Annotated in this window: 50 protein-coding genes and 2 pseudogenes (1 of these 52 cut by a window edge); 25 read left to right on the top strand and 27 right to left on the bottom strand. The window is 66.2% G+C overall.

Annotation, left to right across the window (positions count from 1 at the left end):
• Positions 1-171, bottom strand: the 5' portion of a protein-coding gene (deoC, locus tag ABIC51_RS36790) for a deoxyribose-phosphate aldolase (RefSeq protein WP_124918740.1). 510 nt of this gene lie to the left of the window's left edge; only the first 171 of its 681 coding nucleotides appear in the window; its start codon is at positions 169-171; the stop codon falls past the left edge of the window.
• Between the two features lie 146 nt (positions 172-317).
• On the opposite strand from deoC, the gene deoR reads away from it, so the two are divergent.
• The gene (gene deoR / locus ABIC51_RS36785; RefSeq protein WP_027792395.1) at positions 318-1088 is read left to right on the top strand and encodes a DNA-binding transcriptional repressor DeoR; all 771 of its coding nucleotides are present in this window, start codon (positions 318-320) and stop codon (positions 1086-1088) included.
• A gap of 34 nt (positions 1089-1122) precedes the next feature.
• Here the strand turns inward: deoR and ABIC51_RS36780 are convergent, their stop codons facing one another.
• The 6 genes from ABIC51_RS36780 to ABIC51_RS36755 all read right to left on the bottom strand — a co-directional run bounded on the left by ABIC51_RS36780 (position 1123) and on the right by ABIC51_RS36755 (position 7561).
• Complete coding sequence (locus tag ABIC51_RS36780) at positions 1123-2175, bottom strand: aldose 1-epimerase family protein (protein ID WP_027792396.1); 1053 nt, start codon at positions 2173-2175, stop codon at positions 1123-1125.
• A gap of 2 nt (positions 2176-2177) precedes the next feature.
• Positions 2178-3551 carry an L-fucose:H+ symporter permease gene (gene fucP, locus ABIC51_RS36775; RefSeq protein ID WP_027792397.1) on the bottom strand — a complete coding sequence of 458 codons (1374 nt, stop codon included), beginning with the start codon at positions 3549-3551 and terminating at the stop codon, positions 2178-2180.
• Positions 3552-3592: 41 nt separating this feature from the next.
• Positions 3593-4519: a ribokinase gene (gene rbsK, locus ABIC51_RS36770; RefSeq protein WP_027792398.1), complete on the bottom strand. Its 927-nt coding sequence runs from the start codon at positions 4517-4519 to the stop codon at positions 3593-3595.
• 340 nt (positions 4520-4859) lie between these two features.
• A complete protein-coding gene (locus ABIC51_RS36765; RefSeq protein ID WP_027792399.1) occupies positions 4860-5537 on the bottom strand; it encodes a hypothetical protein in 678 nt (225 codons plus the stop codon).
• Between the two features lie 253 nt (positions 5538-5790).
• Positions 5791-6648, bottom strand: coding sequence for a PhzF family phenazine biosynthesis protein (locus ABIC51_RS36760; protein WP_146254778.1), 858 nt, complete (start codon positions 6646-6648; stop codon positions 5791-5793).
• Between the two features lie 94 nt (positions 6649-6742).
• Positions 6743-7561: a TrmB family transcriptional regulator gene (locus ABIC51_RS36755; RefSeq protein ID WP_027792401.1), complete on the bottom strand. Its 819-nt coding sequence runs from the start codon at positions 7559-7561 to the stop codon at positions 6743-6745.
• A 139-nt stretch (positions 7562-7700) separates the two neighbouring features.
• Between ABIC51_RS36755 and ABIC51_RS36750 the strand changes: the two genes are divergently transcribed.
• The 4 genes from ABIC51_RS36750 to ABIC51_RS36735 all read left to right on the top strand — a co-directional run bounded on the left by ABIC51_RS36750 (position 7701) and on the right by ABIC51_RS36735 (position 11667).
• Entirely contained in the window at positions 7701-8066 is a 366-nt protein-coding gene (locus ABIC51_RS36750; protein ID WP_027792402.1) for a RidA family protein, read from the top strand.
• Positions 8063-9268, top strand: coding sequence for an MFS transporter (locus ABIC51_RS36745; RefSeq protein ID WP_175901623.1), 1206 nt, complete (start codon positions 8063-8065; stop codon positions 9266-9268). The genes ABIC51_RS36750 and ABIC51_RS36745 overlap by 4 nt, the downstream gene beginning before the upstream one ends.
• A gap of 281 nt (positions 9269-9549) precedes the next feature.
• Positions 9550-10239, top strand: coding sequence for an NUDIX hydrolase (locus ABIC51_RS36740; protein WP_146254780.1), 690 nt, complete (start codon positions 9550-9552; stop codon positions 10237-10239).
• Between the two features lie 36 nt (positions 10240-10275).
• Positions 10276-11667: a DHA2 family efflux MFS transporter permease subunit gene (locus ABIC51_RS36735; RefSeq protein ID WP_175901625.1), complete on the top strand. Its 1392-nt coding sequence runs from the start codon at positions 10276-10278 to the stop codon at positions 11665-11667.
• Positions 11668-11713: 46 nt separating this feature from the next.
• Here the strand turns inward: ABIC51_RS36735 and ABIC51_RS36730 are convergent, their stop codons facing one another.
• Complete coding sequence (locus tag ABIC51_RS36730; protein ID WP_175901627.1) at positions 11714-12685, bottom strand: AraC family transcriptional regulator; 972 nt, start codon at positions 12683-12685, stop codon at positions 11714-11716.
• Between the two features lie 94 nt (positions 12686-12779).
• Here ABIC51_RS36730 and ABIC51_RS36725 point away from each other — a divergent pair, with 94 nt between their 5' ends.
• Positions 12780-13610 carry an oxidoreductase gene (locus tag ABIC51_RS36725; RefSeq protein ID WP_059486036.1) on the top strand — a complete coding sequence of 277 codons (831 nt, stop codon included), beginning with the start codon at positions 12780-12782 and terminating at the stop codon, positions 13608-13610.
• Between the two features lie 391 nt (positions 13611-14001).
• On the opposite strand, the gene ABIC51_RS36720 is transcribed toward ABIC51_RS36725, so the two are convergent.
• A complete protein-coding gene (locus ABIC51_RS36720) occupies positions 14002-14685 on the bottom strand; it encodes a glutathione S-transferase (protein WP_027792408.1) in 684 nt (227 codons plus the stop codon).
• A gap of 135 nt (positions 14686-14820) precedes the next feature.
• Here ABIC51_RS36720 and ABIC51_RS36715 point away from each other — a divergent pair, with 135 nt between their 5' ends.
• Positions 14821-15396: a TetR/AcrR family transcriptional regulator gene (locus ABIC51_RS36715; RefSeq protein WP_027792409.1), complete on the top strand. Its 576-nt coding sequence runs from the start codon at positions 14821-14823 to the stop codon at positions 15394-15396.
• Positions 15397-15750: 354 nt separating this feature from the next.
• Here ABIC51_RS36715 and ABIC51_RS36710 read toward each other — a convergent pair whose 3' ends face one another.
• Both ABIC51_RS36710 and ABIC51_RS36705 read right to left on the bottom strand, forming a co-directional pair.
• Positions 15751-16323, bottom strand: a complete 573-nt coding sequence (locus ABIC51_RS36710; protein ID WP_354006957.1) for a cupin domain-containing protein — start codon at positions 16321-16323, stop codon at positions 15751-15753.
• 81 nt (positions 16324-16404) lie between these two features.
• Positions 16405-16815 (bottom strand): hypothetical protein, encoded by a 411-nt coding sequence (locus ABIC51_RS36705; RefSeq protein ID WP_027792411.1) that lies wholly within the window; start codon positions 16813-16815, stop codon positions 16405-16407.
• Between the two features lie 227 nt (positions 16816-17042).
• Here ABIC51_RS36705 and ABIC51_RS36700 point away from each other — a divergent pair, with 227 nt between their 5' ends.
• Positions 17043-17882 carry an AraC family transcriptional regulator gene (locus ABIC51_RS36700; RefSeq protein ID WP_027792412.1) on the top strand — a complete coding sequence of 280 codons (840 nt, stop codon included), beginning with the start codon at positions 17043-17045 and terminating at the stop codon, positions 17880-17882.
• Positions 17883-17985: 103 nt separating this feature from the next.
• Here the strand turns inward: ABIC51_RS36700 and ABIC51_RS36695 are convergent, their stop codons facing one another.
• The 4 genes from ABIC51_RS36695 to ABIC51_RS36680 form a co-directional block, all read right to left on the bottom strand.
• Positions 17986-18558 (bottom strand): Fur family transcriptional regulator, encoded by a 573-nt coding sequence (locus ABIC51_RS36695; RefSeq protein WP_080981996.1) that lies wholly within the window; start codon positions 18556-18558, stop codon positions 17986-17988.
• 124 nt (positions 18559-18682) lie between these two features.
• The gene (locus ABIC51_RS36690; RefSeq protein ID WP_354006956.1) at positions 18683-20152 is read right to left on the bottom strand and encodes an efflux transporter outer membrane subunit; all 1470 of its coding nucleotides are present in this window, start codon (positions 20150-20152) and stop codon (positions 18683-18685) included.
• Positions 20139-23231: an efflux RND transporter permease subunit gene (locus tag ABIC51_RS36685; RefSeq protein ID WP_175901630.1), complete on the bottom strand. Its 3093-nt coding sequence runs from the start codon at positions 23229-23231 to the stop codon at positions 20139-20141. Before ABIC51_RS36685 ends, ABIC51_RS36690 begins: the two co-directional genes overlap by 14 nt.
• Before the next feature lie 13 nt (positions 23232-23244).
• Positions 23245-24393, bottom strand: coding sequence for an efflux RND transporter periplasmic adaptor subunit (locus ABIC51_RS36680; RefSeq protein WP_175901631.1), 1149 nt, complete (start codon positions 24391-24393; stop codon positions 23245-23247).
• 338 nt (positions 24394-24731) lie between these two features.
• Between ABIC51_RS36680 and ABIC51_RS36675 the strand changes: the two genes are divergently transcribed.
• Positions 24732-27017 (top strand): TonB-dependent receptor, encoded by a 2286-nt coding sequence (locus tag ABIC51_RS36675; protein WP_354006955.1) that lies wholly within the window; start codon positions 24732-24734, stop codon positions 27015-27017.
• Between the two features lie 180 nt (positions 27018-27197).
• Positions 27198-27456 (top strand): annotated as a pseudogene (locus ABIC51_RS36670) (MFS transporter); the annotation flags it as partial.
• Positions 27457-27684: 228 nt separating this feature from the next.
• Here the strand turns inward: ABIC51_RS36670 and ABIC51_RS36665 are convergent.
• A pseudogene (locus tag ABIC51_RS36665) lies at positions 27685-27924 on the bottom strand (transglutaminase family protein); the annotation flags it as partial.
• Positions 27925-27975: 51 nt separating this feature from the next.
• The gene (locus ABIC51_RS36660) at positions 27976-28215 is read right to left on the bottom strand and encodes a hypothetical protein (RefSeq protein ID WP_027792420.1); all 240 of its coding nucleotides are present in this window, start codon (positions 28213-28215) and stop codon (positions 27976-27978) included.
• A 420-nt stretch (positions 28216-28635) separates the two neighbouring features.
• On the opposite strand from ABIC51_RS36660, the gene ABIC51_RS36655 reads away from it, so the two are divergent.
• Positions 28636-29472 (top strand): alpha/beta fold hydrolase, encoded by an 837-nt coding sequence (locus ABIC51_RS36655; protein WP_021157880.1) that lies wholly within the window; start codon positions 28636-28638, stop codon positions 29470-29472.
• 138 nt (positions 29473-29610) lie between these two features.
• On the opposite strand, the gene ABIC51_RS36650 is transcribed toward ABIC51_RS36655, so the two are convergent.
• Positions 29611-30498, bottom strand: coding sequence for a LysR substrate-binding domain-containing protein (locus ABIC51_RS36650; protein ID WP_264165659.1), 888 nt, complete (start codon positions 30496-30498; stop codon positions 29611-29613).
• A 198-nt stretch (positions 30499-30696) separates the two neighbouring features.
• Here ABIC51_RS36650 and ABIC51_RS36645 point away from each other — a divergent pair, with 198 nt between their 5' ends.
• Together ABIC51_RS36645 and ABIC51_RS36640 are read left to right on the top strand one after the other, a co-directional pair.
• Positions 30697-31347 (top strand): LysE family translocator, encoded by a 651-nt coding sequence (locus ABIC51_RS36645; protein WP_175901638.1) that lies wholly within the window; start codon positions 30697-30699, stop codon positions 31345-31347.
• 56 nt (positions 31348-31403) lie between these two features.
• Complete coding sequence (locus ABIC51_RS36640; protein ID WP_059697202.1) at positions 31404-31778, top strand: gamma-glutamylcyclotransferase family protein; 375 nt, start codon at positions 31404-31406, stop codon at positions 31776-31778.
• A 42-nt stretch (positions 31779-31820) separates the two neighbouring features.
• On the opposite strand, the gene ABIC51_RS36635 is transcribed toward ABIC51_RS36640, so the two are convergent.
• Positions 31821-32510: a DUF3142 domain-containing protein gene (locus ABIC51_RS36635; RefSeq protein ID WP_088611305.1), complete on the bottom strand. Its 690-nt coding sequence runs from the start codon at positions 32508-32510 to the stop codon at positions 31821-31823.
• A gap of 43 nt (positions 32511-32553) precedes the next feature.
• Entirely contained in the window at positions 32554-34734 is a 2181-nt protein-coding gene (locus tag ABIC51_RS36630) for a PA5441 family protein (protein ID WP_175901640.1), read from the bottom strand.
• A 430-nt stretch (positions 34735-35164) separates the two neighbouring features.
• Between ABIC51_RS36630 and ABIC51_RS36625 the strand changes: the two genes are divergently transcribed.
• The 3 genes from ABIC51_RS36625 (at position 35165) to ABIC51_RS36615 (ending at position 38278) form a co-directional block, all read left to right on the top strand.
• Positions 35165-36706 (top strand): hypothetical protein, encoded by a 1542-nt coding sequence (locus ABIC51_RS36625; protein WP_060198155.1) that lies wholly within the window; start codon positions 35165-35167, stop codon positions 36704-36706.
• Positions 36707-36738: 32 nt separating this feature from the next.
• A complete protein-coding gene (locus tag ABIC51_RS36620) occupies positions 36739-37071 on the top strand; it encodes a hypothetical protein (RefSeq protein ID WP_034196211.1) in 333 nt (110 codons plus the stop codon).
• Positions 37072-37225: 154 nt separating this feature from the next.
• Positions 37226-38278 carry an AraC family transcriptional regulator gene (locus tag ABIC51_RS36615; RefSeq protein ID WP_027792428.1) on the top strand — a complete coding sequence of 351 codons (1053 nt, stop codon included), beginning with the start codon at positions 37226-37228 and terminating at the stop codon, positions 38276-38278.
• A gap of 45 nt (positions 38279-38323) precedes the next feature.
• Here the strand turns inward: ABIC51_RS36615 and ABIC51_RS36610 are convergent, their stop codons facing one another.
• On the bottom strand, positions 38324-39736 hold the full coding sequence (locus ABIC51_RS36610; RefSeq protein WP_354006954.1) for a 3-deoxy-D-arabino-heptulosonate 7-phosphate synthase: 1413 nt from the start codon (positions 39734-39736) through the stop codon (positions 38324-38326).
• 89 nt (positions 39737-39825) lie between these two features.
• On the opposite strand from ABIC51_RS36610, the gene ABIC51_RS36605 reads away from it, so the two are divergent.
• On the top strand, positions 39826-40200 hold the full coding sequence (locus tag ABIC51_RS36605) for a DMT family transporter (RefSeq protein WP_175901642.1): 375 nt from the start codon (positions 39826-39828) through the stop codon (positions 40198-40200).
• Positions 40201-40293: 93 nt separating this feature from the next.
• Here the strand turns inward: ABIC51_RS36605 and ABIC51_RS36600 are convergent, their stop codons facing one another.
• Positions 40294-41055 (bottom strand): 2-keto-4-pentenoate hydratase, encoded by a 762-nt coding sequence (locus ABIC51_RS36600; protein ID WP_175901650.1) that lies wholly within the window; start codon positions 41053-41055, stop codon positions 40294-40296.
• Positions 41056-41421: 366 nt separating this feature from the next.
• Here ABIC51_RS36600 and ABIC51_RS36595 point away from each other — a divergent pair, with 366 nt between their 5' ends.
• Together ABIC51_RS36595 and ABIC51_RS36590 are read left to right on the top strand one after the other, a co-directional pair.
• Positions 41422-41895, top strand: coding sequence for a universal stress protein (locus ABIC51_RS36595; RefSeq protein ID WP_027792431.1), 474 nt, complete (start codon positions 41422-41424; stop codon positions 41893-41895).
• Between the two features lie 15 nt (positions 41896-41910).
• Positions 41911-42102, top strand: coding sequence for a DUF2964 family protein (locus ABIC51_RS36590; RefSeq protein ID WP_021157890.1), 192 nt, complete (start codon positions 41911-41913; stop codon positions 42100-42102).
• On the opposite strand, the gene ABIC51_RS36585 is transcribed toward ABIC51_RS36590, so the two are convergent.
• Complete coding sequence (locus tag ABIC51_RS36585) at positions 42074-42394, bottom strand: tetratricopeptide repeat protein (protein ID WP_175901653.1); 321 nt, start codon at positions 42392-42394, stop codon at positions 42074-42076. The two genes, ABIC51_RS36590 and ABIC51_RS36585, sit on opposite strands and share 29 nt — an antisense overlap.
• An 84-nt stretch (positions 42395-42478) precedes the next feature.
• On the opposite strand from ABIC51_RS36585, the gene ABIC51_RS36580 reads away from it, so the two are divergent.
• Positions 42479-44215, top strand: coding sequence for a site-specific integrase (locus ABIC51_RS36580; protein WP_175901655.1), 1737 nt, complete (start codon positions 42479-42481; stop codon positions 44213-44215).
• A gap of 36 nt (positions 44216-44251) precedes the next feature.
• On the opposite strand, the gene ABIC51_RS36575 is transcribed toward ABIC51_RS36580, so the two are convergent.
• Positions 44252-44968, bottom strand: a complete 717-nt coding sequence (locus ABIC51_RS36575; protein WP_175901657.1) for a DJ-1/PfpI family protein — start codon at positions 44966-44968, stop codon at positions 44252-44254.
• An 83-nt stretch (positions 44969-45051) separates the two neighbouring features.
• Between ABIC51_RS36575 and ABIC51_RS36570 the strand changes: the two genes are divergently transcribed.
• The 3 genes from ABIC51_RS36570 to ABIC51_RS36560 all read left to right on the top strand — a co-directional run bounded on the left by ABIC51_RS36570 (position 45052) and on the right by ABIC51_RS36560 (position 47544).
• The gene (locus ABIC51_RS36570; RefSeq protein ID WP_175901659.1) at positions 45052-45984 is read left to right on the top strand and encodes a GlxA family transcriptional regulator; all 933 of its coding nucleotides are present in this window, start codon (positions 45052-45054) and stop codon (positions 45982-45984) included.
• 238 nt (positions 45985-46222) lie between these two features.
• Positions 46223-46546 (top strand): TfoX/Sxy family protein, encoded by a 324-nt coding sequence (locus ABIC51_RS36565; RefSeq protein ID WP_175901661.1) that lies wholly within the window; start codon positions 46223-46225, stop codon positions 46544-46546.
• An 89-nt stretch (positions 46547-46635) separates the two neighbouring features.
• Positions 46636-47544 carry a hypothetical protein gene (locus ABIC51_RS36560; protein WP_060174745.1) on the top strand — a complete coding sequence of 303 codons (909 nt, stop codon included), beginning with the start codon at positions 46636-46638 and terminating at the stop codon, positions 47542-47544.
• A 30-nt stretch (positions 47545-47574) separates the two neighbouring features.
• Here the strand turns inward: ABIC51_RS36560 and ABIC51_RS36555 are convergent, their stop codons facing one another.
• Together ABIC51_RS36555 and ABIC51_RS36550 are read right to left on the bottom strand one after the other, a co-directional pair.
• The gene (locus ABIC51_RS36555) at positions 47575-48726 is read right to left on the bottom strand and encodes a branched-chain amino acid ABC transporter substrate-binding protein (RefSeq protein WP_027792437.1); all 1152 of its coding nucleotides are present in this window, start codon (positions 48724-48726) and stop codon (positions 47575-47577) included.
• 40 nt (positions 48727-48766) lie between these two features.
• The gene (locus ABIC51_RS36550; RefSeq protein WP_175901663.1) at positions 48767-49996 is read right to left on the bottom strand and encodes an NAD(P)/FAD-dependent oxidoreductase; all 1230 of its coding nucleotides are present in this window, start codon (positions 49994-49996) and stop codon (positions 48767-48769) included.
• A gap of 230 nt (positions 49997-50226) precedes the next feature.
• Here ABIC51_RS36550 and ABIC51_RS36545 point away from each other — a divergent pair, with 230 nt between their 5' ends.
• Positions 50227-51639, top strand: a complete 1413-nt coding sequence (locus tag ABIC51_RS36545) for an aminotransferase-like domain-containing protein (protein ID WP_060084110.1) — start codon at positions 50227-50229, stop codon at positions 51637-51639.
• Between the two features lie 10 nt (positions 51640-51649).
• Here the strand turns inward: ABIC51_RS36545 and ABIC51_RS36540 are convergent, their stop codons facing one another.
• On the bottom strand, positions 51650-53827 hold the full coding sequence (locus ABIC51_RS36540; RefSeq protein ID WP_175901666.1) for a DUF4132 domain-containing protein: 2178 nt from the start codon (positions 53825-53827) through the stop codon (positions 51650-51652).
• A gap of 553 nt (positions 53828-54380) precedes the next feature.
• Between ABIC51_RS36540 and ABIC51_RS36535 the strand changes: the two genes are divergently transcribed.
• The gene (locus tag ABIC51_RS36535) at positions 54381-55805 is read left to right on the top strand and encodes an aminotransferase-like domain-containing protein (RefSeq protein ID WP_027792441.1); all 1425 of its coding nucleotides are present in this window, start codon (positions 54381-54383) and stop codon (positions 55803-55805) included.
• Positions 55806-56128: the final 323 nt, after the last annotated feature.

The following is a 56128-nucleotide window of genomic DNA, read 5'->3' as shown; positions in this document are numbered from 1 at the left end:
ATCGGCCAGCTCGCGCGCGGCGAGCGGCACGTTCGCCGAATTCACGCAGACCGAGTAAAAGCGATGCTCGGCCGCCTGGCGGCAGAGGTCGCGGATCTGCGCGTCGCTCGCGTCGGGCGCGAGCAGCGTGTGATCGATGGTTTGAGCGAGTTGGGCGTTGGAAAGCGGCATGTTTCAGGACTCCACGGATCGTGTGCCGGAAGGGCACACGGAAAGTTGATGTTTTCACATCGGTTTGTTACAAATACGACATTCCGGCCGGGCCCGCGCGCCCGGCACGACAAGCGACGGACGCGGCGCGCACGCAGGATACTGGCATGGAAACGAAGAAGGGCGAACGAATCAAGACGCTGATGAACGTGCTGCAAGGGCAGAACGCGATTCATCTGAAGGAAGTCGCCGAGCTGTTCGGCGTATCGGAAATGACGATCCGCCGCGATCTCGCGGACAACCCGCACGGCCTCAGCCTGATCGGCGGCTACGTGACCCGCCACTTCGCCGCGCAGCGCAGCGACATCGGCGAGTACGTGGTCAGCGCCGAGAACGACCGGCAGACCGAGGAGAAGCGCCGCATCGGCAAGCTGGCCGCGCAGTTCGTGACGACCGGCGACACGATCTTCGTCGACTGCGGCTCGACCACGCCGTTCGTCGTCGACTTCATTCCGGACGACCTCGAATTCACCGCCGTCTGCAATTCGCTGAACGTGTTCGCGAAGCTGCAGCAGAAGCCGCATTGCAGCGTGATCCTGTGCGGCGGTGCGTACCATCGCAAGAACATGGTGTTCGAGTCGGTGGCCGAGACGGGCATCCTCGATACGGTGCGCGTGTCGAAGGCGTTCATCTCGGCGGCCGGCGTGAGCGACCGCTGCGGCGTGACCTGCTTCAACTTCCACGAAGTCGACGCGAAGAAGAAGGTGATGGAACGCGCGCAGAACCGCTTCCTGCTCGTCGACCACACGAAGTTCGACGAAGTGCGCGCGGCCTATTTCGCCGAGCTGACCGACTTCAACTACGTGATCTCGGACGGGCAACTGAGCGGCCGCTACGAAACGACGATCCGCGAACACGGGATCGCGCTCGTGACCTGACGCCGTGCGCGCGGGCATCGCGCTTTGCATCGCCTCAGGCATGGCGGGCTTCCGCCGCGCTCAGGTAGCCGGTGACGACCTCGAAGCGGCGCGTCGCGCCCGGCGCGAGTGTCGCGACATGGCCCTTGCGGCGTTCGGCCTGATAACCCTCCGGCTCGCAGGTCGACGGCAGCGCGAATGCGGCGACCTGCTGGTCCGCGTTGTGCAGGATCCAGCGCGTCGCGTGCGGGAATTGCTCGGGGCGGTACGCGGTGTGGAATGCGCCGCCGTCCGGATGCGCGAGCCGGAAATGCGCGACGCCGCCGGCATCCGTTTCCGCATCGTTCATGAAGAACACGATCTCCGGGTCGTACAGCGCGGGCGCATCGAGCGTGTGAAGCCGTTGCGGTTCGCGCGCGAGCGTGGCCGTGTAGTCGCGCCATGCGGCGGTCGGCTTCACGTGCGCGGGCACGCTGTCGCGCAGCCGCAGCCCGTTGTGCGGCAGCGACTGCACGAAACGGCCGCCGGGCACGTACGCGTAGTTCAGGTGCGCCATGTACATCAGGTCCATCGGCGCGCCGCCGAGATTCGTCACGTCCATCGAGATCGTCATCTGCGCGTCGTGCTCCGTGAGCCGCACCGACGGACGCGCCATGTAGTGGCTGCCGAAACCCTGCACGTATTCGTACTCGCCGGTCACTTCGACGAACGCACCGCGCGCGTCCGCGCCGACGACCAGGCTCGCGCGGTCCATCGGCGCGCACGGCATCTCGCCGTGCAGCGCGTGCGTGTCGTCCGGCCCCGGGCAGCCGTTGCGCAGCAGCCCGCTGTGGAACATGAAGCAGCCGTAGGTATCGATGATCGAAGCCGCGCGTTTCGGTTGCCGGAACATGTGCTTCATCGTCAGGTCGCGGCCGTCGAACGCGGCGGCCCAGATCATCTGGCCGAGATACGGCAGCACGACGAGATGGCCGCGCCGGTTCTCGAGCTTCAGCGCCTCGACGCCGGACGGATACGCGAACGCGGTGACGGTCAGGCCGTCGGTGCGGTACAGCGTGCGCGGCGTGTCGCGGAAGTCGTCGCGCCGCAGTTCGATTTCGCCTCGCATGCTCATGCTCCCGACGTGTTGCGCGTGGCGGCGTAGCGCGCGGCTGCGGGGCCGTCGGCGGTTGCGTCGGGCGTCGCGGCCGGCAGGTGGCGCAGGCAGTAGAAGCCGTAGTAGACGATCACGACGAAGCAGGCGAGCGGCACGACGAACGCGAGCTGCATGTTGCCGCCCGTGTGGTCGGAGATCAGCCCCTGGATCAGCGGCACGACCGCGCCGCCGACGATGCTCATCACGAGGATCGAGCCGCCGTATTCGGTGTCCTTGCCGAGCCCGTCGATCGTGAGACCGTAGATGGTCGGCCAGCACGGGCCGAGGAACACGCTCACGCCCACGGCCGCATAGACGGCCGTGATGTTGTGCACGCTGATCGTGTACGCGAGCAGCACGATGCACAGGATGCCGTAGACGATCAGCACCTTGGCCGGGCCGACGCGCTTCATCACGAGCGTGGCGACCAGCTTGCCGACGAAGAACGCGAAGAACGTCGCGAGCAGGTAGTGCGACGCGCCGCGCTCGGTGAGGCCGCCGATCTGCATCGCGAGCCGGATCGTGAAGCTCCACACGCCGACCTGCGCGCCGACGTACAGGAACTGCGCGACGACGCCCGCGACGAAGCGCCGGTTGCCGAACAGGCGCGCGAGCGTGCCGCGTGCGTCGATCCGGTGCGTGGCCGCGCCGGGGCCGTTGCCCTTGCAGGCCGGGTACGGCGTGAGCGCGAACACGATGAACACGGCGACGAGCACGACGATCAGCCACTTGTACGGCTCGAGCGTGGCCTGGATCATCGCGAGCTGGTGCACGTGGGCTTCGGCCGCCGACATCGCGGCAAGCTGCGCGTGCGACGCATCGCCTTCCTTGAAGATCAGGAAGCTGCCCATGTAGACGCCGGCCATCGCGCCGAACGGATAGAACGTCTGCGAGATGTTCAGCCGCCGCGTGCTGGTTTCGCGCGGGCCCATCAGCGTCGAATACGAGTTCGACGCGGTTTCGAGGAACGACAGGCCCGCCGCGATCACGAACAGCGCGACGAGGAACATTCCGTACTTCGCCATCGACGCGGCCGGGAAGAACAGCAGGCAGCCGGTCGTGTAGAGCAGCAGGCCGACCAGGATCGTCGTCTTGTAGCTGAACTTCTTCACGACGGTCGCGGCCGGAATCGCGAGGAAGAAGTAGCCGAGATAAAACGCGGACTGCACGAACGCGGATTCGAAATCGGACAGGAAGAACGACTTCTTGAACTGCGCGATCAGCACGTCGTTCAGGTTCGCGGCGGTGCCCCACAGCGCGAACAGGCAGCACAGCAGCGTGAAGGCGAAGAGCGGCGTGCGGTTCAGGTAATAGCCGTCGGGTGTGTGTTCGATTCTGGCTCGGCCCATGGGTGTCTCCTTCCTGGTTGTCTCGTCGATGAAGGCGCCGTTCAGATGCCGGCGTCGCGGAGGAAGCGTTCGAACGTCGCGGTGTCGGCGTACGACTTCTGCGTGCCGAGGCCCGTGACCGAATGCGCGGCGTACGCGGACGCGTAACGCATCGCGTCGAGCGCGTTGCGCGATGCGGCGTAGCAGCGCGCGAAGCAGCCGATGTATGCGTCGCCGGCGCCTGTCGTGTCGCGCGCGTCGACCGGCACGCCGGGCACGTGCCGCACGCCGTCGCGCGAGACCAGCAGCGAACCGTCGCTGCCGAGCGTGACGAGCACGTGCTTCAGCCCGCGCGCGACCAGCGCTTCGGCGGCGCGTGCCGCGGTGTCGCGCGAATCGACCGGCATGCCCGACACGATCGCGAGCTCGGTTTCGTTCGGCACGAAGAATTCGACGGTGCGGATCCGCTCGAAATCGAGATCGGCGACCGCGGGCGCGGGGTTCAGCAGCACCGGAATGCCGTGGCGTGCGCCGAATTCGATCGCGTGATAGACGGTGTCGAGCTCGATCTCGAGCTGCAGCACGATCAGCGCGCATTCGGCGAGCTGCGGCGCGGCCGCGTCGATGTCGGCCGGCGTCAGGTGGCGGTTGGCGCCCTTGACGATCAGGATGCTGTTGCTCGAATCGGGCTCGACGAAGATCGGCGCGACGCCGCTCGGCACGCCGGCGACCTTGCGCACGTGCGTGGTGTCGATGCCTTCTCGCTCGAAGTTGCGGATCGTGTTGTCGGCGAACACGTCGTCGCCGACCTTCGTGACCATCACGACGCGCGCGCCGAGGCGGGCGGCCGCGACCGCCTGGTTCGCGCCCTTGCCGCCGCAGCCCAGTTCGAAATTCGGCGCCTCGAGCGTTTCGCCCCGGGCGGGCATGCGTGCGACGTAGGTCACGAGGTCGACCATGTTGCTGCCGATAACGGCGATTGTCTCCATCTGCGTCTCTTCCTTGGTATGGGGTGCGCCGCGCGGGTGGTGGGCGGCGGCATGCACGATATGATAATAAAATCACATTGATTGTGAAAATGCAATCACATGATGTTTGAAGGGTTACGCTCGACGCGCGATGTGGATGGGGTGGCTTCCCGGGGAAATCGACGTGTTGGCCGGTTTTGCCGTCGGATGTCGGATGAATTCGACGCGGCAGGGCCCCGCGCCGCGGAGCGCCGCAGCAGGAATGCCGTTCGGATGTGGGGAGGGGCGCCGGGCGTGACGGGCCGGCTCGACCGATCCGGCGGCGGCGATGCGGGCGCTTTCGCGTGTTCTTGCCCGGCGCTTACGCGTACTCGGCGATCAGCGTATCGAGATTGCGCTGCGCGAGCGGTGTGAGCGGCGCGAATTCCGCCGATTGAAACAGCGGAACCTGTGCGCGCAGATGTTCGAGCGCCTGCTTGCGGCCCTCGCGGAATGCAGCCGACGGCGCATCGGGATCCTGCGCCCACTCGCATGCGATTGCGCGATCGTATTCGCGCAGTCGATCGGGCGCGGCCGCGAGGATCGCGAGATCCGCGTCGAGAAAAATCCGCCCGGCGCGCTGGAGGTCGGGGGCGGACGCGAACGCATCGGGCAGCCGGTGCGACTTCGTCGCGAGTACGAGATCGTGCGCAACGGACACATGCGATGCGTGCGCACGCAACCAGGATGCGCTGCAGTGTGCGTTCGTGACCTGCACGAGCCATTGCGCGCTGCATGCTTCGTTGTCCGCATGATCCGGCAGAGTCGTCGCATACACGAAGTCGTGCGCCCATACCGCAAGCTCGATCACCGGCCACAGCGGTTCCGCGCGATACGGTGCGAGATGCGCGAACAGCTCGGCCAGGTGCGCGAGCGTGTGGTAGTGGCGTTGCGGCTCGCCATACGCGTGCTCGACGAGCGGCCAGACGGCGGTCGTGCCGAAGCAGGCATCGCAGGAGGCGTGCAGCGTGCGGACGAGGTCGGGGGCGAGGGCGTTCATGAGCGGCAATCGGCTCGGGCTGGCGATGCGCGCAGCATAACAAACGCGGCGGCGTGTGCCGTGCTTGCTGCGTTTCGATCCGGCGATAGCCGCGGATCTTGTCGCCGGCATATCGCGGCGTGGCGGGCGGGGCGGCCACACCGCATTGCCGATCCGGCGGTGGCCGGACGGTGGCGGCCGGTTCGTCATCGCAACGGGTTGCCCGCGCGCAGCGCGATGCTGACGATCGCGACGATATTTCCGCCCGGCGCGTCTACACGTTGACGACGCCGCGCCCGAGTTCGATCACGCGCCCGCCGACACCGATCTTGCCGTTTGCACTGACCGACAATCGCAGCAGGCAAGGCCGACCGACGGCTTCGCCTTGCTCGACCTGAAACGCGGCGGGCAGGTCGCGGTTCATCGCAAGCAGCCACCCGCCCAGATTCGCGCAGGCCGATCCCGTCCCCGGGTCTTCCGACACGCTGCCTTGTTTCACGAAGAAGTAACGCGACACCACCGTGCCCGGACGCTCGGCGTCGAACGCGAATACATACGCGGTCTTGCGGCCGAGGCTGCTGGTCGGCCAGATGCCGATGCCCGCGCTGTCGGGCTGCGCGCGGCGCACGGCGGCGGGGTCCTTCAGCGCGACGAGCAACTGGTCGGCGCCGGTATCGACCCAGATTGGCGGGGCGAGCAGGTCGTCTTCCGTCAGCCCCAGCAGGGCCGCCGTCCGGGCATCGGACAACTCGCAAGCCGCCGTCTTCGGCATGCCGGCATGCGGCGCGGTAAACGTCCACACGTCGCCGTGCGCGCCGACGTCGACCACGCCGGCCTTGAATTCGAGCGCGAGTTCGTTGCCCGCGCCCAGAAGGTCGCGCACGACATGCGCGGTGCCGAGCGTCGGATGGCCGGCAAAGGCCATCTCGTAGCCCGGCGTGAAGATGCGAACCCGCGCATGCGCGCGCTCCGACGGCAGCACGAAGGTCGTTTCGGACAGGTTGAACTGCACGGCGAGCGCCTGCATGGTCGCGTCGTCCATGCCGCGCGCATCCTCGAATACGCAAAGCGGGTTGCCGCCGAACGTCGATTCGGCGAATACGTTCAGCAGGCGGAAGGCATAGGCGGTCATTGGACGCTCGCGTCAGTGTGGTGATTCACGTACCTGGGTGGAGTGCGCGCCGCGCGATGCGCTTCGCACGGGCAGCTGTGCAGGGTCGCAAGGGTCAGCTCGCCTTGTCGAGCGGTGCAAGCATCGCCTGCATGTCGGGATGCTTCAGGACTTTCCGGTACTCCGCCGGGCTCATTGCGTCGATCAACACGCGCCCGCTCACGTCCGCCTTGATGTACTCGACCGCGAGCAGCGCAATGACCGGGTTGGTCGTCAAGGTGGCGTGATCGGGCGAATGATCGCCGAATTCCGCCACCACGGCCTCGGTGTTGTCCGCCACGGCGACGGCGAGCCGGCGGCCGGACAGCCTGAGCCGCGCGCTGGCGCCGCATTTGGCCATGTCGTAGTGGCGCGGCCCGTTGAGCGTGCGATTGCCGTAAATCGCCACGTGCGTGTCGACGCCGCGTGCCGCGGCGGCCTCGAGCAGCGGCCCGAGGTCGTCGATCTCTTCGTCCCAGACGCCCGCGAAGATCTGCGTTTTCGCGTTGACGATGACGCGCGCGAAGGCGCTGGCGATCGCTTCCCGCCCGCTCAGCGACCAGACGAGCCCCGGCTCCTGTTGAACCGGCAGCCGGTCGAGCGCGCCTGCGGCCGTTTCGAGATCCGCATTGAAGCGCTTGCGCAAATCCTCGAGCAACGACCGGTGGGGCACGGCCGCATAGCGGACGGGCTCGGAACGGTTGACGAGCACCGCACCGCGCGCCTCCAGACGCCCCAGCGTTTCATAGATCTTCGAAGGCGGCATGCCGGCGCGCCGGCCGACTTCCGCCCCCGTCAGCGCGGCCTGCCCGACGAGGGCCGCGTAGGCCTGCGCTTCGTATTGGGTGAATCCAAGCCGGATCAACGACGTGATCAGCTCCGTGTTTTCGCTCATGTGTATCGGCTCCGGCTCTTGCGCCCACGGCGACTTGCATGGGCTTGCTCGATTAACTACTGGAGTAGTATACAATCGCTCGAACTTACTACCCAAGTAGTAGGCGATGCTTCTCAACCTGACTGGAGAGATCTTCAACATGCGAAAACGGATCAGCACCGGCTCCCCGTGGGAGCCCAAGGTCGGCTACTCGCGCGCGGTGGTCGTCGACAACACCATCTACATTTCGGGGACGGCCGGCAAAGGCGCGGACGTGTACGCGCAGACACGCGATGCGCTGGCGACGATCGACCGGGTGCTGGCGGACAGCGGGTTCTCGTTGTCCGACGTCGTCCAGAGCCGCCTGGTGGTCGCGGACTTCGACAACTGGGAAGCCGCCGCACGCGCGCACGGGGAGATCTACGGCGATATCCGGCCGGCGTTTTCGCTGGTGCATGCGCTTCCGTTCGTCGATCCGGAGATCCTGGTCGAAGTCGAGGCGATCGCGGTCAGGCCTGCGGCATGACCGTCGCCGGCAACCGCGGGCCGCTGTCCCGCACCGCGACGGCCGTGCTTGCGCTGGCGGCCGGCGTGGCGATCGCCAACGGCTATGCGTTGCAGCCGTCGCTGTCGGCGATCGCGAGCGAGTTCGGGGTGGCGGCGTCGCGCATGGCGGCGCTCGCCTCCGTGACGATGCTCGGTTATCTGGTCGGCCTCGCCGTGCTGGTGCCGCTGGTCGACCGCTTCAGCCCGCGCGTGCTTGTCTCGATGCAGATGGGCGCGCTCGCGTTGTTGCTCGCGTGCGCGTCGTTGTCGCCCGGGCCGCTCGTGCTCGATGCCGCGTTTTTCTTGGTGGGCGCGGCAACCACGGTCGCGGCGCAATGCAGCGCCGTCGCCGGAAAACACGCGGATCCGCAACGGCGCGGCGTGGCGATGGGGGCCGTGTCGGCGGGCATTTCCGCCGGGATCCTGCTGAGCCGTTTCGCGGGCGGCGTGTTGTCGCAATGGTGCGGATGGCGCGGCGCGTTGCTCGTGCTGGCCGGATGCGTTGCGCTGGCCGCCGTCGGCGGTGCGGTGCTGTTGCCGGGCGGCCGGCCGGAGGGGCTGCCCGGCCGTGCGAACGCGATCGCCGCGATTCCGCGGCTGCTGCGCGACAGTGCGCCGTTGAGGCGTCGTACCTGCGCCGGCATGCTCTGGTTCTTCGCGTTCAACCTGGTCTGGGTGGGGCTCGCGCTTCGTCTGGCCGAGCCGCCGTATAACCTGGGTGCCGCCGCGATCGGTGCGTACAGTCTCGCGGGCGTGCTGGGCCTCGGCGTGACGCGCGTTGCCGGAAAACTCGCCGATCGATTCGGCGATCGCGCGGTCATCCGGGGCGGGCTTGTCGTGGCGGCCGTGTCGACCTTGCTCCTTGCCGTTGCGCTCGGTCGACCTGGATGGCTGGCTGTCGGGCTGGCGTTGTTCGATGCCGGTTGCTTTGCCGCGCAGGTCGCGAACCAGACGCGCGTCGTCGCGATTCAGCCGGCCCGCGCCGGGGCCTTGAGCGCAGCGTACCTGACGCTGTACTACGCGGCCGGCGCCGGCGGTGCCGTCGCGGCCGGGCTGCTCAACGCGCGGGTCGGGTGGGGCGCGATGATGATCGTGACGGCAGCGGCCATCGCGGCGGCCGGGTGGATCGGTACCGCATCGGCGCGCATCGATGCGCGGAGCGAGCCGACATCCGTCGCTTGAGCGAGGACGCGACGTGCGCGCGCGGTCGAACGGAGTCTCGCTTTTTCGTGCATGATCGGTTTCTCCGTTGATCGACGGCGATCGGGTTTCGGCATTCAATCATCCGCAACGCTGGCGGATATTTTTACGCCGGAGCAGACAGTCGCGCACCCGCGCGTGTCATTTGCGATCGCATGCGAACACCGGTTCATCGGATTGACCACAACGACGCCGCGCCCATGCAACACGTGTCGGGTTCAGTGTCGTGCAGCGTGTGCAGGTGCCGCACGCAGGAGGCAGACATGGAACCAGACAGAGGCGTCGTGAATACCGGCGCCGGGTTGGCAGGCGCGCACGTGGAAGCCGGCTCGCCGCAGGCCGCGCTGGAAGTGATCGTCCGTGGCGTCGAAGGTCACGGCATTCCTGCCGGCACCGACTGGCCGACGGCGAAGCAATTCCTCGCGGACAACGACGGACAGTGGAAATTCTCGGCGGTGCTGGTCGCGATCGTCGCGCGGCGCGAGCCGACGATCCTGTTGACCCGGCGCGCGTCGAATCTCAGCGAATACTCGTCGCACGTGAGCTTTCCGGGCGGCCGCCCGGCGGAGGCCGACCGCGATATCGGCGCGACCGCGTTGCGCGAGGCGTTCGAAGAGATCCGCCTCGCGCCCGGCGCGGTCCGCGTGGTCGGCAGCTTGCCGATCCATAAAACCAGAAAGCGTCACCACGCGATCTTTCCCGTGATCGGCATCGTGCCGGAAACGGCGACATGGGAGGCGGCGCCCGCGGAAGTCGCGGAAATCTTCGAGTTTCCGTTCGCCGCGCTGCTGAATCCGGATCTGCCGCGTCAATACACGGACGGCGAACGCATGGGCGCGTGGTATTGGGCGGAGCAGACCCAGGACATCTGGGGCGTGACGGCCTTCATCCTGAATTCGCTCGCGGGCCTGGCACGCGATGCCGCGCACGGCGCGCCGGCGCGCGGCGACTAGTTCATGCACCGGGCCTGCGTCCGGCAAGGGTGATTCATGGAGATCGCGGAAACGTTCGGCGACGACGGATTCGACATCCCTCGCCGCTATTTTGCGGCCGTCGCGATTCTGGTCGGCGTATTCATGTCCGCGCTCGACAGCGCGATCGTCAATATCGCGCTGCCGACGATCTCGACCGACCTGCGCGTGAGCGCGGCGTCGGTCATCTGGGTCGCGAACGGGTATCAGGTGGCGAGTGCGGCGACGATGCTGACGTGCGCGTCGCTCGGCTCGAGAATCGGCGAGCGACGCTTTTATACGATCGGGCTGGTGTTGTTTACGATCGCGTCGCTCGGCTGCGGGCTGGCGTCCACCTTCGGCGCGCTGGTGGCGATGCGGGTCCTGCAGGGCATCAGCTACGCGATCCTGATCAGCGTCGGCTACGGTCTCTACCGGGTGATTTTCCCGCCCGCCTCGCTCGGGACGATCTTCGGTGTCAATGCGCTCGTATTTGCGGTGGGGACCGCCGTCGGCCCTGCATTGGGCGGCCTGATCGTCTCGTGGGCATCGTGGCCCTGGCTGTTCTTCATCAACCTCCCGTTCGGGATCGCCGCGATCGCGTTCTCGTTCGTCGCGCTGGGAAAAGACACGCATCGGGAGCGCGGCTTCGACGTGCCGGGCGCGGTGACTTCCGCCGCGGCATTCGGCCTCCTTGCGCTCGCCGTCGACCAGATCGGGCGGTGGAGCAACCGTACCGTGCTCGTGCTTGCCGGCGCTGCGGCCGTGCTGATGCTGGCATTCTGCGTCGGGCAGGCCAGGGCGCGGCATCCGCTGTTGCCGCTGGACATTTTCCGGTCGCGCCGATACACGTTCGCGGTGCTGACGTCCGTGACGATGTTCGTGTCGCAGGGCATGGCGCTGGTCGCGTTGCCGTTCGTGCTGCAGCACACGTATGCGTACGGCGTGCTGAAATCGGCGCTGGTCTTTACGCCCTGGCCGATCGCGGTCGCGCTGTGCGCGCCGTTTGCCGGGCGACTGGCGAATCGTTTCAATGCGACGCAGCTGTCGAGTGTCGGCGTGCTGATGTTTTGTCTCGGGATCGGTTCGCTGATCCTGTTGCCCGCGCAACCATCCGTCGTGGATTTCCTGTGGCGCGTCGCACTGTGCGGCGTGGGGTACGGCTTCTTCCTGCCGCCGAACAACAAGGAGATGTTCGCCAACGCGGCGAAGAACCGCACGGCCACCGCTTCCGGCGTGCTGTCGACCGCGAGAACGACAGGTCAGTCCATCGGCGCCGCGCTGGTTGCCGTGGTGATCGCGCTCGTCAGCGGCGCGAGCGGAGGCGAGGGCGAGCGGCAATTTCCCGTCTACGTGTTCGCATTGGCCTGCGCGATCGCCGCGCTGTCGTTCTTCGCGAGCGTCGCGCGTATCTATCGGCAGCGGGGCTAAATGCGGTCGACGGAAATTGGCGCGCGGGCCTGGCGCGGTACCCGATTCAATGTGAAGACACGAACACCGCATCGTCGAATGCCGCCGGAATGGCGAAGCTCTCGCGCATGCGCTGCGTTTCCTTCGCCGGCGTCAGGCCGAACAGGCGTTTGAATTCGCGGCTGAACTGCGACGGGCTCGTATAACCGACCGCGTAGCCGGCCGCCTCCGCCGTCAGATCCTCGCGCACCATCAGCAACCGCGCCTGATGCAGCCGTGTCGACTTCAGGTACTGCATCGGCGACACCTGCGTGATTGCCTTGAAGTGGCTGTGAAAGCTCGGCACGCTCATGCCGGCTGCGTCGGCCAGTTGCGGCACGTCGAGCGGTTGCGCGTAATCGGCGTGAATCACGCGCAGCGACCGGCCGATCCGGCCGAACTGCCCGCGCATCGCCAGCGCGCTGCGCATCGCGCTGCCCTGCGCACCGGTAAGCACGCGGAAATACAACTCGCGCAGCAGCGCCGGGCCGAGCACCGCGGCATCGAGCGGCCGGCCCATCGCCTCGACGAAACGCAGCACCGATGTGTGCATCGTTGCGTCCATCGGCGTCGACATCATGCTCCTGGGCGCCTGCACGGGCTCCGCGATGCCTTCGCGGTCGATCTGTGCCGCGAGTTCGGCGGCCATCGTGAAATCGAGGTGCAGATACAGCGCGAGCAGCGGGCGCTCGGGCGTGGCGTCGGTTTCCATGCTGAACGGCACGGGCACGGACACCGCCAGGTAGTGATGCTCGTCGTACAGATAGCGCTCGCCGCCGAAGTAGCCGCGCTTGCAGCCCTGGCACACGATCACGATGCCCGGGTCGTACAGCACCGGCGTGCGCGACAGCGCGCGGTTCGACCGCAGGATGCGCACGCTCGGCAATGCCGTCAGGTTGTAGCCTTCGTCGGGCGCCAGCGCGCGCAGCAGCGTCACCAGACGCTTCCGGTCGCGCGGCGGCAGCGATGGGGATTGGGCGGAGGCGGGCTCGAGGCTCATAGTTTTGTGCAAGAAAATCAGCGGAATCGGGCTTATTCGACGGGGTTCGTCAGACTAGTATGCACGCTCCAATCGACATACGGGAGAAGCTCACATGGCATCCGCAAACCTCATGCTCATTACCGGCGTCAGCAGCGGCTTCGGCCGCGCGCTCGCGCAGGAGGCGCTTGCCGCAGGTCACACGGTGGTCGGCACCGTGAGAAGCGCGCAGGCGGCGCAGGCTTTCGAAGCGCTGTCCGCGCGGGCATTCGCGCGGGTGCTCGACGTGACCGACTTCGATCGCATCGACGGTGTCGTGGCCGAAATCGAGGCGAACGTCGGGCCTGTCGACGTGCTCGTGAACAACGCCGGCTACGGGCACGAAGGGATCATGGAAGAAGCGCCGCTCGCGGAGATGCGCCGGCAGTTCGACGTGAACGTATTCGGCGCGGTGGCGATGATGAAGGCGGTCGTCCCGTTCATGCGCGAACGGCGGCGCGGGCGCATCCTCAACATCACGTCGATGGGCGGCCACATCACGATGCCGGGCATCGCTTACTACTGCGGCAGCAAGTTCGCGCTGGAAGGCATTTCCGAAGCCGCCGGCAAGGAACTCGAGCCGTTCGGCATCGCGGTGACGGCCGTGGCGCCGGGTTCGTTCCGCACCGACTGGGCCGGCCGGTCGATGATGCGCACGCCGCGCTCGATCGCCGATTACGACGCGATCTTCGACCCGATTCGCCAGGCGCGCGAGGAGAAGAGCGGCAAGCAACCGGGTGATCCGGTGAAAGCGGCGCGGGCGATACTCGCCGTCGTTGCGGCACAACATCCGCCGGCCCATCTGCTGCTCGGCAGCGATGCGCTGCGGCTCGTGCGCGGCAAACTCGCGGCGCTGGACGAGGAAATCCGGGCATGGGAGGCGGTGACGGTATCGACGGATGGTTGAAGGGCGTAAGTCGAGATGTGAACTGTCAGTTAGTCAGCGTTAGTTCAGGTCTGGGATTGCTTCGCTGTTGCTTCGTCAGGGCCGTGATCGCCCCCGAGCTGCCATTCGGCTCGGTGGGTTCTCAGCGGCTGCTGTCCAACTGGAACGGCCTCCGTGGCGGTCGTACGCGAAGCCGTGTGCCACGACCGCGTCCTTCCACTCCGCATTGCTACGCGAGCACCGCGCGCAGTACGCCTCTACGATTGACCGATCTGCTGCGAAACGTTTGGCGTCGTGCGGCCATCCGGTATCGATCGCGTAGACGAGTCGTCGAAGTTGCGCAGGCAGGTCGTTCCCGATTTGCAACCAAGGATTGGTCGACCGTCGATGACGGTCGGGCACGACTGCTGTTTCAGGCGAATGCCGGCTGGTTCTTGACGCTGGGACGTTCCCGCATTCTCGTGTACCAATCCAGCAGCGCCCCGCACTCCGCAGGCACGGTTAACTTCACGATTGACGCAAAGACGAGACCGCCGATGACGGTGATGTCGGCCATAGAGAAGGCATCCCCAGCGACAAACGGCTGCTTTTTCAGGACGTCATTGAAGTAGTGCATGCCCCTCAGGGCTTTGTCGCGCTGACGAAGCCCCCATTCGGCGTTCTGATAGAGCTCGACGTTGGGTCCCAACCCTGGCGTGGCATGGTGGAAATAGACACTGATTGCGTCGAGCAACTCCAGCTCGGCGCGCTTGCTCATCATGTGGATCACGCCTTTTTCGAGTGGTGTCCTGCCGGTCAGCGTGGGTGCGCCATCGAGCGTATCGAGGTATTCGGTAATGGCTGTGCATTCGGCGATGCACGTTCCGTCGTTTAGTTCGAGGACCGGCAGCGTTCCCGAGTAGTTTTTCTCGGAGATGAACTCGGGCCTTTTGTGCTCCCCCTTGTAAAGGTCGACCATCACGAACTCGACGCGCGATCGCAGACCTTTCTCGGCCAGGGCGATACGGACGCGTGTCGGATAGGGGCCTTTGGGGAAATCGTAAATCGTCATGATCGGGAGTTGGGTTACGTCGAAATCGGTGGTGCTGAAAGCCATGCGTGCCTCTCTATGCGGTTTGTCACACGGGGTCGGATGATATGGGGAGTGGATATCTACATCTACCTAACGTTCGTTAGGTTTACGGTAGAAGGTATAATTGCGGATGTCAACGGCCGTGGAGGCGGTAGCAGAGTGAAGAACGAGTCAGGCCTGAGTTCCAGGGAGCGAATCCTGGTGGCCGCCACAAAGATTGCCCAGGCGCACGGCTACAGCGGGCTGAACTTTCGTGATCTCGCTGAAGCTGTCGGCATCAAGGCCGCGAGCATCTACCACCACTTCGCAAGCAAGGCCGATCTTGGCGCAGCGGTGGCGAGGCGGTATTGGGAGGAATCGGCAGCTGCGCTGGATGCGATTTTGGCCGAATCCGCAAATCCGATCGATTGCCTGCGCCGCTATCCCGATACGTTTCGCAAGGCGCTTGAGCATGGCAATCGCATATGCCTGTGCAGCTTCATGGCAGCCGAATCCGATGACTTGCCGGAAACGGTGACGAAAGAGGTCCAGACTTTTGCCGATGTGAATGTTGCGTGGCTGAGCAAGGTGCTGTCCGACGCGGCCGTGGTCAGCGCCGACGATAGCGAACGGCGTGCTCGCGCCATCTACGCCGCCGTCGCTGGCGCTCAGCTCATTGCCAGGAGTCGCTCCGATATTTCTGTCTATGACGGGTTAATTGAAAGTTATCGCATTGCGGGTCTTCTGCCGGCATAGCCGCATCGAGCAAGTCGGCTTTGCGGACTTTCGTCTCAGCGAGGTACGGACGGCCGCTTTTCGCAGTGAACGGATCTACGAGCGTAGGATCAGGCGTCACCATGATGTCGCTTCCTGATCGAATGGGGCCGGCCGCTCCGTGATGGATGACCGGCGCAGATCGACCCACTCCAGCCGGTCGCCGTGCCAACAGTGTAAGGGCAGGTAACGGAGCACTCCGGCCGGAAACGCCGTTCGACGGGGGAAAGGAGTCGAAGTACGGATCGGAGGGGGGGCGGAAGCGATGGTGGGGCACGAAAAACGTCTACGGCCTCACAAAAGTCGCCGCGCGTCCATGTGCGCGCCGCGCGCCGGTCAAAGCAGCCGTGGCGTGCCGACCCAGACCAGCACGGCTTCGTCGTCGCGCGTGTTGGTCCAGATAGGCGGAATTGTCGATTCATAGTGCGCGCTGTCACCCACGCCGAGCACGAACGTTTTGCCTTCCAGCGTGATCGTCACTTCACCGCTGAGCACATGCACGAATTCCTCGCACGCGTGCGTGGTTCCTTTGCTTGGTCGCTCGCCGGGCGACATGCGCACGAGAATCGCTTCGAGTTGGCGGTCGCCCGGCCGAATCGACAGGCGCGCGAGCAGATCGGCGGAATCGGCGAAGGCGAAGTACCGCAGATCCTTACGACGTCGCACGCAACTTTCCTCGGTCGGCGTATCGATGAAATAGCTGGCGGACACGCCCAGCGCTTTCGCGATGCTCGCGAGCGAAGTGATCGACGGGCTGGCGTGATCTCGTTCGACCTGCGAAAGAAAGGGCTTGGAAAGCTGCGAGACGGTCGCGACGTCGTCCAACGTGCGACCCTGGCGCTGGCGCAGCAAGCGAATCTTGCTGCCGACGGAGACGGAGCGCTGGGTTTCGACCGTTTTCGATGCCATTGACCTGCCTCATTTCTTCAGTGCTCGTACCGCCTCTTAACGCGCCGGCCTCCAGATTCCGACCGACCTCATTAGTCGGGCCTAGTGCGACCATGCATCCGTTTGCTCGCCCAGCAACAACCTCCGCGCCAGGGCCAGCGCCTCGTCTTTCGTCGCAACCGTGAGCATGGGATAGCCCCAAAATTTTTCGTATACCAAAGCGAACGCCTTGGTCGCCAGTCGCTTGGCGGTATTCGGTTCGATGTAGATCCCTGCCTTGACGAAGGTCCGCAATTCGCTCTTGTGGCGTTTCATCCAAAGCGAGGTTTGCTTCCTTTCTTCCGGCGAATGTTCGTGTTCGCCTTTATCAAGCCCCTCGTCGTTGAGTAAGACGAAAACTTCCTTCCGTGCGAGCAATCCCTCGAACTCGGCAAAAGGCGAGACTGTGGGGTCGGTGCCTGGTGCGTTTAGTCGCATCCAGACCAAGGGGAACTTCGAGGCGTCAATCAACATGCCAATACTCCTTCGGCGCATCACGGGAAATAGCTGGCAGTCCCACTTCGTCAAGAAAAATGGGATACCCCTCCGGACCGGCAGCGCAATAGCCCTGGCGAGCAGAACGACCAGCATGGTCAATCACACGATACCGGCGGAATGACTGGACGTCATTGCACAAGTTGGCCATAATATTTTTCAATTAGGCCAGCGCCTCATCTTGGATCCGAAGCCCGATACGCATCATGTCAAGCATTGCCATCACCGATCCGGCCGTGGCCAAGGACGTGGATAACCTGCCCCGGCCCGTTGTCGCCCTGAGTGCCATGTCGGTAGCCAAGGGCTGGGAACATGCGAGGCATCGGCACCGCAGGGCGCAACTGCTTTACTCCGTCCGTGGCATCCTCAACTGCGAAATCGAAAACGGTGTCTGGATCGTGCCGCCGCAATGCGCGGTATGGATACCGGGAGACTTGCCCCACTCGGCACGGGGATCCGGTGAAACCGAATGTCATTGCCTGTTCGTGGAGCCTGATGCCGCACCGGATCTTCCGAAAACCTGCTGCACGATCTCCGTCTCGCCATTGCTGCGCGAGTTGCTTCTGAAGGTGGCCGGCTTCCCCGCGTCATACCCGTCGGGCGGCCGGGAAGACCGACTGATTGCCGCGTTGCTGGATGAGTTGGCGGCGGCTCCGGTAGAAGACCTGCATTTGCCGATGCCGCGTGATCCGCGATTGCGCCGACTCGCGGAAATGCTGTTGGCCGATCCTACCGACAAAACCTCAAAGAGCGATTGGGCTACCCGCATTGGCATGAGCGAGCGAAGCATGAGCCGGCTTCTGCTGCACGAAATCGGCATGAGCTTCGGACGCTGGCGCCGGCAACTGCATGTGATCCTTGCGCTTCAACGCCTGACCATCGGCGAAAGCGTGCAAACGGTGGCGCTGGAACTGGGCTACGAAAATGCCAGCGGGTTCATCACCATGTTCCGCAAGGCGGTAGGCAAGCCGCCAGCACGATACCTTTCCGATCGAACGACAAACGCGCAGTCCGATGCCGTACGCGGCATCGTGCTTCCCGATTAAGTCTCACCTTGAGTGGAGCGTGCCGTCGTCCACCGAGCATGGTGGCTTGGCAGCAAAAAGTGGCGAGGCGCTGTCAGATCGGGCGACCTCGGTTTAAGGTCACCTATTCTCTTCTCCTGCGGAACGGCCGACATTCCGCACACGTCACGGTGATGGTAAAAGCTGGCTCGTTGTCGAGATCGAAGCCTTCCTTGGTCGCCAGTGATCGGAGATGCTCGTGCAATGCCCGATCCTCAATAAAAACCAATCGCGCGCCACAGTGGCAGCGCACGGTGTCGTTCTGAAGGTTCTTCCTGTCCGGCTTGAGCGCGTAGAGTGCGCGGCCTTGTGCGCCCTCCGTACGGACCAGCAAGCCGGAGGTCCATAAATCATTCAGCGCACGGTAGATCGAGGCCGGTTTGAGGCTGTCGAGTTGCGTGCAGAGGATGCGATACATTTGACTGGCATCCAGACAGCGCGGCGCCGCCTGTTCCAGTACGGACAGGACACGGGTACGAGCGATCGTCGGTCGCAGTCGGCTGGCCGCCAATCGTTGTTCCTGAGACGACATCGGCGGTGTGGTCGCCGGACAGGCTGATGTGGTGTGCTTCATCGTGTGTTTGCCAGACGGCAGGCTCTTGCTACCGAATGATGTAATCAGGTCAATGATCCGAGGCGGGTCGTCGTGCGGGTCCATATCCATATTCCTTCGCTATGCTGAACTTCCGGTTGTTCGCGACAACGCGGAGCCGCGTGGCTAATGGTTGGCATCAGACATCGGCGCGACGGTGAGATCGCCCACGCGCCGATGCCCTCAAGCATTACTGCGTACTGGCCTGTTCCCAGCCACCACCAAGCGCCTTGAATACGCTGACTCGCGCAGAACCGACTCGCTGGTCAGCAGCGGCCACCTGGGCTTTCGCGTCGATCAGACTGGTCTGTGCCACGATCACGTCGAGGTAGCTGATGGAGCCGGCGCGGTAGCGCTGGTCGGCCAGCCGGAAGGCATTCTCGGCACGGTTACGCGCCTCTACCAGTGCATCGCGCTGCTGCATCGCCGCGCCATAGGCGCTCAACGATTGCTCCGACTCCTTCAGTGCATTCAGCACGGCACCGTCGAAGCTGGCCAGCGACGCCGCGCTTTGTGCCTTCGCCTGCGCAATGCGACTTCGAGCCACCATCATGTTGGGGAACGTCCACGAGATGAGTGGCCCAAAAGAGAAGGACAAGGTGCGATTGCCTTTCAGGTAGTCGTTGCGCAGGTAGTTACCCGAAGCGCCCAGCGTGACACGCGGATAGAGATCCGCCACGGCCACGCCGATGCGGGCGGTATCCGCCGCCAGTTGGCGCTCGGCCTGACGCACGTCGGGGCGACGACGCAGCAGCGCAGTGCCATCGCCGACCGGCAACGCACCGGAAATCTCGGGAGCCTTGGTGCAGGCACGCGCCGGTTCCGGCACTTGCGAGGGCGTGCGCCCCGTCAACGCGGCCAGCTCGAACAGTGCGGCTTCGCGCTGGCCTTGCAAGGGCGGCAATGCGGACTGGGCCTGGGCCAGCGTGAGGCCAGCCCGTTCGACATCCAGATGCGACGCCGAGCCCGCGTGCGCCTGGCTGTCGATGAGATCCAGGCTGCGCTGGGCCAGTTCGACGGACGAGCGCGCTACGCCGATGGACTCACCGTAGCTGCAGGCGTCCACATAGGCCCGCGTCGTCTCCGCAACAACAACGACCCTGGCGGCATCGTAGGCGGCGGCGACTGCATCGGTGTCGTCGCGGGCAGCCTCGATGTCGCGCCTGACCCGACCGAACAGATCGAGTTCATAGGAGACGTCGAGGCCCGCGTTGTAGCTCCATTGCGCGGGGGCCTGGCCAGTGCCGGACCACGTGGTCTGATCGCGCCCGTATCCCACGCCTCCTGACATACTGGTCGAAGGGAATTGCCCGCTGCGCGCTTCCGTGTAGATGGCCCGCGCGCGATCGAGGTTGGCCATCGCCACGCGCAGGTTGGGATTGGCCGACAAGGCTTCCTGCACCAGCTTGTCGAGCGCGGGGTCGTCATACAGCTTCCACCAGTTCGCGGGCAGCGCTTCGGCAACATCCGTATTGGATGGGCGACTGACGAAGGGGCCTGCAGCGGTTTCCGGTAAGGCCGGCGCGTGGTAATCGGGGCCGCTGGCACAACCTGCGGTGATAACGGCGACGGCCACCGCCATGAAGGCAGCGCGCGGAGAGGGAAGCGTCGCCGGACGCGACACAACAGGCATCGCAGGAACCAGTTTAAAGGGCGACATCAGGAGCCTCCGCAGTAGCGAGTTCGCGGGCGCGAGAACTTTCCGCTGTTGCCCGGTGATCCTTGGCGATGAAGCTGTAGATGGTGGGTAGTACGAACAGCGTGAAGAGGGTGCCGACCATCATGCCCATCACCACCACGATGCCGATGGAGAACCGGCTGGCCGAGCCTGCGCCGTCTGCAAACAGCAGCGGCACAAGGCCGGCGACCATTGCCGCGGTGGTCATCAGCACGGGACGCATCCGCACCGCCGCTGCCTTCTCGATCGCCTCGATGCGGCTCAGGTTTTCGTGGTGCTGGATATGGTTGGCGAAAGTGACCATCAGGATGCCGTGCTTGGAGATCAGGCCGATCAAGGTGACCAATCCGATCTGGGTGTAGATATTGAGCGTGGCAAAGCCCAGCCACAGCGGCACCAGCGCGCCGCAGACCGCCAGCGGCACCGTCACCAGGATCACCAGCGGATCGCGCAGGCTCTCGAATTGCGCCGCCAGCACCAGGAAGATCACCACCAGCGCGAAGCAGAATGAGACCAGCAGACGGTTGCCTTCCTGCACGAACTGGCGGCTGTCGCTGAGCCAGTCCACACTGGTGCCGGGCGGCAGCGGCTGCGATTGCAGGAACTTCACAGCCTCGCCCATGCTCACGCCCGGCGCCGGCAGCATTTCGAGCGTGGTCGAATTCATCTGGCCGAACTGGGTGAGCTGGTTCGCTTGCGGGCGCATCTCGACATGCGTCACGGTCGACACTGGCACCAGTGCGCCGGAGGTCGTTTTGACATAGAAACGCCCGAGGTCTTCCGGTGTCATACGCTCGGCGCCGCGCACTTGCGGAATCACGTCGTAGGAGCGGTCGTGGAAGTTGAAGCGATTGACGTAGTTTTCGCCGACCAGCACGGCAAGGGTATCGGCGACAGACTGCATGGTCACCCCCATTTCGCTGGCCTTCGCATTGTCGATCGTGATGTGCGCCTGCGGGCTGTCGTAGGACAGGTCGTTCTGCACGTAGAGGAACAGACCGCTGGCATAGGCCGCTGCCTTGATCTTCTCGCCGGTCTCGTACAGCGTCTTGAAGTCGTCGGGCGAGCGCAGCACCATCTGCACCGGCAGGCCGCCGCTGGAACCCGGTAGCGGGGGCAACTGCACGGCGGTCAACGTCTCGCCGTCGATGGCGCCGCCGGCGGCTTGAATCTGCCCCTGGATCTCGGTGGCCGACCGCTTGCGTTTCGACCAGTCCTTGAGGATCGCGCCACCCAGCATCATGTTCTGGCCACCGGCGGAGTCGCCGATGTTCATGAAGCTGCTGTCGAACTCGGGAATCTGCTCGAACAGCTTTTCGATCTGCTGAGCATAGCGGGCGGTGTAGCCGACGCCCGCATATTGCGGGGCCTTGGTGACGACGATGACGGCGCCTTGATCCTCGGTCGGCGCCAATTCGCGGCGAGTGCCGGTGAACAGCACCGCGATGGCGGCCAGCACGGCCACACCGACCAGCAGCACCGCACCGCGAGCGGCTAGCGTGCGGGCCAGCAGGCGCCCATAGAACGCCGTCAGCCCTTCCATGTAGTGCTCGACCCGCTTCGCCAGCCGTCCCTCGCCCTGCCTGGAACTGAGCAGCATCGAGCTCATCACCGGCGAGAGCGTCAGCGCGACTACTCCCGAGACGATGACCGAGCCGGCCAATGTGAAGGCGAACTCCTTGAACAGCGCGCCGGTCAGTCCACCCATCATGCCGATTGGCGCATAGACCGCCGCCAATGTGATAGTCATGGCGATCACCGGCCCGACGATTTCGCGTGCGCCGAGCAGGGCCGCGCGCACAGGTGTCAGCCCCTCCTCAATGTGTCGATGGATGTTCTCCACCACGACGATGGCATCGTCCACCACCAGACCGATCGCCAGCACCATCGCCAGCAGTGTCAACAGGTTGATCGAAAAACCGCAGACCAGCATCAACGCAGCGGTACCGACCAGCGACAACGGAATGGTGACGACCGGAATGATCACCGCGCGGAACGTGCCGAGGAACAGGAAGATCACCGCGATCACGATCACGATGGCTTCCACCAGCGTGTGTTTGACTTCCTCGATCGAAGCATTGACGAAGCGCGCGACATTGTAGTTCGGCGCTACCGTCAGTCCTGGGGGCGCCATTGCGCGAATCCTGGTCAGCAGTTCGTTGGCCTGCTTGACGATCTCCAGTGGATTCCCGGCCGGCGTCGGCTGGATGGCGACGAAGATCGCGGGTATGCCGGTGGCGAACGAGAGGCTATTGTAGTTTTGGCCGCCTATTTCCACGGTGGCGACATCCGACAACCGCACTACGCCTCCGCCGGGGCTCGACTTCACGACCATCTGGCGGAAGTCCTCGACGCTGCGCAAATCGGTGGCCGCGCTGATGTTGGTGACAGTCAGCGCGCTCTTGAGCTGGCCCGGCGCGGCCTGCACGTTGTTGGCGCGCAGCGCGGCCGATATCTCGCCGGCCGACAGCCCGCGCGCGGCCAACCTCACCGGGTCGATCCAGATGCGCATGGCCAGCGTCTGGCCGCCATAGACGTCCGCCGAGGCCACCCCCGGAATGCTGGTGAGCAGAGGTTGCGCAACCCGCGACGCGAAATCCGTCACTTGCGGGATCGACAGCGTCTTGCTGTAGAAGGCGATGTATTGCACGGCTGTACCGCCCTCGGTGGACTTGCTGATGACCGGATCGGTGATGCCTGCCGGCAACTGGTACTTGACCTGCTGCACCTTGGCAAGGATTTCGGTCATCGCTCGATCGGCGTTGGCGTTGAGCACCAATCGCGCCTTGATCTCGCTCTTGCCTTGCGTGGTAGTCGAACTCAGGTATTCAATGCCGCTGGCCGTGGCGATGGACTGCGCGATCGGCGTGGTCACGAAACCCTGCATCACGTCCTGGGTTGCCCCCGGAAGCGTGGTACTGACCGTGATGGTGGCGTTTTCGAGATAGGGGTATTGCCGCACAGGCAACAGGAAAATCGACGTGGCGCCCATCAACAGAATGAGCAGGCTGACGACCAGTGCCAGGATGGGTCGACGGATGAAGATGTCTGTAAAGCGCATGGCGTGGTTTCCTTTACCGCGCGCTGGCGCTGGAGGACACAACGGCCGGGGCGTCAGGTGTCGCCGTTGCCGAAGGGGGCGTGCCGTTGATTTTTACGGTCGCACCGGGCGGAAGACGGTTCTGGCCAGCCATCACCACGATGTCGCCAGGCTTGATGCCTTGGGATACCAGAACCTCCTCCCCGAGCCGGCGGCCGGTGATGACCGGCACGGCAACCGCCTTGCCGACTCCCTGCGCGTCGGCCCCTTTCACGACCACCACGCTGTCACCGGAGGCCGAAGTCTGGATCGCCGTCAGCGGCAATACGATATTGTCCGTCGTGGCGGGCAATACCAGCCGCGCCGTCACATACATGCCGGGTTTCAGCAACCGGTCGGTATTGGGCAACAGCGCCTGAACGGCCACATTGCGGGTTTCTCCATCGATACGCGGTTCGATGGCGCTGATCCTGGCGGTGAATACCCGCCCCGGCACAGCATCCACCGTTACCTGAACCGGTGCGCCCGACGTCAGCCTGGGCATATCCTGCTGCGGCAACGTGAAGTTGACATAGAGCGGATCGAGCTGGGTCAGCGTGGCGATCGCGTCTCCGGCATTGAGATACTGACCCAGGTTGATCCGTCGGATACCTAACTGACCGGAGAACGGCGCGCGAATCGACTTTTGCTGAATGCGTGCGTCCAGTTGCCGGACTGCCGCGGCAGTCTGGGCAGCGTCCGCCTTATGTTGTTCGAGCAATTCGCGCGGTTCCGCGCCGGTAGGCGCCAACGCTTGCGAACGCCTGAGTTGCAACTGGGCGAAATCGGCTTTGGCCACGGCGGCGGCACGATCCGCTTGTTCGGGGGCATCGTAGAGCTGAATCAGCACCGCCCCTTCCTTCACGGACTGGCCTGCGTCGAAATTGACGGCGGTCACTCGCCCCGAGGTATCGGGAGCCAGCAGCACTTCATGCACGGCTTGCAGGCTGCCAACGGCCTGCCACTCGTCGGCCACACTGCGAGGCTCTGCGCGGATCGTCGAGACAGGCATCGGCGGCATGGCCTGTTGTTCTGCGCCGCCGCTTCGAACAGCGCGCCAGGCATACAGCAGGCCGAAGACAACGACCAGCCCAACAACGCTTATGACAATGGGTTTGGTACGGGAGATAGCGGCGGTGCTCATGCGCGCCCCGCTCGAGCAAAGGGGATCGAGATGGCGCTTGAACGGCCGCGCATGGCCGATCTACCGATGATATGTGAGTGCACGGGTATTCCTCGGGAAGGACGAAGTTCTCGGCCGGCCAGAGAACAGGCATGGCAGGCCACGATGAGGCGCAGCCTACCCGTGCAGCTACACTTCTACATTGCGAAATCTAGTCAATTTATTTCGCAATACGGCCATCTCGATGGAAAGACATACACTTGGCCTGATTGAACAAGGAATTGGCCAAATCTCGCTACGGAGGTGTGTCGGCGAATCGGTAAATTGACGATCCCGATAATGCAAATGAGTCTCGTTTAATGTCTAACACGCCTCATATTGAAGGGCAATGTGCGGTACATCGCTCTCCCTTTCATCAATCCCTTGGCAGAAGTTCAGGCTCGATCGATGCGATGCGCGAAGGGCTCCCGGCGTGTGGCTTGCGTGTCGTCCGTACCGTCCGACATACATTGCTCAACGCAACGATTGCCGCAGCCGTCGCCGTCGCTGCTCCAGACGTGTTCGCTACCGAAGGAAAGCAAGCGCAATCAACCACTGAGTCGCCGGATAGCGGCACGTCGGCATCGAGCGCAGAGAGCGCAGTCCTTGAGCCCGTCACGGTCACCGCCCGGAAAACGACCGAACGCCTTCAGGATGTGCCTGAAAGCATCACGGTTCTGCAGGCGAAGACCCTGAAGGAATCGCCCTTCGATCCAGGTGTGGCTATCGCCGGCCATGCGCCCAATGTGCAATGGGTCAGCCGCGCCACAGGCTCCCAGTGGTTCTCAATTCGCGGTGTCAGTTCACTTGGGACGCCTGCCAACTACTCCGATGGCACGATCGCATTCAATGTCGATGGTGTGCCGAACAGCATGATGAGCGCGTCGAACATGTTGCTCGACGTCGACCATATCGAAGTGCTGCGCGGTCCCCAAGGCACGCTATGGGGAACCAATGCGCTGGGTGGCGCCATCAACGTTGTCACGAAGCAGCCTGACGGAACTCGGGATGTTCACGTGACAACCGAGGTCGGCGAACACGGCTATCGCATGGGCGAGGCAGTTCTTGGCGGCAATATCGTGCCCGGACAACTTGACGGACGGATGGCGATCCGTTACGGCCATGAGAATGGCGATATCAGTAGCCGTTACACCGACAAGCTGGGCAAGCGCGACATCGGCGCATTCCGTGGAGGACTACGCTTCACGGGGCTGGACGACACGCTCATCACAGTGACGGGCAACTATCTGCATGATCAGGCTAACTCCCCGCTCTATGTCCTGCGTAGCGCCAGTCAGTTTCCGACCAGTGGCATCCTGACCGAGCCGGACTTGAAGACAACGCAAGCGGGCGCCACCGTGACCGTCGAGCATTTTTTCAAGAATTTCCAGCTCACTTCCATCAGTTCCTACCAGCACAACAAGCTGGAAAGCGAACTCGATCTCGTGGACAAACTTGTCTATGACGCGATCGGGTTTCCCGCATCCAGTAACGTGGGCCACTCAACGGATCAGGAGAACATCTTCAGCCAGGAGATTCGGCTGAATTCACTCGAGGGTGCCCCGGTTCGCTGGGTCGTCGGTGCCAGTGCCATGCGAACCAACGGCATACGCTGGTGCAGCAGTACGCAGTGCGCGCCGCCTCCGTATTCCGGCTCAGTCGCGATGAAAAGCAATCTCGACACGACCAACCTAGGACTGTTCGGGGACGTTTCGATCCCCTTTGCGAACCGCTGGGAGTTCTCGATCGGCGGCCGGGTAAGCCATGACAATATCGAGATGAAGCAGGGCAACTCCCTGGGCCTCGCTTCGCTGACCGGCTCCAACTCAACGTCGCAAACCTATCCGACAGGTCGGGTAGCACTATCCTTCAAGTGGACGAACGACATTCAAAGCTACGTGTCGGTTGCTCGTGGTCACGCGTCACGGGTGTACCCGCTCTTTAGCTATCCTGTCGATGGCATCGTGGGCAACCCCTATCCGGCCGCTTTGGGGTGGACTTACGAAGCGGGCGTCAAGGCCGATCTTCTTAGCCATCGTCTTCAGATCGATGCCAGCGTCTATCACAACGACATCAAGAACGGTGTCATGTCCTATCTCGATCCTTCGCTTGGCGCCTTTCGGACAACATATCAGGACTACAAGACCAGTGGTTTCGAATTGCAGGCGCGCGCGCTCATCGCTGAAGGCTTGAGCTTCTCCGGGGGCGTCGGCTACATCCATAGCGAACTCGGAGCCAACGGCGCCGCGGTCAATACGGTCACTGGCAATCCTGTTCCGAACACACCGAAATGGACGGCGACGGCCGGGCTGCAATACGAAACCTCAGCCAAGGCGATTCATTTGCCGGGCAAGCTCTCCGCCGACCTTCAATACCAATACACAGGCAAGCGCACCGCGGATATCGACAAATCTTATTACCTTGATGCCTATAGCCTTGTGAATGCCCAGATTGGATGGAAAAACAAGGATCTCGAAGTCTATCTGTTCGGCCGGAATCTTTTCGACAAACGCTATGAAACCTTCGGCAGCCTGTACTCCGGCATGCAACTGGTTTCGGTCGGTCGCGGCCGTACCTTGGGGGTAGGCCTGACCATAAGCTTTTGATTACCGCCAGTAGGGTCGTTTGGTCATCTAGCCGCCCCAGCGCATCGAGAGATTTCACGTTATGGTGAGCAAGGGGCAGCACTATCGGATCGTCTTCGCGGGCTGTGGCGTGGCTGGCCTGTCGATCGCGTCCACAATCGGCGCTCGAACTGTGCCCGAGCGTCCCCCCAGGCTCACCTGATGGTCCGTCGCGCGGTGGCGCGCGCCACCTTCGGCACGGCGCTGGAATGGTTCGACTTCGCGGCGTACGGTGTCGTCGCGGCAACGATCTCCGAAGCTGTTCTTTCCGTCGCTCGACCCGACCGCGTCGCTGGCGAGCTTCTGAGCGGGACTCGCGGGCCGTCCGTTCGGCGCGGTGATCTGCGGCACGCTCGGCGCAACCTGATGCTGGTCACGGTGTCGGTGATGGGTCCGTCGTCGTTCCTGATGGGCCTGTTCACCGTCACTTCATCAAGGGCCGTGATCGACCCACAACGGGCATTCAACCTTCTCCAAAGCGGCCGCTGGGGGGGGGGCTCAATGCTTTGACCAGTCTTAGGACGTTGCGCCACGAACGCTCAGCTCTGCGCAATTCACCGTTCGATTCGAACGGCGACGTTGCCACGCGACGCATCCTATCCGTACATTTCCGCGCCGGCTCAGCGTCGGCAGGATCGTAGCTCGGTCCTTACTGGTCGCAGTGCACCTTGAAGTGCGTTAGCACGGCGGCCCCGAATGCATTGCTGATCGCGACATCCGCGGCATCGCGCCCGTATGCCATCAAAACACGTCCAATACGCGGCGCGTTGTTTCGCGGATCGAAGGTCGGCCAGCTACCGCCCACATAGGCTTCGAACCACCCCGCGAAATCCATCGGCGCCGCAACGGGCGGCAAACCCACATCGCTGATATAGCCAGTGCAATAGCGCCGTCCCCTATGCGATCACTGAGAGTATTGCATCGGGAAACAAACATGGAATCAGTCGACGGGACCGAGTAACACGTCGATAGCAGCTTGGCCGGCGATTTCGGCTACCAGATAGGCCCATCGCTCAGTAAAAGGGCCGTTGCGCAACGAGATGCGGCCTCCCCGCGCGCCGAGCACTTCGAGGTTTGTGGCGCCTTTAATCTGAAAGGTCACGTCAAAGGTGTCCTCATCAGCAGCCGGAGTCAATTCGACCTGAATCTCGAAGCCGCGGTACGCGATCGTTCGTTGCATGAAAGCCTCCCTTTCGTCTTCGGAGACTAGCATGAGTCAGCATCGGACGGCCTACGCAACTATTGGGCTAGGTAGTTATGCGTGCGCCACCACGTGATATTCAAAATTCTACGTACCGGAGCGTTCACGACCGCAACTACCAATTTGGTGAATGCGCCCCGATTGTCAGCGATCTAGGCGCCGTGTCGATCGACCGTTCTTGGCCGAACCGAGTCAGACGATCTGACGCTGTCTGTTCGGTCCAGTCCAGCCTTATACAGTTGACGCAGCGCCATCGTTCGCCCTTCGGGCGGGGGAGGGGGGGCACGTTGGTCGGATTGTTTACGGCCGCTTGCATCGTGGCGTCATCATTTAACAATACTGTCCGATAATGGCTCCCGGCCAGTGTGCCATGTTCATCCACGTCACAGGAGCATCGCGATGCCATACGTCACAACGAAGGATCACGTCGAGATTTTCTACAAGGACTGGGGCCCGAAGGACGCGCAGCCCATCATGTTCCACCATGGCTGGCCGCTGTCGAGCGACGACTGGGATGCGCAGATGCTCTTCTTCGTCCAGAAGGGCTATCGCGTGATCGCGCACGACCGGCGCGGCCACGGCCGGTCGGCGCAGGTGTCGGACGGCCACGACATGGATCACTACGCGGCCGATGCGTTCGCGGTCGTCGAAGCGCTCGACCTGCGCAATGCGGTGCATATCGGCCACTCGACCGGCGGCGGCGAAGTGGCACGCTACGTCGCGAAGCACGGCGAGCCGGCCGGCCGCGTCGCGAAGGCGGTGCTGGTCAGCGCGGTGCCGCCGCTGATGCTGAAAACCGATTCGAACCCCGAAGGCTTGCCGCTCGAGGTGTTCGACGGCTTCCGAAAGGCGCTCGCCGACAATCGCGCGCAGTTCTTCCTCGATGTACCGAGCGGCCCGTTCTACGGGTTCAACCGCGAAGGTGCAACCGTGCATCAGGGCGTCATCCGGAACTGGTGGCGGCAGGGGATGGAAGGCAGCGCCAAAGCGCATTACGAAGGCATCAAGGCGTTTTCGGAAACGGACCAGACCGAAGACCTGAAGTCGATCTCCGTCCCGACGCTCGTGCTGCATGGCGAGGACGACCAGATCGTGCCGATCGCGGATGCCGCGCTGAAGTCGATCAAGCTGCTGAAGAACGGCACGCTGAAAACCTATCCGGGCTATTCGCACGGGATGCTGACGGTCAACGCGGACGTCCTCAACGCCGACCTGCTGGCTTTCGTGCAGGCGTAACCGTGACGCTCGGCGCAGGCCCGCTTCGGCGGGCTGCGTTGTTTTTGGACGGCTGGCGGCACCCGGTAACCGTGGCCGGTAGCGCCCGTCAGCCCCGTCGCGCCGTCGGCCAGGCGGCCGGTTCGCCGGCCGCAGGGTTCAGCCCGGCCCGTTGAAGCGGATGCCCGGAAACGTCAGGCGCGGCATCCGGTCTTCCAGGAACGTGAGGAGTTCGCGCACCTGCGCGGCTTTGCCGGAGTCTTCCGGCCAGACGAGATAGTACGCGTCGCCGGTATTGACGGCCGTCTTGAACGGCAGCACGAGCTGCTTCTCGTCGATTGCCGTCGCGCACAGCGCGAGATCGCCGATCGAGATGCCGTGGCCGGCGATGGCCGCCGCGATGCCTTGTTCGAGCATGTCGAACACCTGCCCGCGCGTGATGTCCACGTCCAGGTCGTGGCCGCTGCCCTTGAGCCAGCGGCGCCAGTCGCGCCGGTCGGGCGACGGGTGGATCAGCTCGCACGCCGCCGGATTCGTGCGTGCGACCGTCGCGGTCGCACGCGAGCACACCGGAATCAGCCATTCGTCGAACAGCTTCACGCACTGCGTGGCCTCGCCGAACTTGCCCGTGCCGAGCAGGATCGCGCAATCGTAGGATTCGCTGAAGAAATCGACGGTGTCGACATCCATCCATACGCTCGCGATCTGCACTTCGAATGCGGGCCGCGTGTCGCGAAAGGCGGCCAGCGCGTCGAGCAGCCAGCGCATCGTGAGCGTGGACGGCGCCTTGAGCCGCAGCACGTCGCGTTGCGACTGGAACAGCATGCAGGCTTCCTCGATCTGCCGGAAGCCGCGCCGCAGGCCCGACGCGAAGATCTGCGCTTCCGCCGTCACGGTCATCCTGGGGCCGCGCCGGACGAACAGTTTCCGGCCGAAGTAGGCCTCGAGCGTCCTGACGTGCTTGCTCACCGCGCTCTGCGTGAGGCTCAGTTCCTCGGCGGCAAGCGTAAACGAGCCGGTGCGCGCGGCGCTTTCGAATGCGCGCAAGGCGTAGACAGGGGGAAGCGGTTTGGCCTTCACGGGGTTTGAATATGAATAAAACTCATGTCATTCGACAGGATTTTCCGTTTTTCAGCAGCGGGCCGGGCACGCCATACTGCAAAAAACCGTGCAATCCGCCGCGCTGAATCCCGATGATGCCATCGTAGCGCGCACGCGCGTCGATCCATCCAACAACTTTTTGTCATGGCGCTCCATTACCCGCTGCTGTTCGCCTATCTCGCCGCGATCGTGCTGCTCATCGCGACGCCCGGCCCCGTCGTCATGCTCGTGGTCGGCACCGTCGCGCGGCGCGGGTTCCGCCAGGGCATGCTGACCGCGGTGGGCGCGAATGCCGCGAGCCTCGTGATGATCGCGGGGGCGATGCTGATGGTGTTCGGCGTCGTGCTCGTCAGCGATCGCCTGCTCACGGGGTTGCACGTGGCGGGTTGCGTCTTCATCGCGGTGCTGGCCGTCCGGACGTTGCTCGGCGAATGGCGCGCCGGACGTACGCGCGACGGCAACGGTGCCGCACCAGGCGAACCGGCGTCGCAGGCGCGGCGCTTGCCGGGTGTGGTGCGCGGCTTTCTCGTCGGCATCGCGAACCCGAAGGACCTGCTGTTCTTCGTCGCATTCTTTCCGCAGTTCGTCGGCATCACGCCGGATTCCCGCGTGAGCCTGGCCATCCTGGCCGCGCTGTGGATCGCGGTCGATTTCACGATCATGACCGGCTACATGGCCGCGATCAACCATCCGCTGATTCACCGCAAGCAACGATGGATCACGGCCTCGTCGGCGGGTGCGCTGCTCGTGATTGCGCTTGCCGGGCTCGGCGGCGCGATCTCGGGTGGCGCGTAAGCCAGTGGGCGATCCGCGTTACGTTTCGTTTGTCCTGCTTTTTGTCGAGTTCAATCATGTCCGGCACCGCCCCGACTTTCTCCGAGCACCTCTTTTCCTATGGCACGCTGCAACTCGAACCGGTGCAGCTCGCCACCTTCGGCCGCAAGCTCGACGGTCGCGAGGATGCGATGCCCGGTTACGCGATGACGATGCTGAAGATCGACGATCCGGAGGTGGTCGCGACGAGCGGGAAGACGCATCATCCGGTGGTGGCCTATACCGGCCGACCGGGCGACCGCGTCACGGGCACCGTGTTCGCGATCACGCGCGAGGAACTGCAGCACGCGGACGACTACGAAGTCGACGCGTATCGCCGCGATCGCGTGGTGCTGGAATCGGGCGTCAGCGCGTGGGTGTACGTGGATGCGGGTTCGCCGCGCCCGGAATGAATCCGGGGCGCGGGAACGATCGACGTCGTCGCGTGTTTCCCGCTATGCGTTGCGCAGGAACACGACATAACCGCGGAACCACGGATTTGCCGCGAGGTAGGGCGGCGCATCCCATTCGCCGCCCTGGATGATGCCGATGCGAAACGGCAATTGCAGCCGCGCGACGCGCGGCAGGTAGTCCGCGTAGTCGGGGATCGTGCGGCGGCCCTGGTAGGTCTGCACGACGACTTCGTCGACGATCCCCCTGAGCTGGTTGACCTGGTCGGTATCGATGCGGCTGCTCCAGTCGAGCAGCCCCGTGATGCTCAGCCGGCAATCGGCGGGCAGCGTCTCGCGCAGCGTCCGCAGGAATTCGAGGTAGTCCTGCAGGTGGCGCGTGCGTGCATCGAAGTCGATCTGGATACCGGTGATGGTGCGACCCGACGCGCGCCAGCGTTCGAGTTGCGCGAGCATGATCTGCGTGACGCGCGGCGTCCAGCGCAGCGTATGCGCACGATAGACGAGCCACACGCGCGCATGCGGCGCGGGTGGCAGCGCGACGCCCTGCGCGATGACGCGTACTTGCGACTCGTCCCGCGGCGATGCCTCGATCTGCCCTTGCAGCACGTAGACGGCGCGGGCGCCGCGCACGACCGCCTGCGGCTTCACGCCCGCCCACAGCCAGAACGTGTCGTACTGCGCGGCATCGACGGTGCCGGCCAGCGCAACGCGTCCGGCCAGCAGCAGCGCCATACACGTGACATACGCGACATACGCGACACGCTTCACGCGGCGCTTACCAGTAGTAGCGGAGTTTCTGCGCCCACACGCTGCCCGCGTAGCTGGCCTTCAGCGTATCGAACCAGCGCTTGCGCACGTTCTTCGGCACGTCCTTGCCGCCGCATTCGTTGGAGCCTGCCGGCGCGTAGCACCTGATCGCGCGGTAGTACGCATACGCGCGGTCGTTCGGGTTCGCCTGCGCATCGGCCATCACCGTCACGTAGCTCGACATCCGCTCGTACGGCTTGCCCGCGAACTGCGACGGCGCCGCGCCGAGCGTCGGCGGCACGCGCGCGGCGTTCGCCGCCGACGCGTTGCGCATCCACGGAGGCACCACATCGCCTTCGAGGTTGGCCGTGAGCGGGTTGACGCGCACGAACTCGGCGAGGCAGTTCAACCCTTTCGCGTCGGCCGGATTCTGCTGGAGCATCGCCGCGATGTCGCGCGCGGACGGGCACGTGTAGCCGTCTTCGGTTTTCGCACCGGACGCGACGAACGGCTTCAACGGATCGGCAGGCGTGCCGGACACCAGCGCGGCATCGGCGATGAACTCGGCGTAGTGCGAACGCGTGAGTTCCTTGTACAGCAGCGTGTACAGCGCGGTGTCGCGCAGCGCGCCGCCGGCCGCCGGGTTTTGTGCCTGCGCGCGCAGCAGGTCCGCATTGGCGGCGCGCCGCAGCAGCACGGCGCGGATCGCGGCGTTCTGCACGGGCGAATCGTCGGCGAACGCGTCGTTGACGAGCCCGGCCTGTTCCAGGTTGATCGCGAGCGCGAGTTCCAGCGCCTCGCGCTGGAAGCGGAATTTCGCGAGCGGGATCAGGTCGCGCCACAGCTGGCGCGCCTTGTCGGCCTGGCCGCTATCCTCCAGCGCGAACCCGCGCAGCGCCTGCTGGCTCAGGCCGAAGTAGTCGAGCGGCTCGGCGGGCGCCTGCGGCAGCAAGGCGAGCGCGGCGTCCGGTTTGTGCTCGATCTGGACATACCAGGTCGCGAGCAGGTAGTCGTAGAGCGCGGGCGCGTTCGCGAAGCGCGGCTTCTGCGCCTGCAGCTCGTCCAGGGTCAGCGGCTTGCTGCGGCTCGAATCGCTGTTGTCCGACGTGCGCATGCGCAGCAGGTCGACGGTCGCGAGCACGGTCGGCGACTGGATCTGGCGCGCATCGAATTCCGTGCCGAACAGCAGCTTGCTGTCGAGTTCGTTCGCCAGCTGGATCAGCGGCACGTTCGACGTCGCCGGCGACCAGCGCGCGAGCGCGTGGCCGTACAGGTCGGCCTGCTGCGTGACGTTGCCGCCGAGCCACGCGACCCGCCGCAACAGCCCGTTCGCGGAGGTCGCATAGCGTCCCTGCGGATAGATCTTCAGGTAGGTGCGAAACACCGTATTCGCGGCGTCGAGCGACACCTTCGTCACGCGGCCGAGCGACGGCGTCGGGTTGTCGTTGTCGAACACGTTGGCCTGCGCGGCGTTCAGCTGCGCGCGCCCGGCCATGTAGAGCCCGGTTTCCTTCAGCCACGGGTTCGCGCTGTGCGACGCGTTCGCGAAGGCCCGGGTCGCGGTGAGGAAGTCGGCGCGGTAGAACGCGTTCGTACCGTCGAGGTACGCGGCGAACTGCTGGCCGAGCGGCGACTTGACCGGCGGTTTCGTCCACGCGGCGCTCGCGGCGCCGGCGGCGCAGGTCTTCTGCGCGATGTCGGCACGGGCCGCGCGCAGGCGTGCGGCTTCGTCGGCGGGGAGGCCGCCGGCACCGCCCAGTGCGTCGTTGAACGCGTCGGCGCCCGAGTTCATGCTGCGGCAGATGCTGCCTTCGCCGTCGGCATAGCGGTTCGACGACGCGTCGCCATCCGCCGCGTTGTCGGCCTTGGCGGTCGTGTCAGGCTCCTTCTGCCCGATGTAGATCCACCCGGAGAAGTCCATCGGAAACGGCACGATGATCTGGTTGATCCGGTCTTTCGCGGGGATCGTCTTCGGGTCCGGAAACGCCTGCGCGACCTTGGCGCTGTCGACCATCATCAGCATCGCGTTGATGCGCGTGTCGTTCGCGGGGCTCAGCATCGGCAGGTTGGCGCACGAGTAGGCGGTCTGCCGGAGCGTGGTGGGCGCGTAGCAGCCATCGTCGCCGCTGGCATGGGCAGCCGGAATCCAGAACAGGCCGGCCGCCAGCGCGGCGAACAGGTGTCGGTGCAGCAATGGGTTTCTGGGCATTTTTTTCTTGTGCCGGGTGTGGGGCCGCAGCGGCCGGGTCTCTCAGGTGAGGCGTTTCGCCCCGGCGCGTATCGTACCGCACCCGCGGCCCTGGCCGCGAGCGCGCGCAGGCGGGCCGGCGAAATGGAAGTCCACTCAGTGTGGACGCATCGCCACCTTGAATCCGGACCGCCTGAATTAAGATGCAGCCGGCAGCGACGGACCTTCGACGATAGGCGTCGGTCGTCGTCCTCGCTGCCCGAAGGGGGCGGTCTGCCGAAGGCGGTGTTCGCATCGATCCGTACGACGGAGCCGAGCATGACGGGGGCGAACGGACGCCGGTTTTCGTGCCTGTTCAATAGCATTGCTTATCAAGAGGCCGATCGGTGCGGTACAGCGTGTCGGCGAACGGCAGACGAGAGTACGCCGGAAAGAGAAAAAGAGGATTCCGATGAAACCCATTGCATGGATGGTCATGGCAGCCGCGCTCGCGCTGTCCGCATGCGGCGGTGACGACGTTGCCACGAACGGCGGCGCATCGTTGTCGTCGCCGAACAATCCCGGTTCACCTTCCGGTTCGACCTCGCCCGGCGGCGGTTCGAATGGCGGTTCGAACGGCGGCTCGAATGGCGGCTCGAATGGCGGGCCGACGGGCGGCGGGACCACGCAGCCGCAGGCCGGTTGGTCGAAGGCCGCCGCGGTGGACGGCAAGGGGCCGGAAGGCGAGCCGAGCGTGACCATCGACGCGAGCGGCAACGCGCTCGCCACCTGGATGACCAACGGCACGGCCGGCACGACCGGCAACGAGATGTGGGGCGCACGCTATGTGCCGGGCTCGGGTTGGGGAAGCGCGACGCGGCTCGACACGAGCGACGGTTCGCATGCGATGAATTCGCTGACCGGGGTGCAACCGCAACTGGTCGGCAACGCGAGCGGGCAGGCGGTCGCATTCTGGACCGAGTGGACGCCGGGCCCCAACACGTACGCCCTGTGGGCGCGCCCGTACACCCCGAATGGCGGTTGGGGCACCCCGGTCGCACTGGTGCCGGACATGGCCGGTTCGTCCTATTCGGCCGGCATGGACAGCCAGGGCAACGCGCTCGTCACATGGACACAGTCGATCAGCCTGCTCGACACGCGCATCGCGTGGACGCGCTATACGCAGGCCGGACAGTGGTCGCCGACGGCGCTGGTCCAGATGCCGGTGCAGACGGGGCCGGGCGCGGTGACCGGCGATACGGACAACGTGAGGCCGATGCTGTCGGTCCTGTCGTCCGGCCGCGCGGTGCTCGCGTGGCGGCAGACCAACCATACGAAGTCGGCGTTGTGGACGGCCACGTACGACGCGACCAACGGCTGGACCAACGTCAACCAGGCCGTATCGAATACGAGCCTGTTCACGACGATCATCTCGCCGGTCGCCGGCATGGACGCGAAGGGCAACATCACGCTGCTCTGGGGGCAACTCGACGTGACGGGCGGGAAGATCTACACCGCCACGATGTCGCAGCGCTACGTCGCCGGAACCGGATGGCAGCCCTCGCAGCCGGTGGCGCCGGCGATCGTCGAGCCGACGGGTTTCATCGCGACGCCGATGCTGGCCGTCAACGAAAACGGCGTGGCCGCCGCGATGTGGGCGGAAGGGGGCGCGGTCCTGCAGGCGAGCGTATCCGATGCCGGCGGAAACTGGGGGACGCTGCAGCGGCTGACGGAACACCTGAACGGGGCGGCGCTCCAGTACCCGCCGCTGGTGATCGACGCGGCCGGCAACGTGACCGTCGCCTGGCAGGACACGGGCACACCGAACGCGTCGCTCCTCCTCGTGGCCGGCTATCGGAACGGGGCGTGGAGCACGTCGACGCTGGATCCGCAGGACGGGTCATGGCCGGCGCTGGCCGTCAATGCCGCGGGGGCGATGGCGCTCGTCTGGCAATCGTTCGTCGCGAACGTCGGCAGCCAGATCCAGTCCAGCTTTTTTACGCCGGGCTCGTAATCGTGCCCCACCGGGAATTCGAAGGAGAAACCATGAAGCAGATCCTGCAATGCGCCGTCACCTTGCGGACGGCGCTGGGCGCGGCGGCCGCCGGCCTCGTGTTGTCCGCGTGCGGTTCGACGCAGATGAACATGGTCGACGTGCAGACGTCGACCGCGAAGACGCTCGGGCTCGCGTCGTCGGACGAGATCACGATCGCCAACGTGCAGTACGGGAAGAAGGACGGGCTCGGTGGCCAGAAGGTGAGTTACGACGCGACGACCGGCAAGGGGCGGCGCTTCGGCTGTACGGTGTTCATGATTCCGGGGCTCACGCCGATCGATCGGCCGACGTACAACAACTGGGAATGCCATCCGCAACGCTGATGGCCGCGACGACGACGACGACGGCGCCCGTCGCGGGGCGCCCGTCGACCGCCTGGGTGGACGAGGTGCCGCGCCGGCCTTGCGCCGGCGCAATTGGGTCCGATAATCTGCGAACCGATCTATCCTCTCGTGTCGGCTCGATAAAAACACTGTCATGGATCAAGCGGCATTCGTCCCCGTTTTCAAGTTTCGCACCATCGACTACCCCGAGCGGGACAGGTTCCACGTCTGGGTCAAGGACATGCTGTGCGACTGCCGCCTGGAAGACGACGGCGGCCACGGCGTGTTCGACGCGGAGGCGAGCGGCGCGGCACTCGGCCCGCTGATCCTGTCGGGCCGCCACTGGCGATCGCGCGCGCCGGCCTACCGGGTTCATCGGACCACGCGGCGGATCCGCCTCGACGGACAGGATTCGATCCGCTTCACGCTGCTGCTCGGTGGCCGGATGGCCAGCCACACCGGCGGGCCCGAACTGGTCAAGGGCGCCGGCGACGTGTTCGTGTACGACGTCGCGCAGATCAACGACTGCAGGGTCGAGGCCGGCGACGTGATCAGCCTGGTCGTGCCCAGGTACCTGCTGCCGAGCCATGCGGCGCAGGCGCACGGCCAGACGCTGACGAGCGGCGTGGGGCGGCTGCTCGGCGACCACATGCTGTCGCTGTTCCGCAATCTGCCGAATCTGCGCACGCACGAGATCCCGAGCATCGTCCAGTCGATGCTGCTGCTGCTCGCCGCGGCGGTTGCCCCGACCGCGCAGGCGCTGCACGACGCACGCGGCCCGATCGACGGGGCGCTGGCCGAGCGGGTCCGCCGCTACATCGACGTGCATCTGCTGGAGCCCGACCTCGATCCCGACCGGATCTGCCGCGACATCGGCGTGTCGAGAGCGCGGCTCTACCAGCTGTTCAAGGAAGACGGCGGCGTGATGCGGCAGATCACGCGGCGGCGGCTGCGTCACGCGTACCACGTGCTCGGCGACCCGCAGCGCCGGCATCAGCGCATCGCGGAGATCGCGTGGGCGCACGGTTTTCCCGACGAGAAGTATTTCCACCGGCTGTTCAAGGCGGAGTTCGGCCATACGCCGAAGGAAACGCTCGAATGCGCGGCCGCGCCGATTCTGCTGCCGTGCGATGCGGCCGGCGATCGGTGGGCGGATGGCGGCCGGCTGGCGGGATGGACGCTGCCGTTCGGCGTGCTCACCAACTGAGCGGGCCGCGCGTTCCGGCCGCCGCGCGGCGGCTCGTTTCGTGCGTCACGCGTACACGCTGCTGGCCGCACCGCCTTCATCGACCTCGTCGATCGCGGCCCGCAAGTCGTCGATCGCCACCATCAGCTCGCGCACCTGCCGCAACGACGGGTACTGGTGCAGCACCGCATGCCATTGCGGCATCGTCAGCAGCGCGTGCCAGACGACGCTGAGGCCGTCAGGAACGGTGTGCGGCTGTTGCGCGAGTGCGCTCGCGTACTCGAGGCTGGCTTGCGCCGACAGCAACTGCATCCGGCTCGCGGCGCCCAGCAGGCGCGGCGTCGCGTCCGCGGACGCATCGCAGCAATAGAGCACTTCCCGTTGCAGCGCGGCGTCGTCGGTCGTCAGCGCCCGCAGCGACGCGCCGTGCACGCGCACCGTGCCCTGGTGCGTCTCGAACGAATAGATCGTGTCCGGGTCGGCCTGCGCGAGCAGGGTCAGGCCGCGCAGCAGCCGCGGCAGATCGGTCGTCGCGGCATCCGCGGACGCTTTCGCTTCGACGAGGAAGCGCACGTTCCACGCGGGCGCCGGGTCGTCGCCGCGAGGGCGTTCGAGCAGGATCGCGTCCCATTCGGTTTTCGCGCGATCGTGCCGGCCCGGTATCGACGACGGCACGCGCATCGACGTCACCACCCGGTACGTGCGGCGTGCGTCGACGGCGTCGAGCCTGCGGGCCAGCGCGTCGAGCGCCTGCGCGGCCAGCGCTTCGACGGCTGCGCCGCGCTGCTGCGATGCGACGCCCTGTGCAACGGCGACCGAGCTGCCTTCGAGCGGACCCTGGCGGACCCACAGCGCACGGTAGCGGCGCACGTGCTCGTCCGATGCCAGTGCGTCGACGCGCAGCAGGCGTTCGAGCGCGGGGCTGTCTTTCAGCTTGACGATGTCCTGTTCGAAGGCCGGGTCGGTCTTCATGTCGGGCAGTGCGAGCAGGTGCCGCAGCGTGTCGTGCAGATCGGCCCACGACGCGCCGGTGGCGGCCGCATGCAGCCGCGCGAGCCCGTCGCGTTGCCACGGCCGGGCGCTGCGCTCGAGCTTGGCCGGGTGCGCGATCGCGTTGACGGCCGAGTGCAGCGCGCGACGGTCCTGCTCCGCGTGTGCCGACAACGACGCGTATTCGCGCACGCTCGGCGCATCGTGCCGCAGCACCGCTGCCTGAAACGCGGGATCGCCGGAATGCGTATCCATCGCATCGCGGATCATCCGCGCGAGGGCGTCGATGAAGCGCTGCCGCAGCGCCGCGTCGGGTGTGTGCCCGTCGCTTCGCATCCTGCGCGCTTCCTCGATCACGATCGCAAGCGTGGCGGCCGGGTTCGCGGCGTCGGCCGGCGACGACGCGCTGTCGAGCGGCGGCAGCCGGTAGCGGCGCACGACGGTGCGCAGGGTTTCGTCGAGCAGGGCGGGAAGCGGTGTCAGCGACATGTTCGATATCGGCGTGAAAGCGGTGCGCATGCCACGGGGTAGGGCGCGGTGCGCGCGGGGATGTGCAACGTTATCACGTCGTACGGAAGATGCAGGGGGGCGCAGCGCGCTACGGGCGGTCGTTCCAGGGGATGTCGCCCGCCGGCTCGCTGATCGTCGGGGCGATCGTGCTGGTGCCTGCCAGTCTCGCCGCCGACCGTCCGTGGACGCTTCATCCGTCGTCGCGATCGCTGCCGGCACGGGCGGCGATCGCGTTCGTCATCTATTTTCGGCTCGTGCAGACGCTCGGTTCGGTCGGCACGACAGCGCAGGCCTGTCTGCGCGTGCCGATCGGCATCGGCATCGGCATGGCGCTGCTCGGGGAATCGCGGTCGGCATCGGCGTGGCTCGGGCTCGCGTGCGTCGTTGCCGGCGTGGCCGCGATGACGTTGCCGTCACGACAGTGCGCGCAGCCGCGCGCCTGACACCGGCCGCGCAACAATCGCGGCCGTCGCGCTGCGGCCAGCGATCAGCGATCAGTGACCAGCCCGTTCAGCCGTGCCCGCGCGCCGCTTGCATCAGGCCGTCAACGTCACCGACAAACTGCCGAGCTCGCCGAAGCGAACCGTCAGCGCATCGCCGAGCGGTACGTCGATCGCGCCCGCGTACGATCCGGTCGTCACGATCTGCCCGGCGCGCACCGTGTCGCCGCGCGATGCGAGGAAGTTGACGAGCCACACCAGCGGCTTCAGCGGATCGCCGTCCGGATGGCGGCCGTCGATCGTGCGGTTCAGCGCGCCTTCGAACGACAGCGCCAGCGTCTCGAGCGGCACGTTCAGCCCGTCGGGCACGACCGGGCCGACGCACAGCCCCTGGTTGAATTGCCCGTCGGCCAGCAGCTCGAACTTCGACGCGCGCGCGGGCTCCGCATAGCGGCAGCCGAGCACCTCGAGCACGATGCGCACCTCGCGGATCGCGTCGCGCACGTCCTGTTCGTCGTACGGCTGCTCGCGCGCGGGCAGGTCGCGATCGAGCACGAACGCGATTTCCGGTTCGATCCGCACGATCGGGCCGCCGACGACGCGGTACGGCGCATCGGCCTCGCGGATCGTCGACGCGAAGATCGGTGCGAGGATCACGCGGTCGGGCGGCGGCAGCGCGCATTTCCATCCGCCGACGGATTCGCCGAGCAGGTCGGCCACGCGCTGCTGGATCGCGAGCGCGGTGTCGATGTCGTCGGGGCGCAGAGCATCGGGCAGCAGCGGGCCGGGCGAGCCGGCATGGCGGGCGGCGACGAGATGCTGGGCGGCGCCGTCCACGCGTTCGGTAGTCGTTGTCATGTCGGTTGAGCGAGTTGAAAGTGGGCCGGCAAATAAGGGCCGGACGAAAGTCGCACATCCGATGATAGCGCCTTCGGCATGGTGGCCGCTCGATTCCGGTGCGCACGGGCGGCGCGCGGCCGCCGCGGGCCCGGCGGATTCCGTCGCGCGCCGGCGGGTTCGACAAGCACGCGTATCGCGCGCCGCATACGCGAGGACGCAAAAGGGTGCGGGCTCCGGCGCGCGCGCCGCGCCCTGCGTCGGCCGGTCGCAGCCGGCATGGTCGCTCGCTTGATCGCCGTCAACATTCGAACCCGCCGTCCGCCGATGATGGTGACAGGGCCGCGCGCACCCAGCCGCGCGGCAATTCACCCCAGCGAGGTTTGCATGTACAAGAAGATCATGGTGGCCGTCGACGGCAGCGCTTCGTCGAAACTGGCGCTTGCCGAGGCCGTAAAGGTCGCGCTGGCAGGCGACGCGCAAGTCAGTGCCGTGTATGTGGTCGACAAGTCGGTGCTGTTCACTTACGCGGGCCGTTTCGATCCGCACGCGCTCGTCGAGGAAATGCGCGACGACGGGCGCAAGGTACTGCGCGAAGCCGAACAGGTCATCGCGCTCGCCGGTGCGAAAGGCGAGGCCGAACTCGTCGAGACGGAGAGCATCGGCGAGGACATCTCGGAACGCCTGCAGCGCTACGTGAAGGAAGGCGGGATCGATCTCGCGGTGGTCGGCACGCACGGGCGGCGCGGCATCCGGCGCGTGTTGCTCGGCAGCGTCGCCGAGCGCTTCGTGCGCGGCTCGAAGTGCCCGGTGCTGCTGATTCGCGGCGACGATGCCGACGTAGCGGCTGCGGCCGCGTAACCCGGAGGGGGCGCAATGATACGCCGCCAATCCCGGATCGTCGTCGCGGCGATCGCCGTGTTCGTCTCGCTCGTGGGGATGATGGCCGTCGTGACGGGGCTATTGTTCGACAACGCGATGGCGCTGCGCGGCGGCGCGGTCGCGCTGGTCGTCGGAGTGGCCGGCTTCGTCGTGATGCTCAATCCGGGCGCGAAAGGCGAGGAGTGACGCGTTGCGCGGCGTCGCTCCCTGAATCCTGAATCGGCCGGTCGAACCACGTCAGCGCTTCGTCGTCGCGACCGAGGCGATGGAGCGTCCAGCCCTTGCTGTCGAGCGCATACGGGTCATCGGGTGACTGCGCGAGGCGCGCATCGATCGTCGCCATCTCACGATCGATCTTCCGGCCGGCGTTGACGAGGTCGTAGCCGATGCCGTTCAACAGGTCGCCCGAGAAATTGCCTGCGTCGAGCGCGGTGTCGATGCGGCCTTCGTTCCGCTCGGCAATCGTCAGCGCGATCATCTTGGCCGCGATCTGCTCCCGGAGTGCCCCGGAACGCCGCGCGCGACGTATCCGGCCGCGCGCGCTTCTGTCAAACTGGCGCCCATGAAACCGCGCCTCGCCTCACTGCCTTCCTCCGATTCCGCGCCTGCGCCCGCAGGCTATCCCGACGCCGACGAACTGGCCGCGCTGCGCGCATGGTACGCGGGCATGACCGTGCGCCAGGCCGTCGAACGCTACCTGCCCGATCGTCTCGGCGAAGGGCGCTCGGCGCGCGGCGTGATCGGCGGGATTCGCCGCCGCCTCGTGCACGTTGCACGGCAGGTCGGCCGGCCCGATCTCGCGGAGCGTCTCGGTCATCCCGACGGTGAGCGTATTCGGGAGGCGAAGGCGGCTGCCGAAGCGATCGGCCTGCTGCGTCATGCGCGCGCGCCGGTCCCGCAGATCAGCGACGACGTCGGCCTGTGGCTGCCCGCGCGTGCGGTCGCCGCGCTGCGGGCGCACGGGATCGCGACGCTCGCCGATCTCACGGTGCGGATTCCGCGCCGGCGCCAGTGGTGGCGTGCGATCGCGGGCCTCGGCGTGGCCGGTGCGCGGCACATCGAGGCGTTTTTCGCCGCGCATCCGGACCTGACCGAACGGGCGCGCGCGCTGATCGCGGCGACGCCGCGCGGCAGCATCGTGCCGTGGGAGCAGTTGAAGCTGCCGCACGAGGTCGACGGCTCGGCCGGCACGTTCCGCGCGCCGCGTGCGACCAGCACGCTCGATGCGGACAACGATTACGCGGCCGTGCACGCGTGGCTGTCGCTGCACGAATCGGCCGCGACGCGGCGTGCGTACCGGAAGGAGGCGGAGCGGCTGATCCTGTGGGCGATCGTCGAGCGCGGCCGCGCGCTGTCGTCGCTGACGACCGAGGACGCGGTCGCGTATCGCGCATTCGTGCGGCGCCCGAGCCCGCACGAACGCTGGGTCGGGCCCGTGCGGCCGCGCGGTGCGCCCGACTGGCGGCCGTTCTCGGGCGCGCTGTCCGCGCGTTCGGCGGCATACACGCTGTCGGTGCTCGGCGCGTTGTTTCGCTGGCTGATCGAGCAGCGCTACCTGCTGGCGAATCCGTTCGCGGGCGTCAAGGTGCGCGACACGCGCGGCGCGAACGCACTCGACACGTCGCACGCGTTCACCGAAGGCGAATGGCTGCTCGTGCGCACGATCGCCGACGGGCTCGAGTTCCGCACCGGCACGGCGGCCGGTGCGCCGCAGTCGGGCTGGACGCCGGCCGCCGCGCAACGGCTGCGCTTCATTCTCGATTTCGGCTATGCGACCGGGCTGCGCGCGAGCGAGCTGGTCGGCGCGACGCTCGGCGGCATCGAGACGGACGCGCACGGCGACGCGTGGCTGAAGGTGGTCGGAAAGGGCGGCAAGGCCGCGCGCGTCGCGCTGCCGCCGCTCGCGCGCACGGCGCTCGACCGTTACCTGGTCGCACGCCGGCTGCCGGTCACGCCGGTGCGCTGGCGGCCCGATACGCCGCTGATCGCGAGCCTCGCGGAAGACGGCGCGGCCGCGATCACGAGCGTGCGGCTGTGGAAGGTGATGCAGCGTTTCTTCACGCAGACGGCCGATCAGGTCGAGGCCGACAACCCCGCGCTCGCGCAGAAGCTGCGGCAGGCGAGCCCGCACTGGATGCGTCATACGCATGCGACGCATGCGTTGGCGCGCGGCGCGGAGCTGACGACCGTGCGCGACAACCTGCGGCATGCGTCGATCTCGACGACGTCGATCTACCTGCACGGCGACGACGTGAAGCGGGCGCGGCAGATGTCGAGCGCGTTTGCGGCAGACAAGTAACGGCGTCGCGTCGATCCGGCCCGGGCCGCGCGTGCGTCATGCCGGTTGTCGGCTCGCGTCGGGTAGCGCAAGGTGCTGCGCCGCACGCGCCACGACCGCATGACGATCGGGCCGCACGCGCTCGAACAGCGCGGACACCGACGCGAGAATGTCCGGCGCGGCCTGCTCGGGACGTCCGCAGTCGAACGGCGGCTCGGGCGCATATTCGATGCCGAGCTGCACCGCTTGCGCGTAGGCCGGGCCGGCCAGGTCGGCCATCACCGAGAGCGCCATGTCGATGCCGGCGGTGACGCCGCCGCCCGTGACGACCGGGCCGTCGCGCACCACGCGGCCTTCGTCGACGATCGCGCCGAACGGCGGCAGCAGGTCGCGCCACGCCCAGTGGCAGGCGGCCCGCCGGCCTTGCAGCAACCCGGCCGCGCCGAGCACCAGCGACCCGCTGCACACGGAGGTAACATAGCGGGCGCCGAGCGCGAGCCGGCGCACCTCGCGGACGAATGCATCGTCCGCGATCGCGTCGATCACGCCGAGCCCGCCCGGCACGCAGACGAGATCGGCGTGCGCGATGTCGGCGAGCCGCTCGACCTCGGCAACGGTCAGGCCGCTGTCCGCGCGAATCGGTCCGCCGCGCACCGAGGCCCGCCGGATCCGCGCGCCCGGCAGACGCCAGAACACTTCGTCCGGCCCGGTGAAATCGAGCTGCGTGACATGATCGAACAATGCGAATACGACGATGAACGGCGTGATGGCCATCACGATCTCCCCAGGTATGAGCGGCGTGTAGCATCGCGCCGCGCGCTGTCCGTCGCAATGTCATTTCTCCCGCACTTTCTGCCATGACCGATCGCGTCGCCATGCTCGTGTATCCCGGTTTCCAGGTGCTGGATGCCGCCGGGCCCGTTTCCGCGTTCGAGATGGCCGACTACGCGCGCGAGCCGTATTACGCGGTTCGCATCGTCGCGGCGCAGCCGGGGCTGGTGCGCAGTTCGTCGGGCGTGAGCTGGCACGCCGAGCCGTTGCCGGATGCGGTGGACCTCGATACATTGCTGGTCGCGGGCGGCGACGGCGTCGATGCCGCGATGGCCGACGCAGCGACTTGCGCGTTCGTGCGGCGCTGCGCGGCGCGCGGCATCCGGGTGGCGAGTGTCTGTTCGGGCAGCCTGCTGCTGGCCGCGGCCGGCGTGCTGGACGGCCGGCTGGCGACCACGCACTGGGGCTGCGGCGAGCGGTTTGCGCGGGCGTTTCCGCAGGTGCGGCTCGCGCTCGATCGCATCTACGTGAACGACGGGCCGTTCTGGACGAGCGCCGGCATCACGGCCGGCATCGACCTGACGCTCGCGTTGATCGGCGAGGATCGCGGCGAGCGGCTGGCGCGCGCCGTCGCGAAACGTCTGGTCGTGTACTACCGGCGCCCCGGCGGACAGTCGCAGTTCTCGGCGCTGATCGAACTGGACAGCGCGCAAGGGCGCTTCAAGCCGTTGCTCGACCACATTCGCCGCAATCTCGGCGCACGCTTGCGCGTGAGCGACCTGGCCGAGCAGGCGTGCATGAGCCCGCGCCAATTCGCGCGGGCGTTCCAGACGGAAACCGGCCTCACGCCGGCCAAGGCCGTCGAGAAACTGCGCGTGGAAGCCGCTCGGGCGGCGCTCGAAAGCGGGGCCGCGTCGCTGCAGCGCGTGGCGAACGAGTGCGGTTTCGGCGATACCGAAAACATGCGGCGCAGCTTTCATCGCTGGCTGGGCGTCGCGCCGTCGGTATTGCGTTCGTAGGCGGGCGTTGTCGCATTGTTACGTCGTCGATCGCGATAGTCTCGCTCGGCCGTGCGCCGTCATGTGAATGTCACGACACGACACGCAGCGTGTTGCGGGCCGCGAATGCCTGCACGTGCCCGAATGCGTCCGAATGCGCGTTCCGCCGACGAATGGATGACGCACCGCAGCGCATCCGCCGATCAGGCGGAACGGTCGGGCACACGCAGCGGTCATACACCTTTTGCAAGGAGCAGGGATGGCATCGAGCCAGGGGACAGTCGATTTCATCGTCGAGCAGATGGCGGCGGCCGGCACGGTATCGGCGCGCAAGATGTTCGGCGAGTACGGTATCTATTGCGACGGCAAGATGGCGGCGCTCGTCTGCGACGATCGGTTGTTCGTCAAGCCGACGCCCGAAGGCCGCGCGTTTCTCGGTACGTGCGAGGAAGGTTCGCCGTATCCGGGCGCGAAGCCGCATCTCGTCATCTCGGGCGAGCACTGGGACGATCGCGAATGGCTGTCGGCGCTGATCCGGATCACCGCCGCGCAGTTGCCGGTGCCGGTGAAGCGGCGTCGATAACGGCCTTTTCGCGTGCAATGTTGCGCTGCGGCCAGGCGTATTCTGTGACACATGCGCGCGACCATCGCGCGCCAGGCGGGAGCACAAGAATGAAGACATCCGGACATCCGCGCGGCACGTGGCTCGCCCGCCGCGCCTGGTACGCGCTCGTCGCGGCCCTGTGTACGGGCTGGAGCGCGCTGTCGTTCGGCGCGGACGATGCGGCGGCGCTGCTCGACCGTTACCGCAGCCTCGGCGCGCAACTGAAGGACAACGCGTTTCACCGGCCGCTGGTGCTCGAATCGACGGAAGCGTCGTCGTCGCTGAAGGGCGACATCTACGCGGTGGTCGACTATCCGTTCGCGGTCGTGAGCGGCCAGCTCGACGATCCCGCGCAGGGCCCCGCGAACTGGTGCGCGGTGCTGATCCTGCACCTGAACACGAAATACTGTCATGCATCGGGCGGCGGCAACGGCCCGGTGCTCGACGTGAACCTCGGCCGCAAGATCCAGCAGAAGCTGTCCGACACCTATCGCGTGCAGTTCCGCTATCGCGTGGCGGCCGCATCGCCCGACTATTTCCAGGTCGACCTGACCGCCGACAGCGGCCCGATGGGCACGAAGGATTACCGGATCGCGCTGGAGGCCGTGCCGGTCGGCGCGTCGCGCACGTTCCTGCATCTCACGTATTCGTATGGTTTCGGCACGGTCGGCCGCATGGCGATGAAGACCTACCTCGCGACCGTCGGCAGCGACAAGGTCGGCTTCACGAATGTCGGGGGATCGGCCGCGCAGCCGCAGTACGTCGGCGGCGTGCGCGGGCTGCTGGAGCGCAACACGATGCGCTACTACCTCGCGATCGATGCGTATCTCGCGACGCTCGACAAGCCGCTCGACCAGCGCCTCGCGCGCTGGTTCGACGCGACCGAGCAGTATCCGCAGCAACTGCACGAGGTCGAGCGCGGCGCGTATCTGCAGATGAAAGCGCAGGAGGTGCAGCGGCAGCAGGCGGCGCGATGACGGTGTGGTTCCCGGTCGCGCCGCCGCGCGTCAGTTCGACGCGCCGCCGACCGTGCGGATGCTGTGCCACTGCCCCTGTTCGACGCGGAACAGCGTGTACGGCGGCTTGATCAGGTCGCCGCGCTCGTCGAACGAGATCTTTCCGGTCACGCCGGTGACCGATACGCCGGGCAGGCTCGCGACGATCTTGCCGCGATCGAGCGAATCGGCCTTGCGTACCGCCGCGATCATCGCGAGCGCCGCGTCGTACGAGAACGGCGCATAGAGCTCGACATCCTGGTTGAAGCGTGCCTTGTAGCGCTGCGCGAACGCGACGGCGGACGGCAGCTTGTCGAGCGCCGGCCCCGGTTCGAGATCCTGCGTGCCTTCGCCCGAGGTGCCGGCGATCTTCAGGAATGCATTGCTTTTCAATGCGCCGGCGCCGAACAGCTGCGCGCGGATGCCGAGCGAGCGCATCTGCTTGACGAGCATCGCGCCCTGTTCGTCGAGGCCGCCGAAGAACAGCAGGTCGACGTTGTTGCTCTTCATCGTCGTCAGGATCGCGCGGAAATCGACGGCCTTGTCGTTCGTGTATTCGCGCGACACGATGCTGCCGTGCGCATCCTTCACGCCCTTCTCGAACGCGTCGGCGAGACCCTGGCCGAACGCGGTGCGATCGTCGATGATGCCGATCCGTTTCGCCTTCAGCTGCTCGACCGCGAAACGGCCGGCCACCACGCCGCCGACGCCGTCGTGCCCCATCGTGCGGAACACGTTCTTGAAGCCTTGCATCGTCAGCTGCGGATTGGTCGAGCCGGGCGTGATCATCGCGACGTTCGCCTGCTTGTAGACGGCCGATGCGGGAATGCTGCAGCCCGAGTTGTAGTGGCCGATCACGCCGACCACGCCGTCGTCGACGAGCTTCTGCGCGACCTGGATCGCGATGCGCGGATCGGCCTGGTCGTCCTGCACGTCGAGCACGAAGCGCACGGGCTTGCCGCCCACGGTCGGATGTTTCGCGTTTTCTTCGTCGAGCGCGAGTTGCGCACCGTATTGCAGATCCTTGCCGACGCGCGCGACGGGCCCCGTCAGCGGGCCGGCGAAGCCGATCTTGACGGTCTCCGGGTCCGCGGCCTGCGCGGATGCGCCGACCGTGCCGATCGAGCAGACGGCCAGCCAAGCCAGCCAGTTACGACGATTCATGATGGATGCCTCCTTGCAGTGGTGAAAGTCGCGGCGCGCGTCAGAATCGCGCGGCCCGGTACGGTGCGAGGTCCAGCGGCGGTGCGCGCTGGGCGACGAGGTCGGCGACGATTTGCCCGGTGATGCCGGCGAGCGTCACGCCGAGATGCTGATGGCCGAATGCATGGATCACGCGCGCGCTGCGCCGCGCGCGGCCGATCACGGGCACGCCGTCCGGCAGCGTCGGCCGGAAGCCGAGCCAGCTGCGCGTCGGTGCGCCGAGCGACGGCACGGCTTCGCGCGCGGAACGCGTGAGCAGCGCGACGAGCGACGGATTCATCGGCGCGTCGAAGCCGCCGAGTTCGACGGTGCCGGCCGCGCGCAGCCCTTCGTCGAGCGGCGTCATGTAGAAGCCGCGCTCGGCCCAGCCGACCGGCCGCGAGACGATCGGCTCGTGCGCGCCGAACTGTACGTGGTAGCCGCGCTCGGTATCGAGCGGCACGGTGTCGCCGCAGGCAGCCGCGAGTGCGCGCGAGCGGGCGCCGGCGGCAATGACGACGTGATCGAACGTGCGCATGGCGCCGCCCGCATGCACGTTCACGCTGTCGCGGGCGGGCTCGATCCGTTCGACGCGCGTGCGTTCGAGCGCGGCGCCGCCGGTGGCGAGGTGCGCGAACAGGGCGCCGAGGAATCCGCATGGATCGGAGAAGTGCCAGCTTCCGACGAACAGCACGCCGCGCGTGAAGATCGGCGCGAGTGCGGGCTCGAGCCGGCGGATCGCGCTCGCGTCGAGCGTTTCGAACGGCACGCCGAGCCGGCGCCGCAGCGCGAGCGACGGCTGCGCGGCGTCGAACGACGCCTGCCGCGCATACAGGTACAGGCATTCGCGCGGCCGCACGAACGCGGCGAGCCGCGACGGTGCAAGCAGCGGCGCATAACCGTCGGCGGCGCGCGACAGCAGCGCGGCCAGCGCGGCGGCGCTGCGTGCGTGGCGCGCGGGCGTCGATGCGAGCAGGAACCGCGCGAGCCACGGCGCGCCGTGCAGCAGGTACGGCCAGCGGATGCGCAGCGGGCTGTCGGCGGCGAACAGGAAGTGCGGCATGTCGCGGAACACCGACGGGCCGTTCACCGGCACGCAGCCGTACGGCGCGAACGTTGCGGCATTGCCGAACGACGCGCCCTGGCCGATGCCGGCCGGGTCGAACAGCGTCACGCGATGCCCGTCGCGCTGCAGCCATGCCGCCGCGCCGAGCCCGATGAAGCCTGCACCCACGATGGCGACATTCGCCATGACGCGTTCCCTCCGGTCACATGATTCACACAAAGTTGCGATCAAGAATCACACAGTAATTTTTTGTGTGCAATCAAAATGAGATTGTGTGGCGCTAGTGTTTGCCCGATTCCAACTGACTGATTCAACAGACTTTTCAACTGACGTTTGACGGGAGGGGGATGTCGGATACAATCGCTGGGCAGGTCAAAATGGCAGACAAACGCTTTTTGTGTGGTCACGGGCGATAAATGGCATCAGACAAACTTTCCGGCGAGCGCGACGGCGGCGCGCCGGCGCAGGCGAAGCGGCCGACCTACGTCGAGGTATCGAGCTCGATCGAGGAGGAAATCCGCAGCGGCATGTATCCGCCGGGCAGCCGCCTGCCGCCGCAGCGCCAGCTCGCGACCGAGCTCGGCATCAACGTGTCGACCGTGTCCCGTGCGTACAAGGAATTGCAGCTGCGCGGCCTCGTGATCGGCAGCAAACGGCGCGGCTCGCTCGTCACCGGCGGCGCGATGCCGAGCATCGAGCCGGCCCGCGCGTCGCTCGCGGCGGGCAACGGCGTGATCGACCTGACGGTGAACCGCCCGGCCACCGGCGAGTTTCTCGCGAGCCTCGCGCAGACGTTCGGCACGCTGCCGAACGACCCGCGTTTTGCCGCCCTCCAGGAATACCAGCCGCCGCAGGGCCCCGACTGGGCGCGTGCCGCCGGCGCGCAGTGGCTCGCCGCGCCGGGTTTCGTGCCGTCGCGCGACCAGGTGGTCGTCACGAGCGGCGCGCAGCACGGGCTGTATGCGGTGCTGAACAGCCTGATCGGCACCGACGGCGTGATCGTGGCCGACCGCCTCACGTATTACGGGCTCAAGGCGCTCGCGCCGGTGTTCCAGTTCGAGATCGTCAGCGCGCCCGCCGACGACGACGGCCTGCTGCCCGACGAGATCGAGCGGATCTGCCAGCGCATGCCGGTCAAGGCGATCTTCGTCGTGCCGAACCTGCAGAACCCGACCGTGACGACGATGAGCCTCGCGCGCCGGATGGCGCTCGTCGACATCGCGCGCCGCCATCACGTGACGATCATCGAGGACGACGTATACGGCCCGCTCGTGCGCGACCGGCTGCCGGCGATCGCGGGGCTGTGCCCCGAGCTGACGTTTCATATCGGCGCGACGTCGAAGATCCTCGCGCCGGGGCTGCGCCTCGGTTACCTGAGCTGCCCGCGCGACAGCGTCGCACTGTGCGCGGAGGCGGTGCGCACGACCGCATGGATGCCGGCCCCCACGTCGATGCTGATCGCGACCGTGTGGATCGAGGACGGCACCGCCGAGCGGATCATGGGCGCGCAACTCGCGGAGATCCGCGCGCGCGTCGATCTCGCGCGGGAGCTGCTGCCGGCCGGGCAGCTGAAATCCGACCCGGCGTGCATGTTCGTGTGGCTGCGCCTGCCGCCGCCGTGGCGCGCCGACGACTTCGCCGCGAACGCGAAGGCGCGCGGCGTGATCGTGATGCCGTCGTCGACGTTCGCGGTCGATCGCGCGGAGATCGAGCACGGCGTGCGCATCAATCTCGCGTGCCCGGCCTCGCGCGACGAACTCGTCAACGGGCTGCGGATTCTCGCCGGCACGTTGAAGGACCGGCCGCGCGCGCTGTTCGGTTCGATCTGACGGCGGCCGCTCAATCGAGCAACCCCGCGACGACGTCGACGATCCGCTGCAGCAGCGCTTCGTCGTAAGGCAGCCACGGCACCGCGCGCAGCGGCGACGGCGGCGGCTCGATCGCGGCATCGACGGGTTCGCCGTCGCGCATCACACGTCCGGTCGCGCAATGCACCGACCACGCGCCGACGCGCACATGCCGTTCATCGATCGTCATCTTCCCTTGCGCCACCGGCCCGGCGAACACGAGCGACAGCACGTGCCGGCGATGCCGCGCCATCGTGCCCAGCGGCACGTCCGACAACCGGTTCAGGCGCTGCCAGCGTTGTGCTTCGAGCTCGCGTTGGCGCACCGGATCGACCGTGAGCGCGGCCGTCGCCGCGCGTGTTGCGTCGTCGTCGAGCGCGAACGCGGCGACACTGACGAGCAGATCGACCGCGCGCGCCACTTCCGAGAACACCACACGATCGATTTCGCCGATCGGCAGCGGTATCCAGTGCCGGTCGTGCCGGCGTTCGAAGTGCAGCCGGCGCGACGTGCCGTGGCTTTCCGAGCCCGGATAGAGCCGCGCATCGACGAAGAAGGTCGCGCGCACGTCGCCGAATTCGCGGACGAGCCCGTCGTCGTACGCGCGGATCGACCAGCCTTCGCGACGCGCGACGCCGATCAACTGCCGGCTCGACAGCACGTGGCCTTCGAACATTGCGGAATCGCTGGCGGACGCGTCGCCGTCGGCCGGTACGTAGTATTCGCGGAAGGCCTGCCTGACCGGCTGCCGCAGCGTGCGGCCGACGATCGCGCGTTGCCACGCGAGCCGCTCGTCCGCATCGGCCAGCAGCGGATGCCATAGCCGGATGTCGCTGTCGCCGGCGATGTCGATCGCGTGCCCGGCCGCGTCGCGCAGCACGACCTTGCCCTTTGCGATCTCGGGCATGAACGACTGCGTCGACCCATCGCGGCCGCGCGCGTGCCAGATCGTGCGTGCCGCGAACGCGGCGCCGGCCGGCGCATCGACGAGGCGCTCGCGCCATTCGGCGTGGCCGAGCGTCATCGACTGCCAGAAGCCGGCTTCCATGCAGGTCGCGAGCATCGCGAGCTGCTTCTTGTCGGGCTTTGCGTCGAGCGTCATGCGCAGCGCGGTGTGCGGCCGCTCGCCGAGCGCGCGTTCGGCCGGCTTCAGGTTGCGTGCCAGCTTCTTCTGCACGCCGGCGTGACGCACGGCGGCGAGTGCGTCGCGCAACGCGCGCACGCCCTCGGGGGTCGGGATCGTCTCGACCGCGTGGCCGAGCGCGATCGCGAGCGACTGGGACGGCGCGGTCTTCGCGGCCGTCGGCGCGACGCACACGCCGGTCAGCAGCGGCCCGATCAGCGGGCGCAGCCACGCTTCGTCGCGATAGGCGGCCACGCGGGCGGCGCGGGCGACGACCTGCGCGTCGTCGGTCGTGAATGCACGATCGGCCTCGTACGGGACGGCGCCCGCATGGAGCGCCGCCACGTGTTGCGCGGCTTCCGTCAGCGCATCGCGCGCGAACGCGACATACGCGGCGTCTTCCGCGAGCGTGACGGCCGGATCGCTCAAGTCGAGCCACAACCGCCTCGGCGCGAAATAACCGTTGTTCGTCGCGGCCAGCGCGAGCAGCCCGGCCAGCCCGAGTTCGGGCAGCACGTCGAGTTCGCGCACGCGAAACGGCGAATCCGCCAGCGCCCGCGCATACGCGTCGCGTCGCGCCGAGAAGTCGCGGCGGCCGGCGAACCGGTCGAGCGTATACACGCCATACGTGCTGGACTCGGTGCGCACGTCGCCTTCCTCCGGCTCGCCCGCGATGCGCGCGAGTTCGGCCTGCAGCGCGGGCGACGGCGGCGCGTCGAGGCAGGGCAATTCCTCCAGCGCGCGTTTCCAGCCGCCGGCCGGGATGTCGCGGAACAGTTCGAGCGCGGCATCGGCGTCGACGAGCGGCACGAGTCCGAGCGCATCGATCTGCCGGTGCAGCCAGCGCGCGAAATCGGCGCGCGGATCCTCGAATGCCTGGTCGCGCACCATGATCTCGTACTCGACACGGCGCAGGGCCGGCCAGACCGCGCCGAGCGCGTGCGCGTCGAGCGTCGACAGGTCGATCGGCGCGCCGGTGAAGTGCGGATGGTCGGTGCGGCCGGTCAGCCGCGCGGCGAGCTCGTCGACGAGGGCGCGATCAGTCATCCGTGGGCCTCGGTGCCGGCCGCGTCGTTCCTGCGCCATTTCTGTACGGTCCGGGCGGTGCGGATCACGCCGCCGAGGTCGGATGCCTGTTCGATCGTGTACTGCATGGTCTGACTCCGGGAATGAAAACCGAGCGGACGCACAGTATTGCACCCCAATTGATGCAGCCGGGCGGAAGGCCGTGCGGCGGGCGTTCCGGGCCGATCCGGCCACGCTGTGCGCCGCTTCCGGCGGCCCGGCCATTTCATAAGACGTACAGTTCTCCCGTGATGCGCGATTCGCGCCGAACTGTACTCTTGTTCGCGTGGACGATGTGTGTACTCGTCGCCAACTGTTCTGCTCTTAAGATTCCACCATCAAGGGCACAGTGCCGCAGATCCAGTCGTACCGGAACCCTGTTGGCGCATCTTCAAGAGCGAGCCAGTGCGATGGAAAAGGCAAAACCGGAGGGAAAGATCAGGAACCACGATGGCCCGGTCGACGGGCGGAACACGTGCGTATCGGATGTGCGCAGCGGGGCGGGGCGGCTGCGCAGGCCGGCGGGAGGCACGCGATGAAACTCTATGAAAAGCTCGCGGACGACATCGAGCGCCTGATCCGCCAGGGCGTGTACCGGCACGGCGACCGGATTCCGTCGGTGCGGCAGGCAAGCCAGCAGCACCGGATCAGCATCACGACCGTGCTGCATGCGTATCTGCTGCTGGAAAGCCGCGGGCTGCTCGAAAGCCGCCCGCAGTCCGGCTATTTCGTGAACCTGCGGCGCGACGACGGCCATGCGCCGGTGCGCGAGCTGCGGCCGTCGAAGCCGATCGCGATCTCGTCGTCGGTCGACGTGAGCCGGCTCGTGCTGTCGACGCTGCGCTCGATCGGCACCGACGACGCAGTGCCGCTCGGCTCGCCGTACCCGGATCCGAGCCTGTTCCCGTTCGAGAAGCTGAACCGCTATGCGTACGCGGCCGGCCGCGACAAGTCGCTGTGGGGCGTGACGGACGGATTGCCGCCCGGGCATCCGCGGCTGATCCGGCAGATTGCGCGGCGCTACCTGGAAAACGGGATGTCGGTGGACCCGAACGAGATCATCGTGACGGTCGGTGCGACGGAGGCGATCAACCTGTGCCTGCAGGCGGTGGCGAAACCGGGCGACACGATCGCGGTGGAATCGCCGACGTTCTACGCGATGCTGCACGCGATCGAGCGGATGGGGATGAAGGCGATCGAGGTGGCGACGCATCCGGAATACGGGATCGACATCGCCGCGCTGGCGGCGATCGCGAAGTCGCAGCCGATCGCCGCATGCATGGTGATGCCGAACTTCCAGAACCCGCTCGGCTTCCAGATGCCCGACGAGCGCAAGCGCGAACTGGTCGAGTTCGCGACGAAGGCCGGAATGCCGCTGATCGAGAACGGGGTGTATAACGAACTGTATTTCGGCGATGCACATCCGAGTTCGTTGAAGTCGTATGACCGCAACGGGATCGTGCTGCATTGCTCGTCGTTCTCGAAGAGCCTGACGGCCGCGTACCGGATCGGCTGGGCACTGCCGGGCCGTTATCGCGATCAGGTCGAGAAGCTGAAATTCCTGAACACGCTCGCGACGCCGTCGTTGCCGCAGCTCGCGATCGCGGAGTTTCTCGAACGCGACGGCTACGAGCATCACCTGCGGCGCTTGCGCAAGGCGTATGCGCAGCAGGCGAATCTGATGCGGGCGATGGTGTCGCGGTTTTTCCCGGAGGGCACGCGCATCTCGAGTCCGGCGGGGGGGTACGTGCTGTGGGTCGAGTTGCCCGCGCAGGTCGATGCGATGCGGCTGTACCAGCTCGCGCTGGAGCAGGGCATCACGATCGGGCCCGGCTACATGTTCTCGATCACGGACAACTACCGGAACTTCATCCGGCTGAACTACAGCAGCCCGTGGTCGCCGGAGATCGAGCAGGCGGTGATTGCAGTGGGGAAGCTCGCTTCGGCTTGCATGAAGTGACGGGGGCGTGTTGTTGCTTGAGGGGGCATGACGAAGCCGGCTTGGGGCCGGCTTTGTTTTTGGTTTGGCTGGGGGGAGTGCGATGAGCTTTGCCGCGTTGGCGTTGGCAGGACAATGCCACACTGTTGAAGCTGCCATGCAGGCGTCGCTGCGCGGATTTGGGGTAATACCGGTGAAGCCTCGAGTGTCAGATACCGTTGCGAGTGAACGAGTTGTACGTTTTGCATAGAGCCTATCCGATCTTTTGTGTGTGAGGCATAAACTGGCGACCAAGGAGCCACTTTATGCCACGCAAACGCAAGGAAGAAATGACGATTGAACCG

The sequence above is a fragment of the Burkholderia sp. 572 genome (assembly GCF_040545135.1).
Classification (GTDB): Bacteria; Pseudomonadota; Gammaproteobacteria; order Burkholderiales; family Burkholderiaceae; genus Burkholderia; species Burkholderia cepacia.
This window is presented reverse-complemented; position numbering and strand designations above follow the sequence as displayed.

Coding starts and splice junctions, on each gene's coding strand:
- deoR (WP_027792395.1), top strand. CDS start 318: ATGGAAACGAAGAAGGGCGAACGAATCAAGACGCTGATGAACGTGCTG.
- ABIC51_RS36780 (WP_027792396.1), bottom strand. CDS start 2,175: ATGCGAGGCGAAATCGAACTGCGGCGCGACGACTTCCGCGACACGCCG.
- fucP (WP_027792397.1), bottom strand. CDS start 3,551: ATGGGCCGAGCCAGAATCGAACACACACCCGACGGCTATTACCTGAAC.
- rbsK (WP_027792398.1), bottom strand. CDS start 4,519: ATGGAGACAATCGCCGTTATCGGCAGCAACATGGTCGACCTCGTGACC.
- ABIC51_RS36765 (WP_027792399.1), bottom strand. CDS start 5,537: ATGAACGCCCTCGCCCCCGACCTCGTCCGCACGCTGCACGCCTCCTGC.
- ABIC51_RS36760 (WP_146254778.1), bottom strand. CDS start 6,648: ATGACCGCCTATGCCTTCCGCCTGCTGAACGTATTCGCCGAATCGACG.
- ABIC51_RS36755 (WP_027792401.1), bottom strand. CDS start 7,561: ATGAGCGAAAACACGGAGCTGATCACGTCGTTGATCCGGCTTGGATTC.
- ABIC51_RS36750 (WP_027792402.1), top strand. CDS start 7,701: ATGCGAAAACGGATCAGCACCGGCTCCCCGTGGGAGCCCAAGGTCGGC.
- ABIC51_RS36745 (WP_175901623.1), top strand. CDS start 8,063: ATGACCGTCGCCGGCAACCGCGGGCCGCTGTCCCGCACCGCGACGGCC.
- ABIC51_RS36740 (WP_146254780.1), top strand. CDS start 9,550: ATGGAACCAGACAGAGGCGTCGTGAATACCGGCGCCGGGTTGGCAGGC.
- ABIC51_RS36735 (WP_175901625.1), top strand. CDS start 10,276: ATGGAGATCGCGGAAACGTTCGGCGACGACGGATTCGACATCCCTCGC.
- ABIC51_RS36730 (WP_175901627.1), bottom strand. CDS start 12,685: ATGAGCCTCGAGCCCGCCTCCGCCCAATCCCCATCGCTGCCGCCGCGC.
- ABIC51_RS36725 (WP_059486036.1), top strand. CDS start 12,780: ATGGCATCCGCAAACCTCATGCTCATTACCGGCGTCAGCAGCGGCTTC.
- ABIC51_RS36720 (WP_027792408.1), bottom strand. CDS start 14,685: ATGGCTTTCAGCACCACCGATTTCGACGTAACCCAACTCCCGATCATG.
- ABIC51_RS36710 (WP_354006957.1), bottom strand. CDS start 16,323: ATGGCATCGAAAACGGTCGAAACCCAGCGCTCCGTCTCCGTCGGCAGC.
- ABIC51_RS36705 (WP_027792411.1), bottom strand. CDS start 16,815: ATGTTGATTGACGCCTCGAAGTTCCCCTTGGTCTGGATGCGACTAAAC.
- ABIC51_RS36700 (WP_027792412.1), top strand. CDS start 17,043: ATGTCAAGCATTGCCATCACCGATCCGGCCGTGGCCAAGGACGTGGAT.
- ABIC51_RS36695 (WP_080981996.1), bottom strand. CDS start 18,558: ATGGACCCGCACGACGACCCGCCTCGGATCATTGACCTGATTACATCA.
- ABIC51_RS36690 (WP_354006956.1), bottom strand. CDS start 20,152: ATGTCGCCCTTTAAACTGGTTCCTGCGATGCCTGTTGTGTCGCGTCCG.
- ABIC51_RS36685 (WP_175901630.1), bottom strand. CDS start 23,231: ATGCGCTTTACAGACATCTTCATCCGTCGACCCATCCTGGCACTGGTC.
- ABIC51_RS36680 (WP_175901631.1), bottom strand. CDS start 24,393: ATGAGCACCGCCGCTATCTCCCGTACCAAACCCATTGTCATAAGCGTT.
- ABIC51_RS36675 (WP_354006955.1), top strand. CDS start 24,732: ATGTCTAACACGCCTCATATTGAAGGGCAATGTGCGGTACATCGCTCT.
- ABIC51_RS36660 (WP_027792420.1), bottom strand. CDS start 28,215: ATGCAACGAACGATCGCGTACCGCGGCTTCGAGATTCAGGTCGAATTG.
- ABIC51_RS36655 (WP_021157880.1), top strand. CDS start 28,636: ATGCCATACGTCACAACGAAGGATCACGTCGAGATTTTCTACAAGGAC.
- ABIC51_RS36645 (WP_175901638.1), top strand. CDS start 30,697: ATGGCGCTCCATTACCCGCTGCTGTTCGCCTATCTCGCCGCGATCGTG.
- ABIC51_RS36640 (WP_059697202.1), top strand. CDS start 31,404: ATGTCCGGCACCGCCCCGACTTTCTCCGAGCACCTCTTTTCCTATGGC.
- ABIC51_RS36635 (WP_088611305.1), bottom strand. CDS start 32,510: ATGGCGCTGCTGCTGGCCGGACGCGTTGCGCTGGCCGGCACCGTCGAT.
- ABIC51_RS36630 (WP_175901640.1), bottom strand. CDS start 34,734: ATGCCCAGAAACCCATTGCTGCACCGACACCTGTTCGCCGCGCTGGCG.
- ABIC51_RS36625 (WP_060198155.1), top strand. CDS start 35,165: ATGAAACCCATTGCATGGATGGTCATGGCAGCCGCGCTCGCGCTGTCC.
- ABIC51_RS36620 (WP_034196211.1), top strand. CDS start 36,739: ATGAAGCAGATCCTGCAATGCGCCGTCACCTTGCGGACGGCGCTGGGC.
- ABIC51_RS36615 (WP_027792428.1), top strand. CDS start 37,226: ATGGATCAAGCGGCATTCGTCCCCGTTTTCAAGTTTCGCACCATCGAC.
- ABIC51_RS36610 (WP_354006954.1), bottom strand. CDS start 39,736: ATGTCGCTGACACCGCTTCCCGCCCTGCTCGACGAAACCCTGCGCACC.
- ABIC51_RS36605 (WP_175901642.1), top strand. CDS start 39,826: ATGCAGGGGGGCGCAGCGCGCTACGGGCGGTCGTTCCAGGGGATGTCG.
- ABIC51_RS36600 (WP_175901650.1), bottom strand. CDS start 41,055: ATGACAACGACTACCGAACGCGTGGACGGCGCCGCCCAGCATCTCGTC.
- ABIC51_RS36595 (WP_027792431.1), top strand. CDS start 41,422: ATGTACAAGAAGATCATGGTGGCCGTCGACGGCAGCGCTTCGTCGAAA.
- ABIC51_RS36590 (WP_021157890.1), top strand. CDS start 41,911: ATGATACGCCGCCAATCCCGGATCGTCGTCGCGGCGATCGCCGTGTTC.
- ABIC51_RS36585 (WP_175901653.1), bottom strand. CDS start 42,394: ATGATCGCGCTGACGATTGCCGAGCGGAACGAAGGCCGCATCGACACC.
- ABIC51_RS36580 (WP_175901655.1), top strand. CDS start 42,479: ATGAAACCGCGCCTCGCCTCACTGCCTTCCTCCGATTCCGCGCCTGCG.
- ABIC51_RS36575 (WP_175901657.1), bottom strand. CDS start 44,968: ATGGCCATCACGCCGTTCATCGTCGTATTCGCATTGTTCGATCATGTC.
- ABIC51_RS36570 (WP_175901659.1), top strand. CDS start 45,052: ATGACCGATCGCGTCGCCATGCTCGTGTATCCCGGTTTCCAGGTGCTG.
- ABIC51_RS36565 (WP_175901661.1), top strand. CDS start 46,223: ATGGCATCGAGCCAGGGGACAGTCGATTTCATCGTCGAGCAGATGGCG.
- ABIC51_RS36560 (WP_060174745.1), top strand. CDS start 46,636: ATGAAGACATCCGGACATCCGCGCGGCACGTGGCTCGCCCGCCGCGCC.
- ABIC51_RS36555 (WP_027792437.1), bottom strand. CDS start 48,726: ATGAATCGTCGTAACTGGCTGGCTTGGCTGGCCGTCTGCTCGATCGGC.
- ABIC51_RS36550 (WP_175901663.1), bottom strand. CDS start 49,996: ATGGCGAATGTCGCCATCGTGGGTGCAGGCTTCATCGGGCTCGGCGCG.
- ABIC51_RS36545 (WP_060084110.1), top strand. CDS start 50,227: ATGGCATCAGACAAACTTTCCGGCGAGCGCGACGGCGGCGCGCCGGCG.
- ABIC51_RS36540 (WP_175901666.1), bottom strand. CDS start 53,827: ATGACTGATCGCGCCCTCGTCGACGAGCTCGCCGCGCGGCTGACCGGC.
- ABIC51_RS36535 (WP_027792441.1), top strand. CDS start 54,381: ATGAAACTCTATGAAAAGCTCGCGGACGACATCGAGCGCCTGATCCGC.